Raw genomic sequence first — 56,747 nt, 5'->3', positions numbered from 1 at the left:
TGGTCACGGCCCGATCGTGGTCGCGCGGTGCGTGCCCCGACCAGTAGTCTGTCATGTGAAATGTCACACACCACGTGATGTGCGCCATACGACGCCGCGCGACGCCATATGACGCCATACGAGGCCATGGAAGGCCGGACGAGCGGAGGAAACCGTGACCGAGGACCTGAAGACCGCCGAGCCCCCGGCCCCGCTGCCCGCCGCCGACGGCCTGTTCAGCGTGTCGACGGACGCGGCGCACCTGAACCACGGGTCGTACGGCGCTGTGCCCCTCCCGGTGCAGCGCGCGCAGGAACGGCTGCGGACCGAACACGAGCTCGACCCGGACGGCTTCTTCGCCGACCTCCCGGCCAGGATCGCCGCCGCCCGGGCCCTCATCGCCGCCGAACTGGGCACCGACCCCGACCGGCTCGCCCTGGTCGCCAACGTCACCGAGGCGGTCGCGATCGCCCTGGACACCCTCCCGCTCGCCCCCGGCGACCGGATCCTGGTCACCGACCACGGCTACGGCGCGGTGACCCAGGCCGTCGCCCGCAAAGCCGCCGAGACCGGAGCCGAACTGGTCGTGGCCCGGATCCCGCTGGACGCCCCGGACGAGCACGCCGTCCGGGAGGCCGTGCTCGCCGCCGTGGACGCGCGCACCACCGTCGCCGTCCTGGACCAGCTCACCTCGCCCACCGCCCGCCTGGTGGCCGGCCCGGCCCTGCTCGCCGACCTGTGCGAACGCGGCGTGACCACCGTCGTCGACGGCGCCCACGCGCCCGGCATGCTGCCCGCCCCGGCCGACCCGAACGCCGACTTCTGGTTCGGCAACCTGCACAAGTGGGCCTTCGCCCCGCGCGCCACCGGCGTCCTCGCCGTCCGCCCCGAGTGGACCGGCCGGGTGCGCCCGCTGGCGCTGTCCTGGGAACACGACAAGGGCTTCCCGGGCAACGTCGAATGGCGCGGCACCTGCGACTACACGCCCTGGCTGGCCGCCCCGGCCGGCTTCGACCTGCTGCGCACGCTCGGCCCGGCGGCGGTGGCCGCCCACAACACCGCGCTCGCCGCGTACGGCCGGCAGGCGCTGGTCGAGCGCGCGGGGCTCGAACCGCTGCCCGCGACGCCCGGGGTGTGGATGCGCACCGTCCGGCTGCCGGCCGGCCACGGCGAGACCGAGCCGCAGGTACGGGCACTGATGGCCGAGGTGTGGCAGCGGCTGCGCACCCGCATCGCCGTCCGCCCCTGGGCCGGCGGCGGGGTGCTGCGGATCAGCGCCCAGCTGTACAACCGGCCGGAGGAGTACGAGCGGCTGGCGGACGGGCTGGCGGGGGTGCTCAAGGAGCTGGAGGGCTAGCGTCCGAGGCTTGCGTCCCCGCGTAGGTTCGCGTCCCCGCGCAGCTCCGCGAGCAGCAGGTTCCGGTCGGCGAGCAGCCCGGTGAGGATCCGCCGGGCCGCCCGCAGCAGGTCGGCCACGTCCCCGCCGGCCAGCGCGTAGACCACCGTGCTGCCCTCCCGGGTGGCGGTGACGATGCCGGACCGGCGCAGCACCGCGAGCTGCTGGGAGAGACTGGAGGGTTCGACCTCCAGCTCGGCGAGCAGGCAGCGGACGGGCGTCGGCCCGGCCTGGAGCAGTTCCAGCACCCGGATCCGGACGGGATGGCCGAGCATCCGGAAGAACTCGGCCTTGGCCTGGTAGAGCGCCACCGTCACGAGGCCCCCCTTCCTGGTGTCGGTCCGGGTTCAGATCTCCAGCGATAGTTCGATCCGCTTGAGCTGGTGGCGGGCCATCGCGAGGTTGGAGCGGCTGCGGTTGAGCGCCAGGAAGAGGAACAGGCCGCGCCCGGTGGGCGTCGTGATCGGCCGGACCATGTGGTACTGGTTGGTCAGGCTGATCAGGATGTCCTCGATCTCGTTGTCGTGCAGGTTGAGCATCTCCATCGCCCGCATCTTGGCGCGGACCACGTCGGTGTTCCCCGCCGCGGCGACGTTGAGGTCCAGCTCGCCGCCGTCGCCGAGGCTGCCGAGCGCCATGCCGCTGCCGTAGTCGACCAGGGCGACGCCGATCGCGCCGTCGATCGACATGGCGTCCTTGAGGGACGTCTCCAGGTTCGCCATCGTGGCTGTCCTCCCGTGCGTCGGCGGCCGTGTGCGGGCCGCTTGGTAGCCGTGTGGTGGCTGTGACGACGACGGTAGGAAGCCTGCGGCCCGGTCCACCGGGAATGACCGGAGATGTCCGAACTCGGACGCATCGCGATCGCTTGAAGACATTTGCAACTATGGAGCTGTGCGGGAACTGATCCGTAGCGCGAAAAAACGGTGCTATCGATGTCAGTCCTCCCGGGTAACCTCTCGCTGAGATGCGAGATCACACCAACCACACCCGGACGGCGATGAACACCCCCGATCCAGAGCCCCAGGTCGACCAGGAGCTCAGCCCCGCCGAGGCGTACGCGGCCAGTCGTCGCCGGGCCAAGGAACAGGCCACCGCCCTGCACGGCTTCCAGCAGCTGTACGACTTCCCGCTGGACGACTTCCAGCTGGAGGCCTGCGAGACGCTGGAATCCGGCTCGGGCGTCCTGGTCGCCGCCCCCACCGGCTCCGGGAAGACCATCGTCGGCGAGTTCGCCGTGCACCTGGCCCTGGCCGCCGGGCGCAAGTGCTTCTACACCACGCCCATCAAGGCCCTGTCCAACCAGAAGTACGGAGACCTGGTCAAGCGCTACGGCGCCGCCAAGGTCGGCCTGCTCACCGGCGACAACACCGTCAACGGCGACGCCCCCGTGGTGGTCATGACCACCGAGGTGCTGCGCAACATGCTGTACGCGGGCTCCGGCACCCTCAACGGCCTCGGCTACGTCGTCATGGACGAGGTGCACTACCTCGCCGACCGCATCCGCGGCGCCGTCTGGGAGGAGGTCATCATCCACCTCCCCGAGTCGGTCACCCTCGTCTCGCTCTCCGCGACCGTCTCCAACGCCGAGGAATTCGGCGACTGGCTGGACACCGTGCGCGGCGGCACCAAGGTGATCGTCTCCGAGACCCGCCCGGTGCCGCTGTGGCAGCACGTGATGGCCGGCAACCGGATGTACGACCTGTTCGCCAACCCCGACCGGGACGGCCGCCCCAAGAACAACCTGAAGAACCCCGGCAAGGCCGTCAACCCCGAACTGGTCCGGCTCGCCCGCTCCGAGGTCGACCGCAACCCCCGCGACCGCTTCGGCCGCGGCCGGGGCCGCTCGATGCCCAACGGCCGTCCCGGCCGGGTCTGGACACCGGGCCGGGTGGACGTCATCGACCGGCTCGACGCCGAAGGCCTGCTGCCCGCGATCACCTTCATCTTCAGCCGGGCCGGCTGCGAGGCCGCCGTCCAGCAGTGCCTCAGCTCCGGGCTGCGGCTCAACAAGGACTCCGACCGCGCCCAGGTTCGGGCCCTCGTCGAGGAACGCTGCGCCGACATCCCCGACGAGGACCTGCACGTCCTCGGCTACTTCGAGTGGCTGGACGGCCTGGAGCGCGGCATCGCCGCCCACCACGCCGGGATGCTGCCCCGGTTCAAGGAAGTCGTCGAAGAGCTCTTCGTGAAGGGCCTGGTCAAGGCCGTCTTCGCGACCGAGACCCTCGCGCTCGGCATCAACATGCCCGCCCGCTCGGTGGTCATGGAGAAGCTGGTCAAGTGGAACGGCGAGACCCACGCCGACATCACCCCCGGCGAGTACACCCAGCTCACCGGCCGGGCCGGTCGACGCGGCATCGACGTCGAGGGCCACGCCGTGGTGCTCTGGCAGCGCGGCCTCGACCCGGAGGCGCTGGCAGGCCTGGCCGGCACCCGCACCTACCCGCTCAAGTCCTCGTTCCGGCCCTCCTACAACATGGCCGTCAACCTGGTCTCCCAGTTCGGCCGGCACCGCTCGCGCGAACTGCTGGAGACCTCCTTCGCCCAGTTCCAGGCGGACCGCTCGGTCGTCGGCATCGCCCGCCAGGTGCAGCGCAACGAGGAAGGGCTGGACGGCTACCGCGAGTCGATGACCTGCCACCTCGGCGACTTCGACGAGTACATGGAGCTGCGCCGCCGGCTCAAGGACCGCGAGAACGAGATGGCCCGCGAAGGCACCAGCCAGCGCCGTGCGGCCGCCGTCGAGTCCATCGAGCACCTCAAGCCGGGCGACGTCATCCACGTCCCCACCGGCAAGTTCGCCGGCCTCGCCCTGGTCCTCGACCCCGGCCTGCCCCCGGTCGACCGCTCCGGCCGGGGCGACCGGCGCCACCCCGACTTCCAGGACGGCCCGCGCCCGGTGGTCCTCACCGCCGAACGCCAGGTCAAGCGGCTCGCCATGATCGACTTCCCGTACCCGGTCGCCGCGATCGAGCGCGTCCGCATTCCCAAGTCCTTCAACCCGCGCAGCCCGCAGTCCCGCCGCGACCTCGCCTCCGCGCTGCGCACCAAGGCCGGCCACCTCGAACCCGAACGGTTCCGCAAGGGCCGCGCCGCCGCCGCCGACGACCCGGAGATCACCCGACTGCGGGCCGAACTGCGCCAGCACCCCTGCCACGGCTGCTCCGACCGCGAGGACCACGCCCGCTGGTCCGAGCGCTACCACCGGCTGCACCGCGACACCGAACTGCTGGAACGGCGGATGCGCTCGCGCACCCACACCATCGCCCGCACCTTCGACCGGGTCTGCGCCCTGCTCACCGACCTCGGCTACCTCCGCGGCGACACCGTCACCGACGACGGCAAGCGGCTCGGCCGGCTCTATGGCGAACTCGACCTGCTCGCCTCCGAATGCATCCGCGAAGGCGTCTGGAGCGGCCTCGCCGCCGCCGAACTCGCCGCCTGCGCCTCGGCGCTGGTGTACGAGGCCCGCCAGGCTGACGACGCCGGAGCCCCCCGGGTGCCGGAGGGCGCGGCCAAGGAGGCGCTCGGCAAGATGGTCCGGATCTGGGGTCACCTGGACGCCCTTGAGGAGCAGCACCGGATCAACACCGCCGAGGGCGTCGGCCAGCGCGAACCCGACCTGGGCTTCGCCTGGGTCGCCTACCGCTGGGCGCTCGGCCACAACCTCGACCAGGTCCTGCGCGACGCCGACATGCCCGCCGGCGACTTCGTCCGCTGGACCAAGCAGCTGATCGACGTCCTCGGCCAGATCCAGGACGCCGCCGGCGAGGACGCCGACCTCCGCAAGACCGCCCGCAAGGCCGTCGACAGCCTCCGCCGCGGCATCATCGCCTACTCCTCCGTGAGCTGACCGCGCAACGCCAAGGGGCCCGCACGTTCGACGACGCGAACGTGCGGGCCCCTTGGCGTTGCGCAGTGCGGCCGACGGCGCTCGGGTCGAAGTGGACAAAGTAGGATGACTCAACTCCCGCGCTACGCGCGAAGAGTTCCATCAATGTTCCATTTGCCCGATTTATCTCCCGCTTCACACGCACGGAGCCACCCTCATGGACAAGCTGTCCACCGCCGACACCGACGGCGCGATAGAGACCCGCGGTATCGAACCCGTCCCGGACCACGAGCGCCGGGGCAGAGTCCGCGAGCTCTTCCCGACCTGGGTCGCGGCGAACATCAGCGTCCTGCTCCTCACCATGGGCGCGGCCCTGGTGGTGTTCAACCAGTTGAACTTCTGGCAGGTCCTGATCGTCGCCGCGTGCGCCGCGCTCGCCTCCTTCGGCATGGTCGGCCTGCTGTCCGTCTCCGGCAAGTGGGGCGGAGCCCCGGGTGCCACGCTCTCCCGGGCGACCTTCGGTGTGCGCGGCAACCTGTTCCCCGGCGCGATCCTCTGGATCGCCCGGTTCGGCTGGGAGACGATCAACGCCGTCACCGGTGCCTACGCCGTGCTGACCGTCCTTGACCTGCTCTTCGACGTCAAGAGCAACACCGTGCTGATCGTCGTCACGCTCTTCGTCTTCGTCGCCTGCACCTTCCTGGTCTCCGGCATGGGCCGGAAGGCGCTGAACGTCTGCAACACCTGGTCGACGTACCTCTTCGGCATCTTCAGCGTCCTGGTGCTGGGCTACCTGGTCGCGACCATGCACTGGAGCGAGGTCTTCGCCAAGCCCGCGGGCACCACCGCGATGATGATCGCCGGCATCGGGACCATCGCCGCCGGTGGCATCAGCTGGGTCCCCACCGGCCCGGACTTCGCCCGCTACCTGCCGCACGCCGCCTCCGGCCGGAAGATCGTCGGCGTGACGGTCTCCGGCGCCGGCCTGGTGATGGTGCCGATGGTGCTGATGGGTGCCGTGATGGCCGTGGCCTCGCCGGGCCTGGCCGAGGCCGCGGACCCGGTCTCCTTCCTCGGCGACCTGCTGCCGACCTGGCTGGCCGTGCCCTACCTGCTGACCGCGATCGTCGGCATGCTGCTGATCAACAGCCTCTCCATGTACTCGGCCGGCTTCACCGCGCAGACCATGGGCGTCAAGCTGCCGCGCGCCATGGCCGTCAGCATCAACGCCGTGATCTCGCTGGTCGGCGGCCTGCTGCTGATGCTGGTCGCCAAGAGCTTCCTGGGCTCCTTCATCACCTTCCTGATCCTGCTGGCCGTCTCCTTCTCGGCCTGGATCGGCGTCTACGCGGTGGACATGTTCCGGCGCCGCTCGCGCGCGGTGCGCTACGACGCCGCCGCGCTGATGGACACCGGCCGGAGCAGCCGGTACTGGTACGTGGGCGGCTTCTGCTGGCAGGCGATGGTGTCCTGGGTGCTCGCGCTGCTGATCGGGCTCGCCTTCACCAAGTGCGACTGGTTCACCGGCCCGTTCTCCGGCACTTTCGTCGGCAAGTACGGGCTCGCCTGGGCGGCGACCATCGTGATCTCCGGCGTGATCATGGCCGTGCTCCCCACGCCGCGGGAGAACACCTCCGCCGGCGCCGAGCAGCCCGCCGGTCTCCAGGCGGAGCAGGCCGAACGGGTCACCGTCTGACCGCGTGACGCCGACCTCCGGACGCCCCCGTCCGACCGAAAGGGCCCGCCGCACCGAGTGCGGCGGGCCCTTCGTGTCGGGCTGCTCAGCGCGTCGCCAGGGCTTCCAGGACGCGGTCGAGTGAGGTGCCGAGGCCCCAGCGGGTGGCGAGCTCCTCGAGGGTCATCGGGTCGAGGGGTTCGCGGGGGAGGGCCGGGTCGAAGGCGGGCAGGGGAGCGTCGTCGGCGACCCGGACCACCTTCGGGGCGACGTCGAGGTAGGCGGAGCCCTCCACGATGTTGCGGCGGCGGGCGGGGGTGAGCTTGGAGGCGAGGTCGAGGGCGGCGGCGCGGATGCCGGCGAGGTCCCCGTACTCGTTGATCAGCTGGGTGGCGGTCTTCTCGCCGATGCCCTTGACGCCGGGCAGGCCGTCCGACGGGTCTCCGCGCAGGGCGGCCATGTCGGCGTACCGGGCGCCGCGCACGCCGTACTTCTCGAGCAGCAGCGCGTCGTCGGTGACCTGCAGGTTGCCCATGCCCTTGACGGGGTAGAGCACGGTGATCCCGCGGGCGTCGTCGACCAGCTGGAAGAGGTCGCGGTCGCCGGTGACGATCTGCACCGGCCCCTTGGCGCGGGCGGTGAGGGTGCCGATCACGTCGTCGGCCTCGTAGCCGGGGGAACCGACCCGGGCGATGCCGAGCGCGTCCAGCACCTGCTCGATCACCGGGACCTGCGGGGCCAGCGTGTCGGGCACCTCCTCCTCGCCGTCCTCGGCGGCCTCGGCGACCCGGTGGGTCTTGTACGAGGGGACGAGGTCGACGCGCCACTGGGGGCGCCAGTCGGCGTCCATGCAGGCGACCAGTTCGTCGGGTCGGTGGTCGTGGACCAGCCGGGCGATGAAGTCCAGCAGGCCGCGGACGGCGTTGACCGGCTCGCCCTGCGGCGAGCGCAGGGTGTCCGGTACGCCGTAGTAGGCCCGGAAGTACAGGCTGGCGGAGTCGAGCAGCATCAGTCGCGGTGCGGTCACGCCTCCGATCATGCCGTACGAGGGCGACATCGGAGGGCCTCGGTGCCCGTGCGGCGTCAGTGCCCGTGCCCGTGCCCGTGCGGCGTCGGCGTTCGTGTGCCGTCAGCCCTCGTGCGCCGTCAGTGCTCGTGCGGCCCGGAGCGGTGGACCGGGCCGTGGGCGTCGGCACAGTGCTCGGCGGCCGTGTCGCCCGGGGCGGCGATCTGCAGCAGTGCGCCCGCCTCGTCCTCGCCGACGTGGTCGACCTGGAGGGTGCTGTGGGTGATTCCGTACTCGTCGGCGAGTTGGCGTTGGAGCTGGCGCCGGACGGCGTGGCAGTCGCCGCCGGGGGTGACCAGGATGTGCGCGGACAGCGCCGACTGGCCGGAGGTGATCTCCCAGATGTGCAGGTCGTGGATCTCTTCGACCAGCGACTCGGTGACCATCCGGTCGGCCACCGCGTCCGGGTCGATCCCGGCCGGGGCGGCCTCCAGGAAGATCCGCCCGGACTCCCGGACCAGTGCGACGCCGGCCTTGAGCATCAGCGCGACGACGATCAGCGAGGCGATCGCGTCGGCGCGGGCGAAGCCGGTGGTCAGGACGATCAGACCGGCGACGGCGGTGGCGATGAAGGCGTACAGGTCGGTGAGGACGTGCTGGAAGGCGCCCTCGACGTTGAGCGAGGTGCGGTTGGCCTTGGACATGCACCAGGTGGCCGCGAGGTTGACCACGATCCCGATCAGCGCGGTGACCAGCACCAGCGAGCCGGTGACTGCGGGCGGCGAGATCAGCCGGGTGACCGCCTCGTAGCCCAGCCAGGCCGAGAGCACCAGCAGGGTGACGCCGTTGGCCTGCGCGGAGAGGATCTCGGCGCGCTTGAGGCCGTAGGTGTAGCCGCCGCGGGCCGGGCGGGCGGCGAGCCGCATCGCGATCAGGGCGAGCACGATCGAGGCGGCGTCGGTGAGCATGTGCGCCGCGTCGGAGATCAGCGCGAGGGACTTGGCGGCGAAGCCGACCACGACCTCGCCGGCCATGAAGACGACGATCAGGGCGAGGGCGCTGAGCAGCCAGCGGCGGTCCGCGTCGGCGGAGACGCCGTGCGAGTGCCCACCGTGCCCGCCATGGCTGCCGTGTCCGCCGTGACCGTGCGCGTGCCCGTCCCCGTTCGACGGCTGGTGGTCATGCGCATGATCATCGTGCGAATGCTCGGGCCTGGCCATGGAAGTCCTCTCTGGGCGCACGGATGGGAACAGGGGCGCGGCGCGACCGCCCTGCAACCGAAGTGAACCGCAGAATCGACAAAGATCCAAAGGCTGTACTGGTGACCGTTGTCGTTGCCGTTCGGGGGGCTTTACCCGGCGCACGCCGCACCCGTCCGACCAGCAGAAATCCCCTGCGCCCGCGCCCAGTTGAGCTATCCCAGCGCCGCCATGTCCAAGGCCGGGTCCAGCGCCACGGCGTCCAGGGCCGCGGCGGTGGCCGCCCGAACCAGGGCCCGCATCAGCCGCAGGTCGTCCCCCTGTTCCGGATGCCACTGCACCCCGAGTGTGAAGCCGGGCCCCTCCAGCGCCTCCACCGTGCCGTCCGGCGCGTGGGCGCTCACCCGCAGGCCCGTCCCGACCCGGTCGACGGCCTGATGGTGGAAGGTCGGTACCTCCAGCTCGCACTCCGGCAGCAGCCCGCCCAGCAGCGTCCCCGGCACCGGCCGCACCGGGTGCGAGCCGTACTGCCCCGGCGAGCCGCCGTGCACGTCCACCGGCACCACGTCCGGCAGGTGCTGCACCAGCGTGCCCCCGCACACCACGTTCAGGACCTGCATCCCGCGGCAGACGGCCAGCAGCGGCATCCCCGCCGCCAGCGCGGCCCGCAGCAGCGCGACCTCCCAGACGTCCCGCTCCGGAGAGTCCACCTCGGTCGCCGGATGGGCCGGCTCCCCGTAGTACGCCGGGTCGATGTCCGGCCCGCCCGCGATGACCAGCGCGTCCAGCCGGGCCAGCACCTCCGGCGCGCGCTCCGGGGCGTCGGGCGGCAGCAGGACGGCGACCCCGCCGGAGTCCCGGACGTACGCGGTGTACCGCTCGGGGACGAGAGCGACCCGACGGCTCCGCCAGTGGCTCCAACTCGCGTCCACCAGGTAGGTGCTGACGCCGATCAAAGGCCTGCGATCCATGGCGCGCATTCTCCTCCCGAACCGCCCGATACCCCGTCAACCACGCATATCGGCGCGCCACACACGCCTGCCCTCTTCCGCCCCGCGAGTCGCAGGCCGTACGGTTCGCTGTGACTGCTTGATCTCGAAGAGTGATCGACGGGTTTCGAGGTCGTCACGGCCATCCGGGCCACCGAGACCACCGAGACCACCTAGACCATCGAGACCACCCAGGACACGAGGAAGGAGGGTTCCGTCATGTCCGAGAACGCCGCACCCGGGAACGCCGCCGCAGGGTCGCCGCCCCGGCCGCCGCTGACCCTGGACGAGCTGCGCACCCTGGTGGACGCCGGCAAGGTGCACACCGTGGCACTCGCCTTCACCGACATGCAGGGCCGGCTGCAGGGCAAGCGCTTCGCCGCCCGGTTCTTCCTCGACGAAGTCGCCGAGCACGGCGCCGAGGCCTGCGACTACCTGCTGGCCGTCGACGTCGACATGAACACCGTGGACGGCTACGCCTTCTCGTCCTGGGCCACCGGCTACGGCGACTTCGCGATGCGCCCCGACCTGGGCACCCTGCGGCTGACCCCCTGGCAGCCCGGCACCGCCCAGGTCACCGCCGACCTGGCCCGGCACGGCGGCCACCCGGTGGATGCCGCCCCGCGCCAACTGCTGCGCCGCCAGATCGCCCGGCTCGCCGAGTACGGCCTGGCCGCCGACATCGGCACCGAACTGGAGTTCCTGGTCTTCCGCGACACCTACGAGCAGGCCTGGCTCGGCGGCTACCGCGGCCTGACCCCGGCGAACCTCTACAACGTGGACTACTCGATGCTGGGCACCGCCCGGGTCGAGCCGCTGCTCTCCCGGATCCGCAACGAGATGGCCGGCGCCGGCCTGGTCGTGGAGTCCGCCAAGGGCGAGTGCAACCTCGGCCAGCACGAGATCGCCTTCCGCTACACCGACGCCCTCACCACCTGCGACCAGCACAGCGTCTACAAGACCGGGGCCAAGGAGATCGCCGCCCAACTGGGCTGCGCGCTCACCTTCATGGCCAAGTACGACGAGCGCGAGGGCAACAGCTGCCACATCCACCTCTCGCTGCGCGACGCCGTCGGCGCCCCCGCCTTCGCCGACCGGGACGGCCGGATGACCGACACCATGCGGCACTTCCTGGCCGGCCAGCTGACGGCGCTGCGCGAGTTCAGCGTGCTCTACGCCCCGAACATCAACTCCTACAAGCGCTACCGCCCGGGCTCCTTCGCCCCGACCGCCGTCGCCTGGGGCCGGGACAACCGCACCTGCGCCTACCGGGTGGTCGGCCACGGCCCCGGCCTGCGGATGGAGAACCGGGTGCCCGGCGGCGACGTCAACCCGTACCTCGCCGTGGCCGGGATGATCGCGGCCGGCCTGCACGGGCTGCAGCGCAAGCTGGAGTTGCCCACGCCCTGCCTGGGCAACGCCTACGCGGTCGAGGAGTACGCCCGGGTGCCCGGATCGCTGCGCGAGGCCGCCGCGTTGTGGGCGGAGAGCGAACTGGCCCGGGAAGCCTTCGGCGACGACGTGGTCGACCACTACCTGAACATGGCCCGGGTCGAGCAGGCCGCCTACGACGGCGCCGTCACCGACTGGGAGCGCTACCGGTCCTTCGAACGGATGTGACGCGTGACCGACGGACGTGCCGCATGACCAACTGGACACCCTTGGGCGGCTTCGGCGAGTCCGGGGTGGGCCGCGAGCGGGGGCCGGACGTGCTGCGCCGCGTCACCGAGACCAAGAACGTCTTCATCCAGAGCGAGGAGTGACAGCCCGATGAGCGAGAAGCACGCCGCGCGGGACGCGGTGGTCTGCCGCCGGCTGGTCGGCCGCACCGCCGTGGTCACCGGCGCGGGCAGCGGCATCGGCCTGGCCGCCGCCCGCCGGCTCGCATCGGAGGGGGCGAAGGTGGTCTGCGCCGACCTCGACGAGGAGACCGGGCGGGCCGCCGCCAAGGAGGCCGGCGGGCTGTTCGTGCACACCGACGTCACCGACCCGTACATGGTCGAGGCGCTGTTCGACGAGGCGTACGAGACCTACGGCAGTGTGGACGTCGCCTTCAACAACGCGGGCATCTCGCCGTCGGAGGACGACTCGATCCTGACCACCGGCCTGGACGCCTGGAAGCGGGTCCAGGAGGTCAATCTGACCAGCGTCTACCTGTGCTGCAAGGCCGCGTTGCCGTACATGCGCCGGCACGGGCGTGGCTCGATCATCAACACCGCCAGCTTCGTGGCCCGGATGGGCGCGGCCACCTCGCAGATCTCCTACACCGCCTCCAAGGGCGGGGTGCTCGCGATGTCCCGCGAGCTGGGCGTGCAGTTCGCCCGCGAGGGGATCCGGGTCAACGCGCTCTCCCCGGGGCCGGTGGACACCCCGCTGCTGCGCGAGCTGTTCGCCGAGGACCCGGAGCGGGCCGCCCGCCGGCTGGTGCACATTCCGCTCGGCCGGTTCGCCCGGGCCGAGGAGATCGCCGCCGCGGTGGCCTTCCTGGCGAGCGACGACTCCTCGTTCATCACCGCGAGCGAGTTCCTGGTCGACGGGGGGATCTCCGGGGCGTACGTCACCCCGTTGTAGTCCGGTGCGCTGCTTCTCACCGTAATTTCATCGAAAACCGGGGGAATTCCGTGCCGCGCTGATTTCGCGCTTATCCGGCTGCCTTTAGATTCTCTGCTGTGAGCGAGCAGATTCCCGCCGGGTGGTACCCGGATCCGAAGGACCCCACCGGCGACCCGAGGCCGCAGCGATGGTGGGACGGCAAGGGCTGGACGGCCGACACCCGGCCCACGCCCTCGGACGCCCCGGACTCGACCGCTCCCGCGGCCGATGCTGCGGCACCCGGCGCCCCGGAGGGCCCGGACACCCCGGAGGGCCCGGCGGCCCCGGAGGCCGGCGATCCGGCGGCGACCGAACAGACCCGGGTGCTGGAGGGCGAGGTCCTGGGCAGCGGCCCGAGCGTCCGCTATCCGGAGCCGCCGCCCTTCGGCGCCGCCTTCGGTTCACCGCTGCCGCCGCGCAAGCCCCGGCGCAAGCCGTCCAAGCTGGTCGTGGCGACCGTCGCCGCCGCCCTGCTCGGCCTGGGCGCGGGCTCGGGGATCACCTACCTCGCGATGGACGGCCACGGGGACAAGCCCAAGCCGATCGCCCAGCACACCCCGCGAGGCGCCTACGGGCCGTGGGACGGCTACCCGGGCGGTGGCAACGGCGGCGGCAATGGTGGCAACGGCGGTGGCGGTGGCGGCAACGGGAGCAGCGGGGACGGCAAGGGCAACGGCAAGGGCAACGGGAACGGGAACGGGAACGGCAATGGCAACGGCAAGGTCCGGCCCGGCGCCGACACGGCGATCGACGTGGTGAACCGCCTCACCCTGCCGGTCCCGAACGGCTGGCAGGCCGGCACCTCCGGCGACGGCTACGCCATGATCACTGTCGGCTCCTACGCCTGCCCCGACGGCAGTGGCGACTGCACCCTCGGCGGGGTGAACACCGGCCGGATCGACGGTGGCGGCACCGACGCCCAGACGGCGGCCAAGGCCGACATCGCGAAGGTCGCCAAGGAGTCGTACGGCAACATCACCGGGCACCAGGAGCTCAAGTCCGAGGCGGTCAAGGTCAACGGCCAGGACGGCTACCTGGTCCGTTGGAAGGTGGACGCGCCCAAGGGCAACAACGGCTACGTGGAGACCGTGGTCTTCCCGTCCGCCGACGGCAAGTCGCTGGTCTCGGTGCACTTCGGCTTCGACATCGCCGACAAGGCGCCGGACGTCGCCGTGATGGACACCATCGTCAAGGGCATCACCGACTTCAAGGGCAAGATCCCGAGCATTCCCGGGATGCCCGGCACCGGCCCGGGCGGCGGCGCGGGCTCCGGCCCCGGTGGCACCGGGGGCACCGACGGGACCGGTGGTACCGGGGGCACCACCACCTGAGCCGCGCGCTCCTCACACAGCGGCGGCCCACCCGGGAGGGAAACCCCCGGGTGGGCCGCCGCCGTCATGCGGTGACGGAACCGGGCCGGACGGGGGTGTGACCGGCCCGGCCCCGCCTCCGGCGTCAGGCGTCGCGTCGAACAGCCTCGACGCGGCGGCGCCGGAGCACCATGCCCGCCCACCCGACGCCGATCGCGGCGGCGCCGGCGAGCAGCAGCGGACCGGTGGCCGAGGTGCCGGCCACGGCAGCGGAGGTGGTCGGGACGATCTGGCCGGCCGGGGCGTTCGGGTCCCCGCCGTGGCCGTGGTGGGCGACCGTGGACCTGGGTGCGTCGGCCGCGATCTGGGCGTCGCTCGGCGCGGCCGGGGCCTGCGCGGCCGGGGCCTGCGCGGCGAGTGCCGGGGCGGCAGCGGCGGTGCTCGAGCCGAAGTCGACGTCGGAGCAGCTGTAGAACGCCTCCGGGCTGTCGCTGCGCTGCCAGACCATGTACAGCAGCTGGCGGCCGGTGCGCTGCGGCAGGGTGCCGGAGTAGGTGTAGTAGCCGTTCGTGGCGGTGCGGTCGACCTGCACCTGGGCCACCGGTGTCGGGTCGAGGTCCGACCACTTCAGCGGCTTGGTGGGGTCGTAGCTCGGCTTGGTGATGTAGACGGTCTGGGTGCCGATGTGCGGCGCGGTGGTGCGGAACTGGAAGGTGAACGCGCCGGCCTTGACCGGGGTCGCGGGCCAGTCGGTGCGCGGCCAGTCCAGCGCCTTGTACTTGTCGCGGTTGGCCGAGCAGAGCTTGCCGTCCGGGATCAGCGCCTGGTGGTCGCCGGCGGCGTTGGCGATGTTGACCTCGTTCCAGTCGTACAGCGGCTGGGTGCCGCTCGCGGCGACGAGGTCCTTGCAGACCTGGGACACCGGGTGCTCGGGGCCCTCCGCGTAGCACGCGGCGACCCGGCTGACGGGGTTGGTCATCGTGCCGTGCGCGCCGGCAGTGCCGGCGGTGGTCGCGGCCACCGCGAGGACCGCGGCGCCGACCACGCCGACGGACAGGGCACTTCGCTTGATGGACATGGGGTGGGGACTCCTTGACCGTCGTTCCGGGCGAGTGTGGGGGAACGGACACGCCTGCCCGCTCGGGAGCCGCCGACCCGGCGCGCGACCCCCGGCCAGAGCGTAGGATTGGTCTGGACCAGATGGCAATAGCCATGCGTGGAACACTTGTTGACGGACTGTAGGCCTCGGAGCAGCGCGAAGGCCCGATGGAAGGCTGTCGTTAGCCGTTCCATCGGGCCTGGTTAAGGCTGCGGAAAGGTCAGCGCTGGTTGCCGTGGATGATGCCGGCCTGGATCACGAGATCGCTGTTGACGGTCGAGTTCCCGTCGATCGTGTTGATGATGTACGTTCCGCCGGCCGACTTGCTGAACCGCTCGGGAGCGAACTCCGAGAGGATCTCGAAGAGTTCCTCGGCCGCCTGCGGGTTCTCCCGGAACAGCGCGCGCAGCCGGTTGCGGATCGCCGCGGCCTGGTCGGCCAGGACCTCCTGGTCGCCGTCGGCCTCCAGCACCTCGGCGCGGATGACCTCCAGCTCCGCGCTCGCCTGCTCGTCCCGCTCGCCGCGCCCGAACAGTCGGGCGATCCGCGAACTGGCCTGGTTCCAGGCCGCCGTGGCCATCAGGCCGGCAACCGACGTCGCACCGGACCTCACCATCTCCTGCACGAGCTCGGTGTCCATGCGCCCCCTCCCGGGTCGTACTCTCAGTGTCGGCACCACGGTAGGGCAATGCCGGACGAAGCGTCAGAGGAACGTTTTCCCCTCGCCCCGGTACGTCGGTACGGTCCGTACGATCCGCTCGCCCTCGATGAGGTGCAGCTCGGCGAAGCGCTCGCACAGCTCTCCCGCCTTGGCGTGCCGGAACCAGACCCGGTCGCCGATCAGCAGGTCGTCCGCGGCGGAGCCGAGCAGGGGGGTCTGCACCTCTCCGGCGCCCTCCATCGGGTCGTAGCGCAGGCCCTGCGGCAGGTACGGCACCGGCGAGCGGTCGGGGCCGGCCGCGCCGGAGGCCGGGTAGCCGCCGCCGAGGACCGTCACCACGCCGACGCCGGGGCGGCGTACCACCGGCTGGCCGAACAGGGCGGCCGGACGGCCCCGGAACGAGCGGTAGTTGTCGAACAGCTGCGGCTGGTACAGCCCGGAGCCGGCCGCCACTTCGGTGACGGCGCGCTCGGCCACGGTGGACTCCACGCTGCCGGTGCCGCCGCCGTTGACGAACTCCAGCTCGGCCACCTGGCGCAGTCGCCGGACCACCGCGGCGCGTCGTTCGGCGAGTTCGGCCCGGGCCTTGGCCTGCATCAGCCGGATCAGCTGTGAGCGCACCGGCCGTCCGGGCATCCGGTCGCCCACCCCGGCGACGTGCCCCTCGTACGCCATCAGGCCGACGACCCGGAAGCCCCGGCGGTGCTGGACGAGTTCGGCGAAGGCGCCGAGGTCCTCGGGGGTGCGCAGCGGGGAGCGTCGGGCGCCGACCCGGACCCGGCCGCCCAGCAGGTGCAGAGCGGTGTCCAGTTCCAGGCAGACCCGGATCTCGGCGTCGCCGGTCCGGGCCTTGTCGATCAGGTCGAGCTGGTCCGGGTCGTCCAGGACGACGGTGATCTCCCGGGCGGTTTCGGGGTCGGCGGTCAGCTCGGCGAATCCGTCCCGGTCGGCGGAGGGGTAGGCGAGCAGGATGTCGCGGACGCCGGTCCGGGCCAGCCAGAGCGACTCGTCGAGGGTGAAGCTCATCACCCCGGCGAAGCCGTCGGTGGCCAGCACCCGCTCCAGCAGCGCGCGGCAGCGCACGGACTTGCTGGCGACCCGGATCGGCTTGCCGCCGGCCCGGCGCACCAGGTCGGCGGCGTTGGCGTCGAAGGCGGCGAGGTCCACGACGGCCACCGGACCGTCCAGGTGGGCGGTGGCGCGGTCGTACCGGAGGCGGTCGGAGACCGGGGCGGGCGCGGGTGCGTCGAGGATCACCATGGGCGCAGGGTGCCACAGCGGGCTACCGGTGGGTAGGGGGCGCGTGCGGGGAAATGAGGCCGCTCGGGTGCGGTGGCATAGGGTCGGGCGGGTGGACCGCAAAGACTTCTCCAACCCGGCGTTCGTCGGCAAGAACATCCCGAACCCCGGCTTCGGCGACGACGACGGTACCGCCGACGCGGCGCTCGTCGAGGCCCTCGCCCGCTGGTCGCAGGACCGCGCGGCCGAGCCCGAGGTGCTGGCGGCGCTGACCCCCACCCGGCTGATGGTCCCGATCGTCGCGATCCTCGGCGAGGTCGAGGTGGACGAGCACGGGCACCGGCACGACAAGTCCAGCGACATGGCCGTCCCGGTGCTGGAGGCCCCGGACGGGCGCCGCGCGCTGCCGGCCTTCACCTCGCTCGAGACGCTCGCCCGCTGGCGGGCCGACGCCCGCCCGGCGCCGGTGGCCGCCCCGCAGGCCGCCATGGTGGCCTTCTCGGAGCGTGCCGACACGCTCCTGGTCGACCCGGCCGGGCCGGTGCCCTTCCAGCTGGCCGGCGCCCGGCTGCGGGCGCTCGCGGAGAACCGTCCGTTCCTGCCGCCGGCGCGGGACCCGGAGGTGCGCGAGGCGGTCCGGGCGCTGCTGGCGGCCGAGCCGCAGGTGGTCACCGGGCTGCTGGCGGCTTCCGAGGGCTCGGACGGGGTGCTCGCGGTGGTGTTCGACCCGGCGCTGGACCAGCCCGGGCTGCAGGCGGCCGCGCAGCGGGTCGGGCAGGCAGTGGCCGCCGACCCGGTGCTGCGGGTGCGGCTGGACCGGGGGCTGGACCTCGCGGTGCTGCCGGCGAGCGCCGAGCTGCCGGGGGAGCCGCTGTACCGGCGGTAGAAGCGATCGGCGGCAGTAGCGATCGGCGGTGAAGGCGATCGGCGGCCGAAACGATCAGCGGCGGAAACGATCAGGGGGCGCGCCTCGGGTGAGGCGCGCCCCCTGTCGCACGGGCGACACTCAGGCGTAGACCGGCCCGGTGAACTTCTCGCCCGGGCCCGTGCCCGGCGCGTCCGGGACAATGGAGGCCTCGCGGAAGGCGAGCTGCAGCGAGCGCAGGCCGTCGCGCAGCGGGGCGGCGTGGAAGTTGCTGATCTCCGGGGCGCCGGCGGTGACAAGTCCGGCGAGCGCGGTGATCAGCTTGCGGGCCTCGTCCAGGTCCTTGTCCTTCTCGCCGCCCTCGGCGAGACCGCACTTGACGGCGGCCGCGCTCATCAGGTGCACGGCGACGGTGGTGATCACCTCGACGGCCGGGACCTCGGCGATGTCGCGGGTGAGGTCGTCGAAGCCGATCGCGTCGTCGTCCGTGCCGGGGGTCTGGGTGGGCTCGCTGCTCAAGGGGGGCTCGTTCCGTCGTGCCGTGTGGGTACATGTGGAGCGTACAAGGGCCCTTCGGGGCGCGGAGAAGGCAGTGCGCCGGGGCGGAATAGCGTTCGACCTCCCGGCGCTGTATGCTTCGAGACTGACCGGCCGGGATCCCGCATGGGCGCCTGGCCAGCAAGTGGAGGCTCCACTGAGGAGGCCCGAGAGGGCAACCGCGAAAGTCTCCCACCCGATCGGCTTCGCGGTCGACGGGTCCCGGTCCGCGACGGGCGCTTCGGCGCCGAGTCGCCGCAGCGCCCCTCACCGGGCGTCGCCCCCGGTTGTGTGGAGCCCCGCTTGTACCGAGCGGGGCTTTTTTCGTGTCGCGGGTGCAGTCGGTGCCGGAAGGTGCCGGGCAGCGCAGTACGAATGAAGCCCCGCCCAGTGGTCGAGTCCACTACGTGCGACCGCCGTCCGACGGCCGCATCGCAGAAGGTGCAACCTAGGAGGCCCCATCAGCACCGAGCCCCGCATCAACGACCGGATTCGCGTCCCCGAGGTGCGACTCGTCGGTCCCAGCGGCGAGCAGGTCGGCATCGTGCCGCTTGCCAAGGCGCTGGAGCTTGCGCAGGAGTACGACCTCGACCTGGTCGAGGTCGCGGCGACCGCCCGGCCGCCGGTGTGCAAGCTCATGGACTACGGCAAGTTCAAGTACGAGTCGGCCATGAAGGCCCGTGAGGCGCGCAAGAACCAGGCGCACACGGTCATCAAGGAGATGAAGCTCCGGCCGAAGATCGACCCGCACGACTATGACACCAAGAAGGGTCATGTCGTCCGGTTCCTCAACCAGGGCGACAAGGTCAAGATCACGATCATGTTCCGTGGTCGTGAGCAGTCCCGCCCCGAGCTGGGCTTCCGCCTGCTGCAGCGGCTCGCCGACGACGTCCAGGAGCTGGGCTTCGTCGAGTCCTCGCCCAAGCAGGACGGCCGGAACATGATCATGGTTCTTGGCCCGCACAAGAAGAAGACCGAGGCGATGGCCGAGGCCCGCGCCCTCGCGGACGCCCGCAAGGCCGAGCGTCAGGGCCGTACCCCCGGCTCCGACGCCGCCCTCGCCGACGACGAGGTGGCCGAGGACCTGGCGACCGACGACGTCGTGACCGAGGACGTGGCGACCGAGGACGTGGCGACCGACGACGCCGCGACCGAGGCGCAGGACGCCCCGGCCGAGGCCGCGGCCCCCGAGGCCGACGCTCCGGTCGAGCAGCCGGCCGCCTCCCAGGGCGCCTGAGCCTTCACCGGCCAGGAGGCCCGGGAGACCGGCCCCCAAGGGTGACGGGCGTCCCGCCCGGTCACCACAGATCCATCCAGTTCACGCCCGTGTGGCAGCGCCGCGCGGGCGTGAATGGGACCGACGAGGAGATACGGCGAAATGCCGAAGCAGAAGACGCACAGTGGCGCCAGCAAGCGCTTCAAGATCAGTGGCTCTGGCAAGGTGCTGCGCGAGCGCGCCGGCCGCCGCCACCTCCTGGAGCACAAGCCCTCGACGCTGACCCGCAAGCTGGCCGGGACCGTCGAGCTGGCCCCCGCTGACGCCAAGAAGATCAAGAAGCTTCTCGGCAAGTGATCGCCTTCCCGCCCGGCGAGAGCCGTGTGCGGGGCAGCTGATCCTTCCCGACCCATTCGAATGACGGACCACGTGAAGTAGTCCGTGGTCCAACCCAAGGAGTAATCAAGTGGCACGCGTCAAGCGGGCAGTCAACGCCCACAAGAAGCGCCGGGTCATCCTGGAGCGCGCCAGCGGCTACCGTGGCCAGCGCTCGCGCCTGTACCGCAAGGCCAAGGAGCAGGTCACCCACTCGCTGGTCTACAACTTCAACGACCGCAAGAAGCGCAAGGGCGACTTCCGTCAGCTGTGGATCCAGCGCATCAACGCTGCGGCCCGTGCCAACGGCATCACCTACAACCGCTTCGTGCAGGGCCTGAAGGCCGCCAGCATCGAGATCGACCGCAAGATGCTGGCCGACCTGGCCGTCAACGACCCGGGTGCGTTCGCCTCCCTGGTCGAGGTCGCCCAGAAGGCGCTGCCGGCCGACGTGAACGCCCCGAAGGCCGCCGCCGACGCCGCCTGATCTTCCGAGATCGGTTGAGCTCTGACCGGACCCGCAGGCTCGCCTGCGGGTCCGGTTCTGCTTTACCCCCTCCGTCAGCGCCTCCAGAGAACGAGACCATGCCGAGCACCGAGACCCCCCTGCTGACCTCCCTGCGCTCGCCGCGCGTCGTCGCCGCCCGCCGGCTGGCCAAGCGCAACCAGCGGACCAAGGAGCGCCGCTTCCTGGCCGAGGGCCCGCAGGCCGTCCGGGAGGCCGTCGCCTTCGGCAGGCTGCCGGGCACGTCCGAGCACGCCGTGGTCGAGGTGTACGTGAGCCCGGAGGCCGCCGAGCGGCACGCCGGCATCGTCGAGGAGGCCCGGGCCGAGGGGCTGCCCGTGCTGACCGCCACCGACGAGGTGATCGCCGGGATCTGCGACACGGTGACCCCGCAGGGCATCGTGGCGCTCTGCCGCTTCATCGACACCCCGTTCGCCGAGGTGCTCGAGGCCCGTCCGAAGCTGGTCGCGATCCTCGCCCACGTGCGCGACCCCGGGAACGCCGGCACCGTCCTGCGCACCGCCGACGCGGCCGGCGCGGACGCCGTGGTGCTCACCGACGCCTCGGTGGACCTCTACAACCCGAAGGCCGTGCGGGCCTCCGTGGGCAGCCTCTTCCACCTGCCGGTGGCGGTCGGCGTGCCGGTCGAGGAAGCCGTCGGGAAGCTGCGCGAGGCCGGCATCCGGGTGCTCGCCGCGGACGGCGCGGGGGAGCGCGACCTGGACCAGGAGCTGGACGAGGGAACCCTGGGCGCGCCCGGCGCGTGGCTGTTCGGCAACGAGGCGTGGGGGCTTCCGGAGGAGACCCGCGCGCTCACCGACGAGGTCGTGCGCGTCCCGATCCACGGTCACGCCGAGAGCCTCAACCTGGCCACCGCCGCGGCAGTCTGCCTCTACGCCTCGGCCCGGGCGCAGCGTTCGCCCGGCGGCTGCCGTTCGAACACCTGACACACCCGGGGGCGCACCGGGATCACCCCGTTGCAAGCCCTACTGCGGGGGCCTGCGAGGCGCTAGGGTCTGCCTCGGTGGGGGGAACGGCACGGTGGGTAATCGGGGAGGCAACCCATGGTCGGCAGCGGGCCCGAGCTCGACCCGGACGACCTGCCGGACGGCCTGGTGGTCGCCGACGGGCTGGGCCGGGTGGTCTGCTTCAACCGGGCCGCGGCCCGGCTCACCGGCGTGCTCCCGGAGGCCGCGCTCGGCTGCGTGCTGGAGGACGCCCTCCCGCTGGAGGACCTGGACGGGCGCCGCTGGTGGCAGCTGACCAACCCGTACGGCGGCCTGGCCACCCGCACCCGCCAGCCGGAGCGCAACCTGCTGCTGCCCGGCGGCCGTGAGGTGCTGGTCTCCGCCCGGTACGTCCGTACGGTGCCGTGCGGGCCGCTGGAGCGCCTGGTGATCGCCCTGCGCGGCACCGAGGCCCGGCGCCGCACCGAGCGCAGCCACGCCGAGCTGATCGCCACCGTCGCGCACGAGCTGCGCTCCCCGCTGACCAGCGTCAAGGGCTTCACGGCGACGCTGCTGGCCAAGTGGGAGCGGTTCACCGACGGGCAGAAGCGGCTGATGCTGGAGACCGTGGACGCCGACGCCGACCGGGTCACCCGGCTGATCGCCGAGCTGCTGGACATCTCCCGGATCGACGCCGGCCGGCTGGAGCTGCGCAAGCAGGTGGTCGACCTGGCCGCGGCGGTGCGCCGGCACGTCGAGCGCAAGGTCGCCACCGGCATCGCCGAGGACCGCTTCGACATCCGGGTCAGCGAGCCGCTGACCGTCCTGTGGGCCGACCCGGACAAGGTCGACCAGGTGCTCGCCAACCTGCTGGAAAATGCGGTGCGGCACGGTGAGGGAACTGTCACGATCGAGGTGGCACCGGCCAAGGAGGTCGTCGAGGCACCCGTCTGGGAGCGCTCCGGCACCCCGCCCCGCATCGTGGAAGGCACAGCGGTCACCGTGAGCGACGAAGGCAGCGGCATCCCCGAGGAGTCGATGCCGCGCGTCTTCACCCGCTTCTGGCGCGGCTCCAAGCGGGGCGGCACGGGCCTGGGCCTCTACATCGTCAAGGGCATCGTGGAAGCCCACGGCGGCTCGATCCGCGTCGACCGCGCGCCCGGCGGCGGTGCCCGGTTCCGATTTATCCTGCCCGCCGGCGTACCCGACTTCATGCTCTGAGCACTGCTCCGAGAGGGCACCGGGGTCCCGCCGGACGGGCTTCGCGGCAGCGGCGCTACGCGCTGCGACTACACTCGACCTTTGGCGTCGCGCAACGCCCCGCGCGGCTGAGCCGCGGACACCCACTCCCGTGAGCCTCCGGTGAACGGAGAACCGGCTGCCCGTGCCCCGGCCCCGCCGGGCGTGACGCGAAGGCGAGCCCACACACCTGAGCACGGACGAGCAGGAGCACGGGAAAGATAGAGATGTCGGCACCCAACAAGTCGTACGACCCGGTCGAGGTCGAGGCCCTCAAGCCCGAGGTGGTGGAGCAGGCGCGGGACGAGGCCGTCGCCGCGTTCGCCGCTGCCACCACCCTGGACGAGCTGAAGCAGGCCAAGGTCGCCCACACCGGCGACCGGTCCCCGCTGTCGCTCGCCAACCGCGAGATCGGCGCCCTGCCCCCGCACGCCAAGGCGGCCGCCGGCAAGCTGATCGGCCAGGCCCGCGGGGCCGTCAATCAGGCCCTCGCCAAGCGGCAGGCCGAGCTGGAGGCGGAGCGTGACGCCCGCGTGCTGGTCGAGGAGTCGGTGGACGTCACGCTGCCGTTCGACCGCATCCCGCGCGGCGCCCGGCACCCGCTGACCACCATGGCCGAGCGCATCGAGGACACCTTCGTCGCGATGGGCTACCAGATCGCCGAGGGCCCCGAGGTCGAGGCCGAGTGGCTGAACTTCGACGCCCTCAACCTGGGCCCGGACCACCCGGCACGCTCGATGCAGGACACCTTCTTCGTCCAGGCCCCGGACGGCTCCGCCGACTCCGGCGTGGTGCTGCGCACCCAGACCTCCCCGGTCCAGGCCCGCACCATGCTCGACCGCGAGCCCCCCATCTACGTGGTCTGCCCGGGCCGGGTCTACCGGACCGACGAGCTGGACGCCACCCACACGCCGGTCTTCCGCCAGGTCGAGGGCCTCGCGGTGGACGAGGGCATCACCTTCGCCGACCTCAAGGGCACCATCGAGGTCATGGTCGAGAAGCTGATCGGCGACCACCTGGAGCTGCGCTGGCGGCCCTCGTACTTCCCGTTCACCGAGCCGTCGGCCGAGGTCGACCTGCAGTGCTTCGTGTGCCTGGGCGAGAGCGTCGGCAACCCGGACCGGCCGTGCCGCACCTGCTCCTCCGAGGGCTGGATCGAGCTCGGCGGCTGCGGCGTGGTCAACCCGCGGGTGCTCGTCGCCTGCGGTGTCGACCCCAACCGCTACAGCGGGTTCGCCTTCGGCCTGGGCCTGGAGCGGATTCTGATGAATCGTCACAATGTCGCCGACATGCGCGACATGGTCGAGGGTGACGTGCGCTTCACCCTCCCGTTCGGGATGGAGATCTGATGCGCGTCCCGCTTTCCTGGCTGCGCGAGTACGTCGACCTGCCGGCCGGCGCGACCGGCCGTGACGTCGCGGAGCGCCTGGTCCGGGCCGGCCTGGAGGTCGAGACCGTCGAGCAGATCGGCGCCGACCTCAAGGGTCCGCTGGTGGTCGGCGAGGTGCTCTCCATCGAGGAGCTGACCGGCTTCAAGAAGCCGATCCGGCACTGCTTCGTCAACGTCGGTGCCGCCAACGGCACCGGCGAGCCGCAGGAGATCGTCTGCGGCGCGACCAACTTCGCCGTCGGTGACAAGGTCGTGGTCGTGCTCCCCGGCGCCGTGCTGCCCGGCCCCTTCCCGATCGCGGCCCGCCAGACCTACGGCCACACCTCGGCCGGCATGATCTGCTCCGCCCGCGAGCTGGGCATGGGCGACGAGCACAACGGCATCATCGTGCTCCCGCCGGAGTACGAGCCCGGCACCGACGCCGTCGAGCTGCTCCAGCTCGTCGACGAGGTGCTCGACATCGCCGTCACCCCGGACCGCGGCTACTGCCTGTCCATGCGCGGCGTGGCCCGTGAGGCCGCCGCCGCGTACGGGCTGCCGCTGGCCGACCCGGCGCTGCTCGACGTGCCGCCGGCCAACTCCTTCGGCTACCTGGTCAAGGTCAACGACCCGGCCGGCTGCGACCGCTTCGTGGCCCGTACGGTCGTCGGCGTCGACCCCGACGCCAAGTCCCCGCTGTGGCTGCAGCGCCGCCTGCAGAAGTCGGGCATCCGCCCGATCTCGCTGACCGTCGACATCACCAACTACGTGATGCTCGAGGTCGGCCAGCCGCTGCACGCCTACGACAAGCAGCGCGTGGACGGCCCGATCACGGTCCGCCGGGCGGCGCAGGGCGAGACCCTCACCACTCTCGACGGCGTCGAGCGCAAGCTCTCCGCCGAGGACCTGCTGATCTGCGACAACAGCGGCCCGATCGGCCTGGCCGGTGTCATGGGCGGCGCCTCCACCGAGATCCTCGACCCGGCCGCAGGCCCGGGCACCACCGAGGTGATCATCGAGGCGGCGCACTTCGACCCGGTCGCCATCGCCCGCACCGCCAAGCGCCACAAGCTGCCCTCCGAGGCGTCCAAGCGCTTCGAGCGCGGCGTCGACCCGGAGGCCGCCCGCGCCGCCGCGCAGCGCGCCGTCGACCTGCTGGTCCTGATCGCCGGCGGCACCGCCGAGGCCGGGGTCACCGACATCGCCGCCCCGCACCCGGTGCGCACCATCACCATCGCCGCCGACCTGCCCGACCGGGTGGCCGGCACCGCGTACGGCCGCGAGACCGTCACCCGGCGCCTGCAGGAGATCGGCTGCTCGGTCGCCGGCGCTGACGTCCTGGAGGTCACCCCGCCGACCTGGCGCCCCGACCTCACCGACCCGTACGACCTCGCGGAGGAGGTCATCCGGCTGGAGGGCTACGACAACGTCCCCGCCCGGATGCCCAACGTGCCGCCGGGCAAGGGCCTGACCGAGACCCAGCGGATCAACCGCCGGATCGGCGTCGCGCTGGCCGGGGCCGGCTACGTCGAGGTCAACAACTACCCGTTCCTCGGCGAGACCGCCTGGGACGCGCTCGGCCTGGAGGCGGACGACCGCCGCCGCCGGACGGTCAAGCTGGTCAACCCGCTGAACGACGAGGAGCCGGCGCTGCGCACCACGCTGCTGCCGGGCCTGCTCGGCGCGCTGCGCCGCAACATCGGCCGGGGCAACACCGACCTCGCGATCTACGAGACCGGCACCGTCTTCCTGCCCAAGGACGAGCTGTCCGTGGCCCCGCGCCCGGCCGTCGACCACCGGCCCAGCGACGAGGAGCTGGCCGAGCTGGACGCCGCGCTGCCGGACCAGCCGCGCCGGATCGCCGTCGCCCTTGCGGGTGAGCGGCTGCCGTCGGGCTGGTGGGGCAAGGGCGAACAGGCCTCCTGGGCGGACGCCGTCGAGGCGGCCCGCACGGTGGCCCGGGCGGCCGGCATCGAGCTGACCGTCCGCCAGGGGCAGCTGGCGCCCTGGCACCCGGGTCGCTGCGCCGAGCTGCTCGTCACCGGCACCGACCGGGTGGTCGGCCACGCCGGCGAGCTGCACCCGCGGGTGGTCAAGGCGCTCGGGCTGCCGGCCCGTACCGCCGCGATGGAGATCGACGTCGACCTGCTCACCGCCGACGGCGCCGAGCGGGTCAACGGTCCGACCGTCTCCGGTTTCCCGGTGGCCACCCAGGACGTCGCGCTGATCGTCGACACGGCGGTTCCGGCCGCCGACGTCGAGGCCGCGCTGCGCACCGGCGCCGGCGAACTGCTGGAGGCCATCCGGCTGTTCGACGTGTTCACCGGCGAGCAGGTGGGCGAGGGCAAGAAGTCGCTGGCGTACGCGCTGCGCTTCCGCGCCGTCGACCGCACGCTGACCGCGGACGAGGCCACCGCCGCCCGTGAGGCGGCCGTCGCCGAGGCCGTCGCCCGTACGGGAGCGGTGCTGCGCGGCGCCTGATGCCGTAGCGCCCGAGCAGGGGCCCCGCCCCGGACCACGAGGTCCGGGGCGGGGCCCTTCGCGTTTCTCGGATTTGACCCTGCCTGGGGTTGACGGTTCCTCAGTGGATCCTTTATCTCTTTACCTATGGAAGTAGATAAAGGAGACGACCAGCCCTCGCCCATCGAGTTCCGCCTGGACCCGGCTTCCGGTGTCCCGACCTACCTGCAGCTCGTGCAGCAGGTCGAACAGGCGCTGCGGATGGGCTGGTTGACCGAGGGCGATCGGCTGCCCCGGGTGCGCGAGGTGGTGGCCGGGCTGGCGATCAACCCGAACACCGTGCTCAAGGCGTACCGCGAGCTGGAACACCGCGGCCTCGCGGCCGGCCGCCGCGGCCAGGGCACCTTCATCCGGGGGCTGCCCGTCGGGGTGGTGCCGCTGCGCGAACGGGCCGCGCTGCGGCGGGGGTTGCTGGACTGGATGCGCTCGGCGCGGACCGCCGGGCTGGACGAGGAGGGGATGGCCGCCGTGTTCGAGGACGCGCTGCGCGACCTGCGCGAAGGCCGGGACGGGGTGGTGGCCTGATGGCCGCGGACACGGTGATCGACTGCGCCGGACTCGGCAAGCGCTACCGTCGCTCCTGGGCCCTGCGGGACTGCCGACTGGCCGTCCCCGCCGGGCACGTGGTGGCCCTGGTCGGCCCGAACGGCGCCGGCAAGACCACGCTGCTCAGCCTGGCCGCCGGACTGACCCTGCCCAGCGAGGGCGCGCTGACCGTCCTCGGCGACCAACTGCCCGGCTCACCCCGGGCGTTGGACCGAATCGGCTTCGTCGCCCAGAACGCCTCGCTCTACCCGGGCCTGCCCGTACGCGACCTGCTCGCGATGGGCCGCCACCTCAACCGCCGCTGGGACGAGGCCCGGGCCCGGACCCACCTGGAGGGCCTCGGCATCCCGCTGGACCGCAAGTACGGCCGCCTCTCCGGCGGTCAGCAAGCCCAGGTCTCGCTCGCCCTCGCGCTCGCCAAGCGCCCCGAACTCCTGCTGCTGGACGAGCCCTTGGCCTCGCTCGACCCGCTCGCCCGGCACGACTTCATGGCGGTGCTGCTGACCGCCGTGGCCGAGGACGGGCTGTCGGTGATGTTCTCCTCGCACGCCGTCCACGAGCTCCAGCAGAGCTGCGACTACCTGGTGGTGCTCGGCGGCGGCCGGGTCCAGGTGGCGGGGGAGGTGGACGACCTGCTGGGCGGCCACCGGATGCTCACCGGCCCGACCGCCGAGGCGGACGGAATCGCCGAGCGGCTGCCGGTGGTCCGAGACCGCCGGGCCGGCGCCCAGTCCCACCTGCTGGTCCGCACCGGCGGCGTGGATGCCCCGATCTCCGACGGCTGGCGCCAACAGCGCGTCGGCCTGGAGGAGTTGGTGCTCGCCTACCTGCGCGAGCCGACCGCCTGCGCCCTCCCCGGCCCGCGCGGGGCCGTTTCACCGAACGAGAAGGTACTGCTGCCGTGAGCTCCCTGACCCTCGCGCCGCCCCGCTCCGCCGTCCTGCGCGCGGCCGGGCTGCGCCACCGGCCCGCGCTGCGGACCCTGCTGGGTGTCCTCGCCGGGCTGGCCGTCGTACTGGCCGTCACCGGCTACTTCCTCCACGCGGGGCTCGACCGCTCCGGTGCGGGCGGCTGCGACATGGCGCTGCGGTCCTGCAACGAGCGCTGGAAGGAGTTCCTGCGTGAGTACGGCGCCGAGTTGACGGTCGGCGGGAACGTGGCCTACTTCCTGGGTGGCGCCCTCGGCGCGTTCGTGGGTGCTCCGCTGCTGGCCAGGGAGTTCGAGCACGGCACGGTGCGCTTCGCGTGGACCCAGGGAGCCGGTCGCACCCGCTGGACGGTCGGCGGGCTGGTGGTCGTCGGCGGTGTGCTGGCCGTCGCGACGGCCCTGGTGGCGGCGGTGCTGCACTGGTGGATCGCGCCGCTGACGGCGGAGGCGGGCCGGTTCGCGCCGCTGGCGTTCGCCAGCGCCCCGCTCGCGATGGTCGGCCGGGTGCTGCTGGTCTTCGCGTTGTCGGCGCTCGCGGGCGCGGTGCTGCGGCGGACGGTGGCGGCGGTGGGGATCGGGGTCGGCGCCTCGGTCGTGACCGTGCTGGTTGCCGAGTCCCTGCGGTTCGACTACCGCGCCCCGCTCCAGGACACCGTCCACACGCTCGCGCAGACCTCGCTCGACCACCGCTGGGAAGGCGGCTTCTGGGTCACCGACCCGGCGGGGAACCGCCTCGGCCTCGGCCGGCTCTACGACCTGGGCGGCGACTACTTCGGCGCCCAGAAGCTGCTGAGCGAGGGCGGCTACGCGCTGCACGAGACCTACCAGCCGGACGGTCGCTACTGGCTGTTCCAGTCCATCGAGTTCGGCTGGATGACCCTGCTCGCCGCGGTGCTCTGCGCGGTGGCGGTCTGGTGGGTGCGGCGCCGCGCGGTCTGACCTGCGGGTCCGTGGATCGCTTGAAGAGTTTCCGTCAAAACCCTTGCGGGAGCGCGGCCGGACGGCTTTCCTACTTCTCGTTAGGAAAGTTTCCTAACCCCACGAGGAATCGGAGCGTCCCATGCGCCCTCAGCCCCGTCGTGCCCTCCGCATAGCCCTCGCCGCCGCCCTGGTGGCCGCGCCCCTCACCGTCGCGGCCACCTCGGCGGCCCAGGCCGCCCCGGCCGCGAGCGCGACCGTCCAGCTCAAGGGGGTCGGGCTGGACGACCCGCACAAGAAGGACATCGCGATGCAGCTGGTGTCCAGCGCGGAGAACTCGTCGCTGGACTGGAAGGCCCAGTACAAGTACATCGAGGACATCAAGGACGGGCGGGGCTACACCGCCGGCATCATCGGCTTCTGCTCCGGCACGGGCGACATGCTGGACCTGGTCCAGCACTACACCGACCTCAAGCCCGGCAACGTCCTGGCGAAGTACCTGCCCGCGCTGAAGAAGGTCAACGGCACCGACTCGCACGCCGGCCTCGGCTCCGCGTTCGAGCGCGACTGGGCCGCCGCCGCCAAGGACACCGTCTTCCAGCAGGCCCAGAACGACGAGCGCGACCGGGTGTACTTCAACCCCGCCGTCAAGCAGGCCAAGGCCGACGGCCTGCGCGGGCTCGGCCAGTTCGCCTACTACGACGCCATCGTCATGCACGGCCCGGGCAACAGCTCGGACAGCTTCGGAGGCATCCGCGCCGCCGCCATGAAGAAGGCCAAGACCCCCGCCCAGGGCGGCGACGAGGCCACCTACCTCAAGGCCTTCCTGGACGCCCGCAAGGTCGTCATGAAGAAGGAGGAGGCCCACTCCGACACCAGCCGGGTCGACACCGAGCAGCTGGTCTTCCTCAACGCCAAGAACTTCGACCTCAACCCGCCGCTGAAGTGGAAGGTCTACGGCGACAGCTACGCCATCAACAGCTGACGCGACGCCCAACAACCGACGCACCGTCAAAAAGCGGGCCCGGCAGCCGGATCGCGGCCGCCGGGCCCCGCTTCGCGGCACCCGAGGAGTCAGGCGCTCGCGGTGTAGTCGTAGAAGCCGCGGCCGGACTTGCGGCCGAGCAGGCCCGCGTCGACCATCCGGGAGAGCAGCGGGGGAGCGGCGTACAGCGGCTCCTTGTACTCGTCGTACATCGACTCGGCGATCGAGACGATGGTGTCCAGGCCGATCAGGTCGCACAGCCGCAGCGGGCCCATCGGGTGGGCGCAGCCGGCCTCCATGCCCTTGTCGATGTCGGAGGCGGTGGCCACGCCCGACTCGAACATCCGCACCGCGGACAGCAGGTACGGCACCAGCAGCGCGTTGACCACGAAGCCGGCCCGGTCGCGGGCGCGGATCGGCTCCTTGCCGAGCACCTGGGAGGCGAAGGCCTCGACCCGCTCGGTGGTGGTCGCCGAGGTGGTCAGGGTCGGGATGACCTCGACCAGCTTCTGCACCGGCGCCGGGTTGAAGAAGTGCAGGCCGATGACCTGCTCCGGGCGGGAGGTGGCCGCGGCCAGCTTCACGATCGGGATCGAGGAGGTGTTGGAGGCGAGGATCGCGTCGCGGCGCTCGATGACCTGGTCCAGGGTCTGGAAGATCTTGACCTTGATGTCCTCGCGCTCGGCGACGGCCTCGACCACCAGGTCGCGGTCGGCGAAGTCGGACAGGTCGACGGTGAAGGACAGCCGGGACATCGCCTCGTCCCGCAGCTCGGGGGTCAGCTTGCCGCGCTTGACCGCCGTGTCCAGGGAGTTGGTCAGCCGGGTGCGGCCGAACTCCAGTGCCTCACCGCTGGCCTCCGACACCAGGACATCCAGCCCGGCCCGGGCGAAGACCTCGGCGATGCCCGACCCCATCAGGCCACAGCCGACTACTCCGACGCGCGCGATGTCACTCACTCAGTTGCCCTTCGGTGGTGCTGGGGGTCGCCCAGCGACAGGTGGCCCAGCGAGCTGCTGGTCAGCGGGTCGGTGCACCGGAATGGGTGCACCGGTCACCGCCCCGACGACGTTACTACTCCGTACCGGCCAGTAGGTCACCCCCTCCCCGGAGGAGTGCCACCGCGGGCGATTCCCCCGAACGGGTGAGGCGGCGGTTCCGGCCCGTGCGCCCGGGGCCACCGCCGCCCGGCGGGCGACAGAATGCCGCAGGTGGGGGCCGGGGACGGACCGGCGCACAGGGCCGGGGGCGGGAAGGGAGCACACACGGTGTCGACGGGATCGCTCGCAGGACAGGTCGCCCTGGTCACCGGCGCCGGCCGGGGCATCGGCCGGGAGATCGCCATCGGCCTGGCCGCCGAGGGAATGGCCGTCGGCCTGGTCGGCCGCACCCACGAGACGCTGACCGACACCCTCAAGGAGTGCGTCAAACACGGCTCCCGCGGCGTCGCCGTCACCGCCGACGTCACCCGCCCCGGATCGGTGCGCGAGGCCGTCCGGCTCGTCGAACGCGACCTCGGCCCGATCGACCTGCTGGTCAACAACGCCGGCCGGGTCGACCGCGCCGAGGTGCCGATCTGGGAGACCGACGCCAACCAGTGGTGGCAGGTGATCGAGACCAACCTGCGCGGCCCCTACAACCTGCTGCGCTGCGTACTGCCCGGCATGGTCGCCCGACGGCACGGCCGGGTGGTCAACCTCAACTCCGGCTTCGCCCTGCGCCCGGACGGCAACTACACCGCGTACGCCACGTCCAAGGGCGCGCTGCTCCAGCTCTCCGACAACATGGCGGACTCGCTCGCCCGGCATGACGTCGTCGTCCTCGACATCAGCCCGGGCGCGGTCGCCACCGACATGACCGCCGGGATGCCGATGTTCCGGTCCACGACGAGCTGGGGCTCCATCCCGTACATGGTCGCCGTCACCGTGGACGCCGCCCGCGGCCGCTTCGACGCGCTGCACGGGCGGTTCATCCACGCCGGGCGGGACGACCTGGCGGAGCTGGTCGACCGGGCCGAGGCGATCCGCGCCTCGGACGCCCGCACGCTGCGGCTGCGCCCGTACAAGGACGACGACCCGATGGTCTGACCGGGCCCGCGGGGTGCGGGCCTCGCTGGGTGCGGTGCGATCCGGCGCGGTGCGATCCGGTGGGGGGCTCAGGCGCAGAGTTGGCTGGCGGTGACCGGCTTGAGCCCGGCCTTGGCGAGCCCGTCCAGGATGGCCGGCATCGCGTCCACCGTGCACTGGTGGCCCATGTGCAGCGCCACCACCGAGCCGCCGCGCACCGAGTTCAGCACCCGGCGCTGCAGTTCGGCGGCCGAGGGGTCGTTGTAGTCGCGCGGGTCGACGTCGAAGGACAGCACGTGCTCGTAGCCGACGGCCCTGGCCTGCTCGCGCACCATCGGGGTGGCGTACTGCGCGGCGGAGGGTCGGAACCATCGGCCGATCGAGCCGGTGAGCTTCTGCAGCCGGTCGGCGCACTGGGCGATCTCGGCGCGCGCCTGGTCGGGCGTCATGGCGGAGATGTTGAGGTGGTTCTGGGTGTGGTTGCCCAGCTCGTGGCCGCCGTCCAGGATCCGCCGGGCCATCTGCGGCTGCTGGTCGAGCCAGCTGCCGACGACCATCACGGTCAGCTTGGCGCCGCGCTGCTCGGCGATCTCCAGCAGCGCGGTGGCGAGCTTCGGGTCCCCGCTGCCGTGGACGGTGAGCGCCACGTTCTTGCCGGTGCGCGGCCCGTACACGACCTCGACCGGGGTGCCGGGCGCGAGCGGCGGCAGCGGAGGCGGGGTCGGCGGGGCGGAGGCCTGGGCGGTGGCCGGGGTCGATTCGGTGGCGGGCTGGGGCTCCGCCGCGGCGGTCGGCGCGGGGGAGGCCGGGCCCTCGCTGCCGTTCCAGGCCGGGTCGGTGTTGTGCTGCGGGTCGACGGTGCCGGGGTGCGCGGCCAGCGCCCCGGGGTCGGCCCGGCGGGGTGCGCCGGTGCCGCAGGCGGTGACGAGGCCACCGGCGGCGGTGAGGGCGGCCAGCTGGGCGGCGGTGCGCAGTACGGTGCGGCGGTCGGCAGTCATCGGCAGCCAGCATAGAGAGGGCGGCACCGGCGGGCGATCCGGTATGACCGGGTCCGGACCGTCCTTGACGTGCACACACTCTGTCTACGGGTGTTGCGTAAACCTGAACTCCCGCTGTTTCCACGGTGTGTCGTTGGATACGATCACCGCGCACCGCCTGTTGACGGGCGGTCGCACAATTCCGGCATGGCGCATTGGGGGCGGAACAGGATGCACAAGGACACCGCGGCGACCGGCGGGGCGGCCGACACCGACTGGCACTGGGCCAGAGCGGACCACTGGCAGCCGCCGAGCGAGCTGGACACCGGCATCCCGCATACGGCCCGGATGTACGACTACTACCTGGGCGGCAAGGACAACTTCGAGGCCGACCGCAAGGCCGCCCAGGCCGCGATAGCCGCCTACCCGGCGCTGCCGCTGCTGGCCCGCACCAACCGGCAGTTCCTCGGCCGCGCCGTGGAGTTCGCGGCCGGCCGGGGCATCCGCCAGTTCGTCGACATCGGTACCGGCATCCCGGCCGTCGGCTCCACCAACGAGGTCGCCCAGCGGGTCGCCCCGGACGCCCGCGTGGTGTACGTGGACAACGACCCGATCGTCGCCACCCACGCCCGCGCCCTGCTGGCGAGCCACCCCGCCGGGCACACCTCGGTGATCGAGGCCGACCTGCGCGACCCGGCCGCGATCCTCGCCCACCCCGGGCTGGCCGCCTCCGTCGACCTCTCCCAGCCCGTCGCGCTGATGCTGGTCGCCGTCCTGCACTTCATCCGCGACGAGGACGGCGCGCAGCAGATCGTCCGCACCCTGCGCGACGCGCTCGCCCCCGGCAGCGCGCTGATCCTCTCGCACGGCAGCCCGGACTTCGCCTCCCGGGAGAGCGCCGCCGAGGGCACCCGGATCTACAGGAGCGCCAGCGCCCCGCTCGTCCTGCGCCCCCGGGCCGGGGTCGAACCCTTCTTCGGCGACTTCGAGTTCGTCGGCCCCGGGCTCGTGCAGCTCCCGCTCTGGCGCCCCACCGCCGGCCACGTCCCCACCACCGAACTGCCCGAGGGCTGGCAGGACGTGTCCGCGTACGCGGGCGTCGCGTTCAAGAAGTAGTCCGCGCTCGCGATCGGACGTGACCCAGCCCCGTCCCGGCGCCTCCCTCCTGCGCCGGGACCGGGCCACCGCAGCCTACGCACCGCCACTGACAACCCCTCAGCGCCCCGGGTGGCCTGCGCCGTGACCACCGCCCTGCCACCCCTCCCCGCTGCCGTCGCCGATGCCCTGGGGCGGCTCGCCGTTCAGGCGGAGTACCCCGTACGAACGGGGAGAACCGGGCGAAATTGACGCGACAGGGCGTGCCGGGCGGTGCTAGCTTCCGCGGCATGGAAGCCCTGAGTGAGAACGAGATCCGCGCGTCCTTCGTCAACTGTTCCAAGGGCGAGGCCCGTCGGCTCAACCTGCCCCGGGGCCTGGCGGAACTGCCGTGGGAGAACCTGGACTTCCTGGGCTGGCGGGACCAGGGCGCGCCCGACCGCGCCTACCTGGTGGCCCCGTACGGCGGCGAACTGGTCGGTGTGACGCTGCGGGTGCCGACGGTCCGGCGCAGCCTGACCAAGACCAACGTCTGCTCGCTGTGCATCACCGCGCACGCCGGCAGCGGCGTCGCGCTGCTCGCCGGCCGGCGGGCCGGCGCGGCCGGGCGCGAGGGCAACACGGTCGGGACGTACATCTGCGCCGACCTCGCCTGCTCGCTCTACGTGCGCGGGCTGAAGAAGTCCGCCCTGGTCACCCGGCCCGAGGAGTCGCTGTCGCTGGAGGACCAGGTCGCCCGGACGATGGGCAACCTCGACGCCTTCCTCGCCAGGGTGCTCACCGACACCGCCGCGTAGCCCGCCGTGTAGCCCGCCTGGTGAAGCGTCGCGCAGCCGGCCGCATTGAGCGCCGCGTAAGGGCTCTCACTGCCCGCGCAGCTGGTCCAGTTCGCGGCGCTCCCGCTTGGTCGGGCGCCCGGCCCCGCGGTCCCGCTCCCCGGCCGCCGCGACGAACTCGCGCGGCGGCCGCGGCGGGCTGTTGTCGACCAGGCACTCCGCCGCCACCTCGGCGCCGACCCGCTTGCGGATCAGCTTGCGCACCTCGACGACCCGCTCGTGGTTCTCCTCGCGGACCCGGACCTCGTCCCCGGGCTTCAGCGCCTGGGCCGGCTTGGCCCGCTCACCGTTCACCCGGACGTGCCCGGCCCGGCAGGCGGCCGCCGCCAGCGCCCGCGTCTTGACCAGCCGGACCGACCAGATCCAGCTGTCCACCCGCACGCTTCCCTCGTGTTCAGCCATCCTCGGAGCCTACCCAAGCGATCCGGTCCGGTCGGGGGCTATCAGCGGCCGGGGGCTTACGCGGCGGTCGGGGCCTACGCGGTGGTCGGGGCCTACGCGGCGGTCGGCGCTTCCTGCACTGCCCAGCCGTTGCCGTCCGGGTCGTTGAAGAACACGAAGTTGTTCCAGGCCTCGCCGTGCCCGTTCACCCGGGCTCCCGCCACGAAGTGCTGGACCGGGCTGACCGGTACGCCCCGCGCCGCCAGTTCGGCGTGGGCCTTCTCGATGTCGGCCACCACCAGTTGGAGGCCCTTGACCGAGCCGGGCGGCGAGTCGATCACCCCCTGGCCCACCACGATGGAGCACGGCGAGCCCGGGGGAGTCAGCTGGACCACCCGGACCCCGTCCCGCAGGCGGGTGTCGTGGTCCACCGTGAAGCCGGCCTGCTCCTCGTAGAAGAGCTTCGCGCGGTCCACGTCGGACACTGGGACCACTACGACTTCGAGCTTCCAGTCCATCGCCCTCACCCCTCTCGGTCGGGCTCTTCCAGTATCCGTCCGGCGGCGTTCTTCCAAAACTGTTCCCCGGTGTCCGTCCGATAGCCTGAGAACACGATGAATCCCCAGACCACGCCCGCCGCGACCCCGTTCTCCACCCCGTGGGGCACCTTCGACCTCACCCGCTTCCCTGCGGACCCGCGCGAGCGGCTCCGGGCCTGGGACGCCGCCGACGAGTACCTGCTGCGCCACCTCGCGGGCGAGGCGGACAGCGCGTCCGGCGCCGCGACCGAGCTGGCCGGCCGCCGGATCGCCGTCCTCGGCGACCGCTGGGGCGCGCTGACCACCGCGCTCGCCGAGCACCGGCCGGTCCAGATCTCCGACTCCCACCTCGGCCGACAGGCCACCCTGGCCAACCTGGCCCGGGCCGGCGCCGCCGTCGACCAGGACCGGCTGCTCACCACCCGGGACACCCCGCCGGAGCGGATCGACGTGCTGCTGGTGCGCGTCCCCAAGAGCCTGGCCCTGCTGGAGGACCAGCTGCACCGGCTCGCCCCCGCGATCCACGCCGGCACCGTGGTGATCGGCGCCGGCATGGTCACCGAGATCCACACCTCCACCCTCCAGCTCTTCGAGCGGATCCTCGGCCCGACCCGCACCTCGCTCGCCGTCCGCAAGGCCCGGCTGATCTTCTGCACCCCCGACCCGGCGCTCGAGCCCGGCCCCAACCCGTGGCCGCACCGCTACGCGCTGCCGTCGGACATCGGCCCCGCGTCCGGCCGTACGGTGGTCAACCACGCCGGCACCTTCTGTGCCGAGCGGCTCGACATCGGCACCCGTTTCCTCCTCGCCCACCTGCCGACCCCCGCCCCGGGCGCCCGGGTGGTGGACCTCGGCTGCGGCAACGGCGTGGTCGGGACGGCCGCCGCGCTGGCCGGGCCCGGCGCGGAGCTGGTCTTCGTGGACGAGTCGCACCAGGCGGTGGCCTCCGCCGAGGAGACCTTCCGTACCAACCTGGGCCCGGACGCCCCGGCCGAGTTCCGCGCCGCCGACGCGCTCGCGGCGGACGTGGTCGCCCCCGGCTCGGTGGACCTGGTGCTCAACAACCCGCCGTTCCACTCCCACCAGGCCACCACCGACGCCACCGCGTGGCGGATGTTCACCGGCGCCAAGCGGGCGCTGCGGCCGGGCGGTGAACTCTGGGTGGTCGGCAACCGTCACCTCGGCTACCACGTCAAGCTGCGCCGTCTCTTCGGCAACTGCCAACTCGTGGCGGGCAACCCCAAGTTCGTGGTGCTGCGCGCCGTCAAGCGCTGACCGGCGCCTGGCCGGCGGCTGACCCGGGGCCTCACCGGCCCGCGGCCGCCCTGCGGGGCTCCGACACAGACTCCTTGCATGGATTTTCCCCCGCGCGTATATTCATGCCACGACTAAGGAGGAACGCCATGGCATTGCGAGTCGCCGTCGCCGGAGCGAGCGGGTACGCGGGTGGCGAGGTGCTGCGCCTGCTGCTCGGCCACCCGGAGGTGGAGATCGGGGCGCTGACCGGCGGCTCGAACGCGGGCACCAGGCTGGGCGCGCTGCAGCCGCACCTGATCCCGCTCGCCGACCGCGTCCTCGAGCCCACCACCCCCGAGGTGCTGGCCGACCACGACGTGGTGTTCCTGGCGCTGCCGCACGGCCAGTCCGCCGCCGTCGCCGAGGCCCTCGGCCAGAACGTGCTGGTGGTCGACTGCGGCGCCGACTTCCGGCTCAAGGCCGCCGCCGACTGGGAGCAGTTCTACGGCTCCGCGCACGCCGGCACCTGGCCCTACGGCCTGCCCGAACTCCCCGGCCACCGCGCCGCGTTGAAGGGCAGCAACCGGATCGCCGTGCCCGGCTGCTACCCGACGGCCGTCTCGCTCGCGCTGTTCCCCGCGTACGCGGCCGGACTCGCCGAGCCGGAGGCCGTGGTGGTCGCCGCCTCCGGCACCTCCGGCGCGGGCAAGGCCGCCAAGCCGCACCTGCTGGGCAGCGAGGTGATGGGCAGCGTCAGTCCGTACGGCGTCGGCGGCGTCCACCGGCACACCCCCGAGATGATGCAGAACCTCAGCCCGCTCGCCGGCGAGCCGGTCACCGTCTCCTTCACCCCCACCCTCGTCCCGATGCCGCGCGGCATCCTCGCCACCTGCTCGGCGAAGGCCAAGCCGGGCGTGACCGCCGAGAGCCTGCGCGCCGCCTACACCGAGGCGTTCGCGGACGAGGCCTTCGTCCACCTGCTGCCCGAGGGGCAGTGGCCGCAGACCAGCAGCGTCTACGGCGCCAACACCGCCCTGGTCCAGGTCGCCCTGGACGCCGCCGCCGGGCGGATCATCGCGATCAGCGCGATCGACAACCTGGTCAAGGGCACCGCGGGCGGCGCGGTGCAGAGCATGAACATCGCCCTGGGCCTGCCCGAGGAGCTGGGCCTTCCCGTGAACGGAGTCGCACCGTGAGCACCGGCAACAACGTGAGCACCGGCACCAACGCGAGCCCCGGCGCCAACCCGGGCACCGGCACCAACGTGGGCGTGACGGCAGCCAAGGGCTTCCGCGCCGCCGGGGTGACCGCCGGCATCAAGGCCTCCGGCACCCCGGACCTCGCCCTGGTGGTCAACGACGGCCCCTCGCTCGCCGCGGCCGGCGTCTTCACCGCGAACCGGGTCAAGGCCGCGCCGGTGCTCTGGTCCGAGCAGGTCCTCAAGGGTGGCCAGGTCTCCGCCGTCGTCCTCAACTCCGGTGGTGCCAACGCCTGCACCGGCCCGCTCGGCTTCCAGGACACCCATGCCACCGCGGAGAAGGTCGCGGAGGAGCTGAAGCTCAACGCGGGCGAGGTCGCGGTCGCCTCCACCGGCCTGATCGGTGTCCGGCTGCCGATGGACATCCTGCTGCCCGGGGTCGCCCTGGCGGCCGGGGCGCTCAGCGAGACCGGCGGGGAGGCCGCCGCGATCGCCATCAAGACCACCGACACCGTGCACAAGACCGCCCAGGTCACCAGCCCGGCCGGCTGGACGGTCGGCGGCATGGCCAAGGGCGCGGGCATGCTCGCCCCGAGCCTCGCCACCATGCTGGTGGTGCTCACCACCGACGTCGCCGTCGACAGCGCCGCCCTGGACGCGGCCCTGCGCGGCGCCACCCGCTCCACCTTCGACCGGATCGACTCCGACGGCTGCATGTCGACCAACGACACCGTGCTGCTGCTCGCCTCCGGCGCCACCGGCATCACCCCGGACCAGGCCGAGTTCGCCGAGGCCGTCCGCACGGTCAGCGGCGATCTGGCCCGCCAGCTGATCGGCGACGCCGAGGGCGCGAGCAAGGACATCCGGATCGACGTCACCGGCGCCGCCACCGAGGACGAGGCGGTCGAGGTCGCCCGGACGATCAGCCGCAACAACCTGCTCAAGTGCGCCATCCACGGCGAGGACCCCAACTGGGGCCGGGTGCTGGCCGCGATCGGCACCACCTCCGCCGCCTTCGACCCGAACCGGCTGGACGTCGCGATCAACGGCGTCTGGGTCTGCAAGGACGGCGGCGTGGGCGAGGACCGCGACCTGGTGGACATGAAGGGCCGCGAGGTCGTCATCACCGCGGACCTCAACGCCGGCACCGCGGGTGCCTCGGTGTGGACCAACGACCTCACGGCCGACTACGTCCACGAGAACAGCGCCTACTCCACCTGATCCGCGACATCCGTTCCGACGAGGGAAACCCGTGCAGATCGCACCCAAGGGCGAACAGGCCCGCAACAACACCGCGTTGCCCAAGGCCATGACCCTGATCGAGGCGCTGCCGTGGCTGGAGCGCTTCCACGGTAAGACCGTCGTGATCAAGTTCGGCGGCAACGCCATGGTGGACGACGAGCTCAAGGCGGCGTTCGCCCAGGACGTCGTGTTCCTCCGCTACGCCGGGCTGCACCCCGTCGTGGTGCACGGCGGAGGCCCGCAGATCAGCGCCCAGTTGGACAAGCTCGGCCTGGAGTCCAGCTTCACCAACGGTCTGCGGGTCACCACCCCGGAGACCATGGACGTGGTCCGGATGGTGCTGGCCGGCCAGGTGCAGCGCGAGCTGGTCGGCCTGCTCAACGGGCACGGCCCGTTCGCCGTCGGCATGACCGGCGAGGACGCGCACACCATGACGGCGGTGAAGCGCTACGCGGTGGTGGACGGCGAGCAGGTGGACATCGGCCTGGTCGGCGACATCGTCAACATCGAGGCCGGCGCGGTGAAGGCGCTGATCGCCGACGGCCGGATCCCGGTCATCTCCTCGATCGCGCGCGGCACCGACGGCCACGTCTACAACATCAACGCCGACACCGCCGCCGCCGCCCTCGCGGTCGCGCTCGGCGCCGAGATGCTCGTCGTCCTCACCGACGTCGAGGGCCTCTACAAGGACTGGCCGAACTCCGACGACGTGATCAGCCAGCTCAACGCGAGCGAGCTGGAGGAGCTGCTGCCCGACCTGGCCAGCGGCATGCTCCCCAAGATGGAGGGCTGCCTGCGCGCCGTCCGCTCCGGCGTGGGCACCGCCCGCGTCCTGGACGGCCGGGTGCCGCACAGCCTGCTGCTGGAGATCTTCACCGACGAGGGCATCGGCACGATGGTCGTGCCGGACGACGAGCCGACCGTGACCGGGGGACTGGCATGACGCACAACGAGCAGCTCACCGAGCGGTGGCAGCACACCTTCACCGACAACTACGGCACCCCCCGGATCCCGCTGGTGCGCGGCGCGGGCAGCAAGCTCTGGGACGCCGACGGCAAGGAGTACACCGACCTGCTCGGCGGCATCGCCGTCAACGCCCTCGGCACCGCCCACCCGGCCGTCGTCGAGGCGGTCGGCCGGCAGATCGCCACCCTCGGCCACGTCTCCAACCTCTTCATGGCCGAGCCCACCATCGCCCTCGCCGAGCGGCTGCTGCAGCTGGACGGCCGGGCGGGCGGCCGGGTGTTCTTCTGCAACTCCGGCGCCGAGGCCAACGAGGCGGCGTTCAAGATCAGCCGGCGGACCGGCCGCACCCACCTGGTCGCCCTCCAGGGCGCCTTCCACGGCCGGACCATGGGCGCCCTCGCGCTCACCGGCCAGCCCGCCAAGCAGGACCCGTTCCGCCCGCTGCCCGGCGACGTCACCCACGTCCCGTTCGGCGACGTCGAGGCGCTGCGCGCGGCCGTCACCACCGAGACCGCCGCGGTCTTCCTGGAGCCGATCCAGGGCGAGAACGGCGCGATCCCGCTGCCGGACGGCTACCTCAGGGCGGCCCGCGAGATCACCCGGGCCACCGGCACCCTGCTCGTGCTGGACGAGATCCAGACCGGCGTCGGCCGCACCGGCCACTGGTACGCCCACCAGGCCTTCGAGGGCGTCGAGCCGGACGTCGTCACCCTGGCCAAGGCGCTCGGCGGCGGCCTGCCGATGGGCGCCACCCTCGCCTTCGGGGAGGCCGCCGAGCTGCTCACCCCGGGCCAGCACGGCACCACCTTCGGCGGCAACCCGGTGGCCGCCGCGGCCGGGCTCGCGGTGCTGGACACCATCGAGTCCGAGGGCCTGCTGGAGCACGTCCGCAAGCTCGGCGAGCGGCTGCGGCACGGTGTCGAGGCGATCGGCGACCCGCTGGTCTCGCACGTGCGGGGGGCCGGTCTGCTGCTCGGCATCGTGCTCACCGCGCCGGTCTCGGCCCAGGTCCAGGCCGTCGCGCAGGAGGCCGGCTACCTGGTCAACGCGGCCGTCGCGGACGCCGTCCGACTCGCCCCGCCGCTGGTGCTGACCGAGCAGGAGGCGGACGCCTTCCTCGCGGCCCTGCCGGGCATCCTCCGGACGGTGCGCGAGAACGCCCCGGCCGATGCGAGTTGACCGTCGTCCGGGAGAATAATCACATGACCGTTTCCCACTCCGGCCCCTCCGCCACCGGCCCGACGCCGCAGGTCCCGCAGACCCGCACCGCGCGCCACCGGCGGATCGTGGACCTGCTCACCCGCCAGCCCGTGCGTTCGCAGAGCCAGCTCGCCAAGCTGCTCGCCGACGACGGACTCGTGGTCACCCAGGCCACCCTCTCCCGGGACCTGGACGAGCTGGGCGCGGTCAAGATCCGCAACCGGGACGGCGCGCTGATCTACGCCGTCCCGGCCGAGGGCGGCGACCGCACGCCGCGCGCGCCGATGGGGGAGTCGGCCAGCGAGGGCCGGATGGCCCGGCTGGCCGGGGAGCTGATGGTCTCCGCGACGGCCTCCGGCAACCTGGTCGTGCTGCGCACCCCGCCGGGCGCCGCCCAGTTCCTCGCCTCGGCGATCGACCAGGCGGAGGTGTTCGAGATCATCGGCACCATCGCCGGCGACGACACCGTCCTGCTGATCAGCCGCGACCCGGCCGGCGGCCAGGCGCTCGCCGACCACCTCATGCAACTCGCCCAGGCGAAGGCGCAGTAGCGCCCGGACTCCGGCAGCCCGGGCGTGACCCCGGCACAGCCCGGCACAGCCCGGTGCAACTCCCGGCGCGACCCCGGCCCGACGAATCCCGTCCGGCCGGGGTTTCCGCGTTTCAGGGGTTTTGTGTTTCATACACTGTCGTGCATACTTATGCCACCCGCTGTACATGTCTGAAGGAGCCAACGCGATGACCGCCCAGCAGTCCTCCGACGTCCGCCTCTGGGGCGCGCGCTTCGCCGACGGCCCGTCCGAGGCGCTGGCCAAGCTGTCCGCCTCGGTCCACTTCGACTGGCGCCTCGCGCCGTACGACATCGCCGGCTCCAAGGCCCACGCCCGGGTCCTGCACAAGGCCGGGCTGCTCTCCGAGGACGAGCTGGCCGCCATGCTGGACGGCCTCGACCGGCTGCTCGCCGACGTCGAGGCGGGCACCTTCACGGGCACCGTCGCCGACGAGGACGTCCACACCGCCCTGGAGCGCGGCCTGCTGGAGCGCCTCGGCGCCGAGCTCGGCGGCAAGCTGCGGGCCGGGCGCTCGCGCAACGACCAGATCGCCACCCTGTTCCGGATGTACCTGCGGGACCACGCGAAGACCATCGGCGGCCTGCTGCTCGACCTCCAGCAGGCCCTCGTCGGCCTCGCCGAGGCGCACCCCGACACCGCCATGCCGGGCCGCACCCACCTCCAGCACGCCCAGCCCGTGCTCTTCGCCCACCACGTCCTCGCGCACGTGCAGGCCCTCGGCCGGGACGCCGAGCGGCTGCGCCAGTGGGACACCCGCACCGCCGTCTCGCCGTACGGCTCCGGGGCGCTGGCCGGCTCCTCGCTCGGCCTCGACCCGCAGGCCGTCGCTGCCGACCTCGGCTTCGAGGGCGGCTCGGTCGGCAACTCCATCGACGGCACGGCCTCGCGCGACTTCGTCGCCGAGTTCGCCTTCGTGACCGCGATGATCGGGATCAACCTCTCCCGGATCGCGGAGGAGGTGATCATCTGGAACACCAAGGAGTTCGGCTTCATCACGCTGCACGACGCCTTCTCCACTGGCTCCTCGATCATGCCGCAGAAGAAGAACCCGGACATCGCCGAGCTCGCCCGGGGCAAGTCCGGCCGCCTGATCGGCAACCTGACCGGCCTGCTGGCCACCCTCAAGGCGCTGCCGCTGGCCTACAACCGGGACCTGCAGGAGGACAAGGAGCCGGTCTTCGACTCCTGCGACACGCTGGAGGTGCTGCTGCCCGCGTTCACCGGGATGATGGCCACCCTCACCGTGCACCGGGAGCGGCTGGAGGAGCTCGCCCCGGCCGGCTTCTCGCTCGCCACCGACATCGCCGAGTGGCTGGTCAAGCAGGGCGTGCCGTTCCGGGTCGCGCACGAGGTGGCCGGCGCCTGCGTCAAGGCCTGCGAGGCCCAGGGCATCGAGCTGTCCGACCTGTCGGACGAGCAGTTCGCCGCGATCTCCGAGCACCTGACGCCGGAGGTTCGCTCGGTGCTCAGCGTGCACGGCGCCATCGCGTCCCGGAACGGGCGCGGCGGCACCGCCCCCTCGGCGGTCGCGGTCCAGCTCGCCGAGGTGAAGGCGGACCTGGCGCGGCAGCAGGAGTGGGTCCAGGGCTGACCGGAGGTCGGCAGGCAGGGGGGCGCGGCGGTCCGACCGGCGCGCCCCTCCGGCGTCCGCGCCACGGCCCGGGCGTAACCGGTCCGGCCGCCGGGCGTCATGCACGGTGTGTGCGCCACCCTTCCCGCCGTCCCCTCCGCCGAGGACGTCTACCTCGCCGAACGCCGCCGCCGCGTGGTCCGCGAGACCGTCGCCGCCCTGCCCGGCCGCTGCCCGCAGCTGATCGCCGCCCTCGCCGAGGACCCGCCGCCCACCTACCGCGAACTCTCCGAGCGCCTCGGCATGCCCCGCGGCTCCATCGGCCCCACCCGCTCCCGCTGCCTCGCCTGCCTGCGCACGCTGCTCCACGCGGAGCGGTACCCGTGAGGCGCGGGGGTGACATCGTGCGCGTCCGTCCGTACTCCCCGGCTCGCGTTCTCCGCCGTGCGCCCCGCTCCACCACCTCCTCCCCGAGCGGGGTGACCCTGCTCACGTCTGTCCCCCCGAAGGTTGAGGGAAGCTGACACCCGGGTAGAGCGCTGGCGAACGCAGCTCTTGACGGTGACGCGATCACTCGGATACTGAGCGTGAGCGCGCCACCCTCTGCGCGCCGGGCACGACGACTGGGGAGGCCCCTCCACATGGGCATGAGCGTGATCATCTCGGCCGCGGCGGTCGAGGACGCGGAGCAGATCCTCAAGCTCCAGTACCTCGGCTACCAGTCCGAGGCCGAGCTGTACGGCGACTGGGCGATCGAGCCCCTGACGCAGAGTCTGGAGAGCCTGCGCGCCGAACTGGCCGAGCAGCACTTCCTGGTCGCCCGGCTGGGCGACGAGGTGGTCGGCACCGTCCGCGGCCGCGTCGAGGCCGACGGCGTCGGCCGGATAGGGCGTCTGGTCGTCCACCCGCGGATGCAGCGCCACGGCCTCGGCGGCCGCCTGCTGGACGCGCTGGAGCGCCGGCTCGCCGAGGAAAGCCCGGTGTCCGCCTACCGCCTGTTCACCGGTCACCGCAGCCTCGGCAACCTGCGGCTGTACGCCCGCCAGGGCTACCGGCAGACCCGGGTCGAGCAGGTCAACGCCCGGCTGAGCTTCGTCCACCTGGAGAAGCCCGCCGCTGCGGAGCTGGCCGCGACGGCCTGAGCCCGACGGCCGCACCCCACACCTCGCCCCGCCGCTCGGCGCCGCCACCATCCGGACGATCCGGTGGCGGCGCCGAGTCATATCACCGCTGGTCACAGCGGTAGATGTCCGCATTGCGGACAGCGCCGTCAAACAATTGGGCGTACCTCGAACCATCTGTTTTACTGGCTCACATGACTGCGACGACGAACTGGACCCCCACCGGCACGCTGCCGGCAGGTGAGCGTGCCATGTGCCGTCGAATGTGTCACTGCTGAGGGCCATCGCCCCCGGTACCCCTCCGCGGGTGCCTTCTCCTCGCGCCCCGAAGCGAGACTCCGGCGCCGCTCCAGCCTGTCCGAGCGCGCCCATCCTCCCGGACCCCTCCCTTCGCCATGCCCGCCCACGTGCGGGCGCCGGTGACTCGTAAGGGCCACGCCGTCGCGCGGCCCGGCCCCCAGCGGCCACGACCAAGGGGTGGCAGGTCCGGATCCCCCCGGCGAAGCGCCGTAAGAAGCCGCCGACCGCAACCCGGTCGGGCGGTCGACCCACGCCGCCCGCCCCCGACCCCCCCGGAAGCTGCTGTGATCACCACCACGGACCTCACGAAGGTCTACCGCTCCCGAGGCCGCGAGGTGACCGCCCTCGCCGGCGTCGACCTGCACGTCCGCCCGGGCGAGGTCTACGGCGTCGTCGGCACCAGCGGTGCCGGCAAGTCCACCCTCATCCGCTGCGTGAACATGCTGGAGCGCCCGACCTCCGGCACCGTCACCGTGGACGGGGTCGAACTCACCGCGCTGTCCGGCGGCGAGAACCGCGCCGGACGGGACCTGCGCGAGGCGCGCCGCCGGATCGGCATGGTCTTCCAGCACTTCAACCTGCTCTCCTCGCGGACGGTGCAGCAGAACGTCGAACTCCCGCTGGAGATCGTCGGCCTGGACCGCACCCAGCGCCGCCGCAAGGCCGCCGAACTGCTCGACCTGGTCGGCCTCGGCGACAAGGCCCGCAGCTACCCCAACCAGCTCTCCGGCGGCCAGAAGCAGCGCGTCGGCATCGCCCGCGCCCTGGCCGGCGACCCCAAGGTGCTGCTCTCCGACGAGGCCACCTCGGCGCTCGACCCGGAGACCACCCGCTCGATCCTCAAGCTGCTGCGCGACCTCAACCAGCAGCTGGGCCTCACCGTCCTGCTGATCACCCACGAGATGGACGTCGTCAAGTCCGTCTGCGACTCCGCCGCCCTGATGCGCGGCGGCAAGGTGGTCGAGTCCGGCGAGCTCACCGACCTGCTGGCCGAGCCCGGCTCCGAGCTGGCCCGCGAGCTGTTCCCGCTCAGCGAGTTCGGCACCGGCCACCCCGGCTCCACCGTGCTGGAGATCACCTTCCAGGGCGACACCCCGGCGCAGCCGTTCGTCTCCCAGCTGGCCCGCACCTACCAGATCGACATCAACATCCTCGGCGCCGCCGTGGAGACCATCGCCGGCCGGATGGTCGGGCGGATGCGGGTCGAGCTGCCCGGCAACCACCAGGACAACGTGGTGCCGATCGGCTACCTGCGCGAGCAGGGCCTGCAGGTGGCCCTCCTCGGCTCGGACGGCATCGGCGCGGCGAACGGAGCGGTGGCATGACCTGGGACCAGATGCAGGAGCTGATGTGGCCCGCCACCCAGGAGACCTTCCAGATGGTCGGGGTCGCGACCGTCTGCACCGTCCTCCTCGGGCTGCCCCTCGGTGTCCTGCTGGTGCTCACCTCCAAGGGCGGAGCGCTGCAGAACCAGCCGGTGAACAAGGTGCTCGGCGCGATCGTGAACCTCGCGCGCTCGATGCCGTTCATCATCCTGATGATCGCGCTGATCTCCTTCACCCGATGGCTGACCGGCAACTCCCTCGGCTGGCAGGCGGCCACCGTGCCGCTGACCGTCGGCGCGATCCCGTTCTTCGCCCGGCTGGTCGAGACCTCCGTCCGCGAGGTGGACCGGGGCCTGATCGAGGCCGTCCAGGCGATGGGCGGCAGCACCTGGACGCTCGTCCGCAAGACGCTGGTACCCGAGGCCCTTCCCGGCATCGTCGCCTCGATCACCACCACCGTCATCGCGCTGATCGGCTACTCCGCGATGGCCGGCACGGTCGGCGGCGGCGGCCTCGGCGACCTCGCCTACCGCTACGGCTACCTGCGCTTCGAGACCGCCTTCATGTGGATCATCGTGGCCGAGATCGCGATCATCGTCACGATCATCCAGCTGGCCGGTGACTACGCCGTGCGCCGCCTGGCGAACCGGGGCCGCGGCGGCGGACGCACCCGCCTGCTCCGCCCGCGTGCCGCCACCACCGCCGACGAGGACCTCGTCGCCTCCTAGACCTCCCTCGTCCGACCTCCGGACGCGGCTCCCCGCATCACGCAGAAAGGCACTTTTCGTGCGCAACGTTCTGAAGTTCACCAGCGTCCTCGCCACCGCCGGCCTCGCCCTGTCGCTGGCCGCCTGCAGCAGCTCGGGCTCGTCCTCCTCGGACCCGAACGCGCCGCTCAAGGTCGTCGCCAGCCCCACCCCGCACGGGCAGGTCCTCAAGTTCGTCAAGGACAACCTCGCGGACAAGGCCGGCCTCAAGCTCGACATCAAGGAGGTCACCGACTACGTGACCCCCAACACGGCGGTGCAGGACGGTTCGGCCGACGTCAACTACTTCCAGCACGTCCCGTACCTGGAGGACTTCAACAAGAAGAACGGCACCGACATCGTCTCCGTCGAGGCGGTGCACCTGGAGCCGCTGGGCGTCTACTCCAAGAAGGTCAAGGCGATCGCCGACCTGTCGGACGGCGCCACCATCGGCCTGCCGAACGACGCCACCAACGAGGGCCGCGCGCTCAAGCTGCTCGCCGACAACAAGCTGATCACCCTCAAGGACGGCGCCGGCACCGCCGCCACCCCGGCGGACATCACGGGCAACCCGAAGCACTTCAAGTGGAAGGAGCTGGAGGCGGCCCAGCTGCCCCGCTCCATCGCCGACCTCGACGCCGCCGTCATCAACGGCAACTACGCCCTCGACTCCGGCCTGAAGCCGGCCACCGACGCGCTGGTGCTGGAGAAGGCCGACGGCAACCCGTACGCCAACATCCTCGCCGTCAAGAAGGGCAAGGAGAACGACCCGCGGGTCAAGAAGCTCGCCGAGCTGCTGCACTCCGACGAGGTCAAGAAGTACATCAACGACACCTTCCAGGGCTCGGTCATCCCGGCCTTCTGATCCGTCGTACCGCCGTACGCCGCACCGCCCGACCGGGCCCCCGCCGCACCTCGGCGGGGGCCCGGTCGGGCAGTATGCACCAGGGACGCCCCGGGCGACGGTGTTCTGACGTACCGTCGTGCGCGCGGCGCACCACGTGGTACCCGGAGTGCGACGGAGGCGTACGGTGTTGTGTTCACGACCCGGCGAGGAGAGACGGCATGGCAGCGAGCTTCCCCGAGACCGCCATCAGCACCGAACGGCTGCTGCTGCGACCCCTTGCGGATGACGACGCCCCCGGCCTGGCCGCGATGATGGCCGACGACCTCGTCCTGGCCTGGACGGACCTCCCGCACCCCTTCACCGAGGCGTACGCGACCGAGCTCGCCCGCACCCTCGCCCCCGCCCACCGGGCCGCCGGACGCGGCATCGTCCTCGCCGTCACCGAACACCTGACCCAGCGCCTGGTGGGCCTGGTCGAGCTGCGCAACACCGACTGGCGGCTGCGCAGCACCGAGATCTCGTACGTCACCGCCGCGTGGGCGCGCGGCGAGGGCTACGCCCCGGAGGCCGTCCTCGGCGTCGCCCAGTGGCTGTTCGAGGACCGCGGCTTCCTGCGCCTGGAGATGCGCACCGCCGCCGGGAACACCGCCGCCCAGCAGGTCACCCAGAAGATCGGCGGCATCAGCGAGGGCGTGCTGCGCAGCGCCTGGATAGTGCGCGGCGAGTCCGGCGAGGTGGTCGAGGAGAGCCGCAGCGACCTCATCCTGTGGAGCCTGCTCCCCGAGGACCTGGAATCGCCCGAGCTGCACCGGGACGGCTGGCACGGCGATCACCGCTACGTGCTGCGCGACTGAACCGGCGCGGGACTGAACCCGCGGGTCCGGACCCGCGGGACTGAAGCCGCGCGACCGGACCCGCACGACACTTCCGTCGGCCACCCGCTCGTCACGGACATGTGTACGAGATGTCGGCCCCTGGGGGATCACACCCGGTAGCCTCTGACCGGCGCCGTGGACGGCGCAGCGAGTGGCGCACCGAGTCGAGGGAGAACGGCCGCAGATGGCTGACCGGATCACGGTCATCGGGTGGGACGGCACGCCGCTGACCGAGGCCGCCGGTGCGGCCCTCGCCGCGGCGACCCTGGTGGCCGGAGCCCCCTACCAACTGAGCGCCCTCCCGGTGCCGGAGGCCGCCGAGCGGATCGCCCTCGGCGACATCCGGCAGGCCGCCCGTCGGATCGCCGAGCACCGCGGCGCCGCCGTCGTGGTCGCCGAGGGCGACCCGGGCTTCTTCGGCGTGGTGCGCACCCTGCGCCGTCCCGAGTACGGCCTCGAACTCGAGGTGCTGCCCGCCGTCTCCTCCGTCGCCACCGCGTTCGCCCGGGCCGGCATGCCCTGGGAGGACGCCCAGGTCGTCAGCGCCCACGGCGGCCGGCTGCGCCGCGCGGCCAACATCTGCCGGGCCCACCCCAAGGTGGCGGTGCTCACCGCCCCGGGTGCCGGGCCCGCCGAACTCGCCCTGATGCTGCGCGGGGTGCACCGGACCTTCGTGGTCTGCGAGGCCCTCGGCACGCCGGAGGAGGACGTCACCGTCCTCACCTCCGACCGGATCGCCGACCACGTGTGGCGGGACCCCAACGTGGTGCTGGTGATCGGCGGCGGCGCCCGGACCGGCGCGGTGGACCAGGCGGCCGGCTGGCTGGCCGGGCGCCCGATCGGCTACCCCGGCGCGGAGCGCGGCTGGGCGCTCCCCGGTGACGCCTACGCGGGCGCCGGGCGCACGGGTGGTGAGACGGGCGCGTCGGACGCGCTTCCCGCGCACGTACGCGCCCTGGTGCTGGCCCGTCTGGGTGCACGTCCCGGGGACCTGGTCTGGTCGGTCGGCGCGGGCAGCGGCGCCCTCGCGGTGGAGGCGGCCCGGTTCGGCGCCGCCGTGGTCGCGGTCGAGGCCTCCCGCTCGGCCTGCGCCCGGCTGACCGTCAACGCCCGCCGGTACGGCGTCGAGGTGGAGGCCGTCCACGGGAGCGGCCCCGAGGTGCTGGGCGGCCTGCCGGAGCCGGACGCGGCGGTGGTGGAGTCCGGCGGACCGGATGTGGTGCGGGCGGTGCTGGCCCGCAAGCCGGAGCGGTTCGTCGCGCTGGCCCGGACCTTCGCCGAGGCGGAGGAGGTCCGCCGGGCGATCGGCGAGGCCGGCTACCGGGCGGACGGCGCGCTGCTCCAGTCGACCCCGCTGCGGGCCGCGGGGGAGGGCGGCGGGTTGGAGCTGGGGGCGGGCGCAACCGGCGCGCTGGTGCTCTGGGGTGAGCAGATCGTGTGAAGGCCTCGGGCGCGCGCCGGGGCCGTACGGTGGCACGGGCGGTGGCACGGACATGGCACGCGCGCCGCCCGGACGGTGATCCAGGTCGCATCCGGACACCGATTCGAGAGGTGACCGCGCCGGGCCGGTAGTGTGACGTCCTGGGCGGCTGCAATGGTCGGCGACCCACCCGATTCGGTCGGTTTGTCACCTTTTTGACGTGGTGCAACCCGCTTCCGCTCGGAGTGTGGGCAATTCGACGAGCCTCGTGCCGGACCTGGAGAATGCCGTAGGGTCCGGTGCGGTCGTGCCGGTTGCTCCGGGTTGTCGTTGTTTCAGACGACGTGCCGCCCTGTGTGGGCGGTGTGCAGGGCCGGGGTGCCGCAGCGCGCCGGAAGGACTTGGGCCGCAGCGCCACGGCGCGGCGGCCGCGTGTGGTTGAGGGGCGGGTCGGTGCAGGCCCGGCCCGTGCGGATGGGCGCTGCGATCGGTGATCGTGTCGCCAAGGGCGCGGCAGCGGCCTGGAAGGAGCTTGACAATGACCGATGGCGGCCACGTCCCGGGCGAGGGAATGCCGGAGCACCTGAACGCCGGGCCGGACCCGCTCGGCGGACCGGAGGGCGTCGCGGGCGTTGCACCTCTGCAGGGCGTCGCGACGGACGGCGGAATGATCCCGAACCCGGCGACCCCGGTCGGCGGCATGCCCGGTGGGATGCCTGGCGGCATGCCTCCGGGTGCGGGAGTCATCCCGCCGCAGGCCCAGCACGGCTACGCCGCCCCCGGCGTGTCGTCGCCCGGCCTCCCCGGCGAGGGGTGGGCCGTCGACCAGGGCGCCCCGCGCCCGGCCTTCCACTTCCTCGACCAGCCCGACACGCCGGACGGCCTGGACGACGAGGACGACGTCCTGCTGATGCCCGGCCCGCAGGGCTCCTGGGGCGAGCCGATGGCGTCCGTCCCCGCCGAGCAGATGCCGCTCGCACCGCAGCACGACGGCACCCCGGTGGAGCCGTCCTGGCCGCCGGTGGACCCGCCGGTGCTCGGCGCCGAGCACGTCCAGCAGCAGCCCGTCCAGCTGCAACAGCACGCGCAGCAGCAGATGACGCAGGCTCAGCAGCCGCGCCGCCCGCTGCACGCCGGCCCGCCGATCCCGGACCCGTCGCTGATGACCGGCCAGGTCCCGGTCCGCTCGCTGGCCGACCGCGGCCCGTCGCAGGGCGGCACGCCCGCGCACGGCATCCCGGTCGTCGGCCGGCCGCCGATGGCCGAGGCCACCGCCCCGGCTCCGGCCGTCGCGCCGCAGGCCGTTCCGACGACGCCGGTGCCGCCGGTCGTTCCGCTGGTCCCGGGTACTCCGGTGGCGGACGGTCAGCAGGTGCCGCTCGCCCAGGCCGTGCAGCAGGCGGTACAGGTGCCGCTGGCTTCGCCGCCGGTCGACGCCGTGTTCGCCGTCGAGACGGTCGGGGCGATCGAGGTGATCGAGGTCGTCGAGACGCCGGAGGCCACTCCGGCCGTCCAGGGTGACCAGACCCTCCAGGATGCCCAGGCCGCGCAGGCCGTGACGGCGCCCGAGGTTGCCGCGGAGGCCGTGGCCGTCGCGCCGCAGGCCGTCGTGGTCGAGCAGGTCGCCGAGCAGGCCCCGGCCGAGGCTTCTGCCGCGCCTGTGGCCGTGGCCGTCGCGCCCGTCGTCGTCGACGGTGCCGGCGAATCCGTCCCAGCCGAATCCGTCGCAGTGGAGTCCGTCGTTGTCGACGGTGCCGCCGAGCACGCCGAGGCCGCCGCTCAGGCCGGTCCGCCGCGCCGGATCTCCGCCTTCCTCGCCGCGCCCACCCCGCACGGCCTGCCCAAGGTCGAGGCGACCGGGCAGGCCCCGGCGGCCGAGGAGGCGGCGCCGCAGCAGCCCGCGCCCATAGCGGCCGCCGACGCCCCGCAGGCCGTCGAGGGCGGCGAGCCCGTCCAGGCCGCAGCCGCAGCCGCAGCCGAGCCGACCGAGCCCGTCCCGGCCGCCGAGGCTGCTGCGGTCGCGCCGGAGACGGTCGCCGCGCCGGTCGCCGAGACCGCCGCGGGCACCGGTGAGATGCCGTCCGGTCAGGCCGTCAACGAGCCCGCCGCCGAGCCCGAGCAGCCGCAGCAGGCCGCGCCGGGCGAGACCCCGGCGGAGGCTCCTGCCGAGCCGGTCGCCGAGCAGGCCCAGGCCCCGGCCGAGGCGCCCGCCGACGCCGTCACCGAGCCGGTGGTCGAGCCCGCGGCCGAGCCCGCCGTCGCGGCCGAGGCCGCGCAGCCCGCCGAAGCCGTCGCCCAGGAGGCGGAGCAGCAGCCCGCCGCCGAGGTCGGCGAGGCCGTAGCCGCGCCCGCCGAGGCCGTAGCCGCGCCCGCCGAGAGCGGTGCCGAGGCTACTGCCGAGGTCCCTGCCGAGAACGCCGGTGAGAGCGGTACCCAGAGTGGTGCCGAGGCCGCCGCCGAGCAGGTGCCCGCCGTCCCGGAGACCGAGACCCCGGCGGTGGCCGCCGCCGAGCCGGTCGGTGAGCAGGGCCAGGCCCCGGCCGAGGCTCCCGCCGCTGCCGACGCCGTCGCTGCTGAGGCTGCCGCCGAGGCCGCCGGGCAGGCCCCCGAGGCGCCCGTCGCCGAGGAGCCGCAGGCCGAGCAGCCCGCCGACCAGCAGGCCACCGCCGACCGGCAGGCCGCCGAGGAGACCGTCACCGAGGTGCCCGCCGACGCCCCGCAGGCCGCCGAGGAGCAGCCGCTGGAGGAGCAGCAGCCCGAGGAGCCCGCCGAGCCGCGCGGCCCGGCCGCCCCCGGCTACGACGAGGCCGGCCGCGAGGCCGTCCACCAGGTGCTCCGCGAGCGCCGCGACATCCGCAAGGGCTTCCGCCCGGACCCGATCCCGCACGAGGTGCTGATCCGCGTCCTGGAGGCCGCCCACACCGCGCCCAGCGTCGGCTACTCGCAGCCCTGGGACTTCGTGGTGATCCGCTCGGGCAAGACCCGCAAGCGGATGCACGCCCTGGCCGAGCGCCAGCGCGAGGCGTACGCGGACTCGCTGCCCAAGGGCCGGGCCAAGCAGTTCAAGGAAATCAAGATCGAGGCCATCCTCGACACCCCGGTCAACATCGTGGTGACCGCCGACCGCACCCGCGGCGGCCGGCACACCCTGGGCCGGCACACCCAGCCGCAGATGGCCCCGTACTCGGCCGCCCTGGCCGTCGAGAACCTCTGGCTGGCCGCCCGCGCCGAGGGCCTGGGCGTCGGCTGGGTGAGTTTCTTCGACGACGAGGAGCTGGTCCGCGAGCTCGGCCTGCCGGAGCACCTGGAGGTCGTCGCCTACCTGTGTGTCGGTTACGTCGACTCCTTCCCGGACGAGCCGGAGCTGGAGCAGCAGGGCTGGGCCAAGAAGCGCCCGCTGTCCTGGGTCGTCCACGAGGAGCAGTACGGCAACCGCGCGCTGCCCGGTGAGGAGCCGCAGAGCCTGCTCGCCGACACCCTGCGCGGCATCCGCCCGCTGGACGCCAAGGCGCTCGGCGAGGCCTGGGACCGGCAGAAGCGGATGACGAAGCCGGCCGGCTCGCTCGGCATGCTGGAGATCATCTCCGCCCAGCTGTGCGGCCTGTCCCGCAAGTGCCCGCCGCCGCTCCCGGAGCCCGCCTGCGTGGCGATCTTCGCCGCGGACCACGGCGTGCACGCCCAGGGGGTCAGCCCCTGGCCGCAGGAGGTGACCGCCCAGATGGTCGGCAACTTCCTGGCCGGGGGAGCGGTGATCAACTCCTTCGCCAAGCAGATCGGCACCGAGGTCTGCGTGGTCGACGTCGGTGTGGCCGCCGAGCTGCCGGACGCCGTCCAGCAGGGCCGGGCCACCGGTCTGCTGCCGCGCAAGGTCCGCCCCGGCACGGCCGACATGACCCAGGGCCCGGCGATGACCCGCGAGGAGGTCCTCAAGGCCATCGAGGTCGGCATCGAGACCGCCCGCGACCTGGTCGCGGCGGGCAACAAGGCACTGGTCACCGGCGACATGGGCATCGCCAACACCACCGCCTCGGCCGCGCTGATCTCGGTGTTCACCGGTCTCGACCCGGCCGAGGTGACCGGTCGCGGCACCGGCATCGACGACGAGACCCACGCCCGCAAGATCGAGGTCATCCGCGCCGCGCTGGCCCTGCACCAGCCCGACCCGAGCGACCCGGTCGGCGTCCTCGCCGCCGTCGGCGGCCTGGAGCACGCGGCCATCGCCGGTTTCCTGCTGGGCGCCGCCTCGCTGCGCACCCCGGTGGTGCTGGACGGGGTCATCGCCGGTTCGGCCGCACTGGCCGCCAAGGCGATCGCCCCCGAGGTGCTGGCCGCCTGCATCGCCGGCCACCGCTCCGCCGAGCCCGGCCACCAGGCCGCGCTGGCGAAGCTCGGTCTGCGTCCGCTGATCGACCTGGACCTGCGGCTCGGCGAGGGCACCGGTGCCCTGCTGGCCCTGCCGCTGGTGCAGAGCGCGGCACGGGCGATGCACGATGTAGCCACCTTCGATTCCGCCGGGGTCACCGAGAAGGCCTGACGCACACTTCGCACCGCTCCGCGGACCGGCCCGAGGGCGCCGGCCCGCGGAGCGGCGTCTCGCCGTACCGTCCCCCACCCTCACCCCGATCAGGAGCACCGTCGATGACCGCGCCCACCCCGCACCCGAGCACCGAGGGCCGTACCCCCTACCCGGTCGGCCTGCTGCTGGCCGGCCGCCGTGTCGTCGTGGTCGGCGGCGGACAGGTCGCCCAGCGGCGGCTGCCCGCCCTGATCGCCGCCGGGGCCGAGCTGCACCTGATATCCCCGGCCACCACCCCGGCCGTCCAGGCGATGGCCGACGCCGGCGAGCTCACCTGGCACGCCCGCCCGTACCAGGACGGCGACCTGGCCGACGCCTGGTACGCCTTGGTCGCCACCGACGACCCGGCCGTCAACGCGGCGGTCAGTGCCGAGGCCGAGCGCGGGCGGGTGTTCTGCTCCCGCAGCGACGACGCCTCCGCCGCCACCGCCTGGACCCCGGCCAGCGGCCGCGACGCGGGCGCCACCGTCGCCGTCCTCACCGGCGACCCGCGCCACTCCGCCGCCCTGCGCGACGCCATCGTGGACGGCCTGCGGGACGGCTCGCTGGCCGCCCGCCAGTACCGCTCGCACGGTGCCGGCGTCGCCCTGGTCGGCGGCGGCCCCGGAGACCCGGACCTGATCACCGTGCGCGGCCGCCGTCTGCTCGCCGACGCCGACGTGGTGGTCGCCGACCGCCTCGCCCCGCGCGAGCTGCTCGCCGAGCTGCCCGAGCACGTCGAGGTGATCGACGCCTCCAAGATCCCGTACGGCCGGTTCATGGCCCAGGAGGCGATCAACCGCACGCTGATCGAGCACGCCAAGGCCGGCAAGTTCGTGGTCCGGCTCAAGGGCGGCGATCCGTACGTCTTCGGGCGCGGCGGCGAGGAGCTGCTGGCCTGCGCCGAGGCGGGTCTTCCGGTCACCGTCGTGCCCGGGATCTCCAGCTCGATCAGCGTCCCGGCCTCGGCCGGCGTCCCGGTCACCCACCGGGGCATGACGCACGAGTTCACGGTGATCTCCGGCCACGTCGGCCCGGACGACGAGCGCTCCCTGACCAACTGGGAGGCCGCCGCGAAGATGAGCGGCACCCTGGTGCTGCTGATGGCCGTGGACAAGATCGGCGCGATCGCCGCCCGACTGGTCGAGTACGGCCGCCCGGCGACCACCCCGGTTGCGATCGTCCAGGAGGGCACCACCGCCGCCCAGCGCCGGGTGGACGCCACCCTGGGCACTGTCGCCGCGGTGGTCGAGGCCGAGGGCGTCAAGCCTCCGGCGGTCATCGTCATCGGGGACGTCGTCAATGTCCTGGCCGCCGCCTTCCGGCCGTAGGCCCTCCCGGAGCGGACCCTTCCAGAGTGGGCCCTCCCGGACTGGACCCTCCCGGAGTGGGAAGTCGGCCCGGCCGACTTCCTACTCCAGCGGTTGCTCCGTCCAGATGACCTTCCCGGTCGCCGTGTAGCGCGTCCCCCAGCGGTCCGCGAACTGCGCGACCAGGAACAGCCCGCGCCCGCCCTCGTCCTCGGTCGCCGCGTACCGCAGGTGGGGCGAGGTGCTGCTGCCGTCCGACACCTCGCAGATCAGCGCCCGGTCCCGCAGCAGCCGCACCCGGATCGGCCCGGAGCCGTACCGGATCGCGTTGGTCACCAGCTCGCTCAGGATCAGCTCGGTGACGAACGCGGCCTCGTCCAGCCCCCAGGCCTCCAGCCGCCGCGCCACCTCTGCCCGGACGGCACCCACCGCCGCCGGGTCGG

Annotated in this window: 52 protein-coding genes (2 of these 52 cut by a window edge); 37 read left to right on the top strand and 15 right to left on the bottom strand. The window is 72.8% G+C overall.

The features are described 5' to 3' along the window. Positions 1–7: the start of a prolyl oligopeptidase family serine peptidase gene (locus tag ACIBEC_RS04680; protein WP_360498331.1), read on the bottom strand. Its footprint begins 2,087 nt before the window's first position; only the first 7 of its 2,094 coding nucleotides appear in the window; the start codon lies at positions 5–7; the stop codon falls past the left edge of the window. 147 nt (positions 8–154) lie between these two features. On the opposite strand from ACIBEC_RS04680, the gene ACIBEC_RS04675 reads away from it, so the two are divergent. After that, positions 155–1,336: an aminotransferase class V-fold PLP-dependent enzyme gene (locus ACIBEC_RS04675; protein WP_360498333.1), complete on the top strand. Its 1,182-nt coding sequence runs from the start codon at positions 155–157 to the stop codon at positions 1,334–1,336. On the opposite strand, the gene ACIBEC_RS04670 is transcribed toward ACIBEC_RS04675, so the two are convergent. Together ACIBEC_RS04670 and ACIBEC_RS04665 are read right to left on the bottom strand one after the other, a co-directional pair. After that, positions 1,333–1,692 (bottom strand): metalloregulator ArsR/SmtB family transcription factor, encoded by a 360-nt coding sequence (locus ACIBEC_RS04670; protein ID WP_360498335.1) that lies wholly within the window; start codon positions 1,690–1,692, stop codon positions 1,333–1,335. The two genes, ACIBEC_RS04675 and ACIBEC_RS04670, sit on opposite strands and share 4 nt — an antisense overlap. Before the next feature lie 30 nt (positions 1,693–1,722). Beyond that, the gene (locus tag ACIBEC_RS04665; RefSeq protein WP_360498337.1) at positions 1,723–2,097 is read right to left on the bottom strand and encodes a hypothetical protein; all 375 of its coding nucleotides are present in this window, start codon (positions 2,095–2,097) and stop codon (positions 1,723–1,725) included. Positions 2,098–2,372: 275 nt separating this feature from the next. On the opposite strand from ACIBEC_RS04665, the gene ACIBEC_RS04660 reads away from it, so the two are divergent. Both ACIBEC_RS04660 and ACIBEC_RS04655 read left to right on the top strand, forming a co-directional pair. Then, complete coding sequence (locus tag ACIBEC_RS04660) at positions 2,373–5,228, top strand: DEAD/DEAH box helicase (protein ID WP_360498531.1); 2,856 nt, start codon at positions 2,373–2,375, stop codon at positions 5,226–5,228. Positions 5,229–5,424: 196 nt separating this feature from the next. Then, complete coding sequence (locus tag ACIBEC_RS04655) at positions 5,425–6,903, top strand: cytosine permease (protein WP_360498339.1); 1,479 nt, start codon at positions 5,425–5,427, stop codon at positions 6,901–6,903. Positions 6,904–6,988: 85 nt separating this feature from the next. Here the strand turns inward: ACIBEC_RS04655 and ACIBEC_RS04650 are convergent, their stop codons facing one another. From ACIBEC_RS04650 to ACIBEC_RS04640, 3 genes are all read right to left on the bottom strand, one after another. Continuing rightward, positions 6,989–7,891: a 5'-3' exonuclease gene (locus ACIBEC_RS04650; RefSeq protein WP_360498533.1), complete on the bottom strand. Its 903-nt coding sequence runs from the start codon at positions 7,889–7,891 to the stop codon at positions 6,989–6,991. 137 nt (positions 7,892–8,028) lie between these two features. Then, positions 8,029–9,108: a cation diffusion facilitator family transporter gene (locus ACIBEC_RS04645; protein ID WP_360498341.1), complete on the bottom strand. Its 1,080-nt coding sequence runs from the start codon at positions 9,106–9,108 to the stop codon at positions 8,029–8,031. A gap of 194 nt (positions 9,109–9,302) precedes the next feature. After that, positions 9,303–10,058: a gamma-glutamyl-gamma-aminobutyrate hydrolase family protein gene (locus ACIBEC_RS04640; RefSeq protein ID WP_360498343.1), complete on the bottom strand. Its 756-nt coding sequence runs from the start codon at positions 10,056–10,058 to the stop codon at positions 9,303–9,305. A 237-nt stretch (positions 10,059–10,295) separates the two neighbouring features. On the opposite strand from ACIBEC_RS04640, the gene ACIBEC_RS04635 reads away from it, so the two are divergent. The 3 genes from ACIBEC_RS04635 to ACIBEC_RS04625 all read left to right on the top strand — a co-directional run bounded on the left by ACIBEC_RS04635 (position 10,296) and on the right by ACIBEC_RS04625 (position 13,999). After that, on the top strand, positions 10,296–11,696 hold the full coding sequence (locus ACIBEC_RS04635) for a glutamine synthetase family protein (protein WP_360498345.1): 1,401 nt from the start codon (positions 10,296–10,298) through the stop codon (positions 11,694–11,696). A 150-nt stretch (positions 11,697–11,846) separates the two neighbouring features. After that, complete coding sequence (locus tag ACIBEC_RS04630; RefSeq protein WP_360498347.1) at positions 11,847–12,647, top strand: 3-oxoacyl-ACP reductase; 801 nt, start codon at positions 11,847–11,849, stop codon at positions 12,645–12,647. 98 nt (positions 12,648–12,745) lie between these two features. Continuing rightward, positions 12,746–13,999 carry a DUF2510 domain-containing protein gene (locus ACIBEC_RS04625; RefSeq protein WP_360498349.1) on the top strand — a complete coding sequence of 418 codons (1,254 nt, stop codon included), beginning with the start codon at positions 12,746–12,748 and terminating at the stop codon, positions 13,997–13,999. A 124-nt stretch (positions 14,000–14,123) separates the two neighbouring features. Here the strand turns inward: ACIBEC_RS04625 and ACIBEC_RS04620 are convergent, their stop codons facing one another. The 3 genes from ACIBEC_RS04620 to ACIBEC_RS04610 form a co-directional block, all read right to left on the bottom strand. After that, entirely contained in the window at positions 14,124–15,056 is a 933-nt protein-coding gene (locus tag ACIBEC_RS04620) for a lytic polysaccharide monooxygenase (RefSeq protein WP_360498351.1), read from the bottom strand. Positions 15,057–15,297: 241 nt separating this feature from the next. Next, positions 15,298–15,717 carry a hypothetical protein gene (locus ACIBEC_RS04615; protein ID WP_360498353.1) on the bottom strand — a complete coding sequence of 140 codons (420 nt, stop codon included), beginning with the start codon at positions 15,715–15,717 and terminating at the stop codon, positions 15,298–15,300. A gap of 63 nt (positions 15,718–15,780) precedes the next feature. Further along, positions 15,781–16,998: an amino acid deaminase/aldolase gene (locus ACIBEC_RS04610; protein ID WP_360498355.1), complete on the bottom strand. Its 1,218-nt coding sequence runs from the start codon at positions 16,996–16,998 to the stop codon at positions 15,781–15,783. A 91-nt stretch (positions 16,999–17,089) separates the two neighbouring features. Here ACIBEC_RS04610 and ACIBEC_RS04605 point away from each other — a divergent pair, with 91 nt between their 5' ends. After that, positions 17,090–17,863 (top strand): SseB family protein, encoded by a 774-nt coding sequence (locus tag ACIBEC_RS04605; RefSeq protein WP_360498357.1) that lies wholly within the window; start codon positions 17,090–17,092, stop codon positions 17,861–17,863. 120 nt (positions 17,864–17,983) lie between these two features. Here ACIBEC_RS04605 and ACIBEC_RS04600 read toward each other — a convergent pair whose 3' ends face one another. Next, on the bottom strand, positions 17,984–18,361 hold the full coding sequence (locus tag ACIBEC_RS04600; RefSeq protein WP_360498359.1) for a DUF1844 domain-containing protein: 378 nt from the start codon (positions 18,359–18,361) through the stop codon (positions 17,984–17,986). Positions 18,362–18,839: 478 nt separating this feature from the next. Between ACIBEC_RS04600 and infC the strand changes: the two genes are divergently transcribed. The 11 genes from infC (at position 18,840) to ACIBEC_RS04545 (ending at position 29,927) form a co-directional block, all read left to right on the top strand. After that, a complete protein-coding gene (gene infC, locus ACIBEC_RS04595; protein ID WP_360498535.1) occupies positions 18,840–19,616 on the top strand; it encodes a translation initiation factor IF-3 in 777 nt (258 codons plus the stop codon). Between the two features lie 141 nt (positions 19,617–19,757). Further along, positions 19,758–19,952, top strand: a complete 195-nt coding sequence (gene rpmI, locus ACIBEC_RS04590) for a 50S ribosomal protein L35 (RefSeq protein ID WP_030055648.1) — start codon at positions 19,758–19,760, stop codon at positions 19,950–19,952. Between the two features lie 109 nt (positions 19,953–20,061). Continuing rightward, on the top strand, positions 20,062–20,457 hold the full coding sequence (gene rplT, locus ACIBEC_RS04585; protein ID WP_360498361.1) for a 50S ribosomal protein L20: 396 nt from the start codon (positions 20,062–20,064) through the stop codon (positions 20,455–20,457). A 98-nt stretch (positions 20,458–20,555) separates the two neighbouring features. Then, the gene (locus tag ACIBEC_RS04580) at positions 20,556–21,422 is read left to right on the top strand and encodes an RNA methyltransferase (protein WP_360498363.1); all 867 of its coding nucleotides are present in this window, start codon (positions 20,556–20,558) and stop codon (positions 21,420–21,422) included. A gap of 117 nt (positions 21,423–21,539) precedes the next feature. Beyond that, the gene (locus tag ACIBEC_RS04575; protein WP_360498365.1) at positions 21,540–22,643 is read left to right on the top strand and encodes an ATP-binding protein; all 1,104 of its coding nucleotides are present in this window, start codon (positions 21,540–21,542) and stop codon (positions 22,641–22,643) included. A 245-nt stretch (positions 22,644–22,888) separates the two neighbouring features. Then, positions 22,889–24,010 carry a phenylalanine--tRNA ligase subunit alpha gene (pheS, locus tag ACIBEC_RS04570; protein WP_360498367.1) on the top strand — a complete coding sequence of 374 codons (1,122 nt, stop codon included), beginning with the start codon at positions 22,889–22,891 and terminating at the stop codon, positions 24,008–24,010. Next, a complete protein-coding gene (pheT, locus tag ACIBEC_RS04565; RefSeq protein ID WP_360498369.1) occupies positions 24,010–26,511 on the top strand; it encodes a phenylalanine--tRNA ligase subunit beta in 2,502 nt (833 codons plus the stop codon). The genes pheS and pheT overlap by 1 nt, the downstream gene beginning before the upstream one ends. Before the next feature lie 126 nt (positions 26,512–26,637). Next, the gene (locus tag ACIBEC_RS04560; RefSeq protein WP_360498371.1) at positions 26,638–27,075 is read left to right on the top strand and encodes a GntR family transcriptional regulator; all 438 of its coding nucleotides are present in this window, start codon (positions 26,638–26,640) and stop codon (positions 27,073–27,075) included. Then, positions 27,075–28,001 (top strand): ABC transporter ATP-binding protein, encoded by a 927-nt coding sequence (locus tag ACIBEC_RS04555; RefSeq protein WP_360498373.1) that lies wholly within the window; start codon positions 27,075–27,077, stop codon positions 27,999–28,001. Before ACIBEC_RS04560 ends, ACIBEC_RS04555 begins: the two co-directional genes overlap by 1 nt. Further along, on the top strand, positions 27,998–28,963 hold the full coding sequence (locus ACIBEC_RS04550) for an ABC transporter permease subunit (RefSeq protein ID WP_360498375.1): 966 nt from the start codon (positions 27,998–28,000) through the stop codon (positions 28,961–28,963). The genes ACIBEC_RS04555 and ACIBEC_RS04550 overlap by 4 nt, the downstream gene beginning before the upstream one ends. A 121-nt stretch (positions 28,964–29,084) precedes the next feature. Next, positions 29,085–29,927: a chitosanase gene (locus ACIBEC_RS04545; protein ID WP_360498377.1), complete on the top strand. Its 843-nt coding sequence runs from the start codon at positions 29,085–29,087 to the stop codon at positions 29,925–29,927. An 89-nt stretch (positions 29,928–30,016) separates the two neighbouring features. Here ACIBEC_RS04545 and ACIBEC_RS04540 read toward each other — a convergent pair whose 3' ends face one another. Beyond that, a complete protein-coding gene (locus ACIBEC_RS04540; protein ID WP_360498379.1) occupies positions 30,017–30,886 on the bottom strand; it encodes a 3-hydroxybutyryl-CoA dehydrogenase in 870 nt (289 codons plus the stop codon). 309 nt (positions 30,887–31,195) lie between these two features. Between ACIBEC_RS04540 and ACIBEC_RS04535 the strand changes: the two genes are divergently transcribed. Next, positions 31,196–32,014 carry an SDR family oxidoreductase gene (locus ACIBEC_RS04535; RefSeq protein WP_360498381.1) on the top strand — a complete coding sequence of 273 codons (819 nt, stop codon included), beginning with the start codon at positions 31,196–31,198 and terminating at the stop codon, positions 32,012–32,014. Positions 32,015–32,082: 68 nt separating this feature from the next. Here ACIBEC_RS04535 and ACIBEC_RS04530 read toward each other — a convergent pair whose 3' ends face one another. Continuing rightward, entirely contained in the window at positions 32,083–32,991 is a 909-nt protein-coding gene (locus tag ACIBEC_RS04530) for a polysaccharide deacetylase family protein (protein ID WP_360498383.1), read from the bottom strand. 210 nt (positions 32,992–33,201) lie between these two features. Between ACIBEC_RS04530 and ACIBEC_RS04525 the strand changes: the two genes are divergently transcribed. After that, positions 33,202–34,086, top strand: a complete 885-nt coding sequence (locus ACIBEC_RS04525; protein WP_360498385.1) for an SAM-dependent methyltransferase — start codon at positions 33,202–33,204, stop codon at positions 34,084–34,086. Between the two features lie 269 nt (positions 34,087–34,355). Further along, positions 34,356–34,862, top strand: coding sequence for an FBP domain-containing protein (locus tag ACIBEC_RS04520; RefSeq protein ID WP_360498387.1), 507 nt, complete (start codon positions 34,356–34,358; stop codon positions 34,860–34,862). Between the two features lie 66 nt (positions 34,863–34,928). Here ACIBEC_RS04520 and ACIBEC_RS04515 read toward each other — a convergent pair whose 3' ends face one another. Next, positions 34,929–35,303, bottom strand: coding sequence for a S4 domain-containing protein (locus tag ACIBEC_RS04515; protein WP_360498389.1), 375 nt, complete (start codon positions 35,301–35,303; stop codon positions 34,929–34,931). A gap of 92 nt (positions 35,304–35,395) precedes the next feature. Next, the gene (locus ACIBEC_RS04510) at positions 35,396–35,800 is read right to left on the bottom strand and encodes a VOC family protein (protein WP_360498391.1); all 405 of its coding nucleotides are present in this window, start codon (positions 35,798–35,800) and stop codon (positions 35,396–35,398) included. A gap of 96 nt (positions 35,801–35,896) precedes the next feature. On the opposite strand from ACIBEC_RS04510, the gene ACIBEC_RS04505 reads away from it, so the two are divergent. The 16 genes from ACIBEC_RS04505 to cobA all read left to right on the top strand — a co-directional run bounded on the left by ACIBEC_RS04505 (position 35,897) and on the right by cobA (position 56,325). Then, positions 35,897–37,096 (top strand): methyltransferase, encoded by a 1,200-nt coding sequence (locus ACIBEC_RS04505; protein WP_360498393.1) that lies wholly within the window; start codon positions 35,897–35,899, stop codon positions 37,094–37,096. A 128-nt stretch (positions 37,097–37,224) separates the two neighbouring features. Beyond that, positions 37,225–38,253, top strand: coding sequence for an N-acetyl-gamma-glutamyl-phosphate reductase (argC, locus tag ACIBEC_RS04500; protein ID WP_360498395.1), 1,029 nt, complete (start codon positions 37,225–37,227; stop codon positions 38,251–38,253). Positions 38,254–38,321: 68 nt separating this feature from the next. Next, the gene (gene argJ, locus ACIBEC_RS04495) at positions 38,322–39,476 is read left to right on the top strand and encodes a bifunctional glutamate N-acetyltransferase/amino-acid acetyltransferase ArgJ (protein WP_360498537.1); all 1,155 of its coding nucleotides are present in this window, start codon (positions 38,322–38,324) and stop codon (positions 39,474–39,476) included. 88 nt (positions 39,477–39,564) lie between these two features. Further along, positions 39,565–40,440: an acetylglutamate kinase gene (gene argB, locus ACIBEC_RS04490; RefSeq protein ID WP_360498539.1), complete on the top strand. Its 876-nt coding sequence runs from the start codon at positions 39,565–39,567 to the stop codon at positions 40,438–40,440. Further along, a complete protein-coding gene (locus ACIBEC_RS04485; protein ID WP_360498397.1) occupies positions 40,437–41,642 on the top strand; it encodes an acetylornithine transaminase in 1,206 nt (401 codons plus the stop codon). The genes argB and ACIBEC_RS04485 overlap by 4 nt, the downstream gene beginning before the upstream one ends. Before the next feature lie 23 nt (positions 41,643–41,665). Then, entirely contained in the window at positions 41,666–42,214 is a 549-nt protein-coding gene (locus ACIBEC_RS04480) for an arginine repressor (RefSeq protein WP_196946836.1), read from the top strand. Positions 42,215–42,401: 187 nt separating this feature from the next. Beyond that, a complete protein-coding gene (argH, locus tag ACIBEC_RS04475) occupies positions 42,402–43,826 on the top strand; it encodes an argininosuccinate lyase (protein WP_360498399.1) in 1,425 nt (474 codons plus the stop codon). A gap of 108 nt (positions 43,827–43,934) precedes the next feature. Continuing rightward, complete coding sequence (locus ACIBEC_RS04470; RefSeq protein WP_360498401.1) at positions 43,935–44,192, top strand: hypothetical protein; 258 nt, start codon at positions 43,935–43,937, stop codon at positions 44,190–44,192. Between the two features lie 254 nt (positions 44,193–44,446). Next, positions 44,447–44,947 (top strand): GNAT family N-acetyltransferase, encoded by a 501-nt coding sequence (locus ACIBEC_RS04465; protein WP_360498403.1) that lies wholly within the window; start codon positions 44,447–44,449, stop codon positions 44,945–44,947. A gap of 563 nt (positions 44,948–45,510) precedes the next feature. After that, positions 45,511–46,551, top strand: coding sequence for an ATP-binding cassette domain-containing protein (locus tag ACIBEC_RS04460; RefSeq protein ID WP_360498405.1), 1,041 nt, complete (start codon positions 45,511–45,513; stop codon positions 46,549–46,551). Next, complete coding sequence (locus ACIBEC_RS04455; RefSeq protein ID WP_360498407.1) at positions 46,548–47,279, top strand: methionine ABC transporter permease; 732 nt, start codon at positions 46,548–46,550, stop codon at positions 47,277–47,279. Before ACIBEC_RS04460 ends, ACIBEC_RS04455 begins: the two co-directional genes overlap by 4 nt. Positions 47,280–47,337: 58 nt before the next feature. After that, on the top strand, positions 47,338–48,162 hold the full coding sequence (locus tag ACIBEC_RS04450) for a MetQ/NlpA family ABC transporter substrate-binding protein (RefSeq protein ID WP_360498409.1): 825 nt from the start codon (positions 47,338–47,340) through the stop codon (positions 48,160–48,162). A 200-nt stretch (positions 48,163–48,362) separates the two neighbouring features. Continuing rightward, on the top strand, positions 48,363–48,998 hold the full coding sequence (locus ACIBEC_RS04445; protein ID WP_360498411.1) for a GNAT family N-acetyltransferase: 636 nt from the start codon (positions 48,363–48,365) through the stop codon (positions 48,996–48,998). 205 nt (positions 48,999–49,203) lie between these two features. Continuing rightward, positions 49,204–50,460, top strand: coding sequence for a precorrin-6y C5,15-methyltransferase (decarboxylating) subunit CbiE (cbiE, locus tag ACIBEC_RS04440; RefSeq protein ID WP_360498413.1), 1,257 nt, complete (start codon positions 49,204–49,206; stop codon positions 50,458–50,460). Positions 50,461–50,977: 517 nt separating this feature from the next. Further along, entirely contained in the window at positions 50,978–54,973 is a 3,996-nt protein-coding gene (gene cobT / locus ACIBEC_RS04435) for a nicotinate-nucleotide--dimethylbenzimidazole phosphoribosyltransferase (protein WP_360498415.1), read from the top strand. Positions 54,974–55,077: 104 nt separating this feature from the next. Further along, on the top strand, positions 55,078–56,325 hold the full coding sequence (gene cobA / locus ACIBEC_RS04430; RefSeq protein WP_360498417.1) for a uroporphyrinogen-III C-methyltransferase: 1,248 nt from the start codon (positions 55,078–55,080) through the stop codon (positions 56,323–56,325). An 81-nt stretch (positions 56,326–56,406) separates the two neighbouring features. On the opposite strand, the gene ACIBEC_RS04425 is transcribed toward cobA, so the two are convergent. Beyond that, positions 56,407–56,747: the 3' portion of a SpoIIE family protein phosphatase gene (locus ACIBEC_RS04425; RefSeq protein WP_360498419.1), read on the bottom strand. 2,404 nt of this gene lie beyond the right edge of the window; the window shows 341 of its 2,745 coding nt (coding positions 2,405–2,745); the start codon falls outside the window, past its right edge; its stop codon occupies positions 56,407–56,409.

This window comes from Kitasatospora sp. NPDC051164 (genome assembly GCF_044455625.1).
In the GTDB taxonomy this organism is placed as follows: domain Bacteria; phylum Actinomycetota; class Actinomycetes; order Streptomycetales; family Streptomycetaceae; genus Kitasatospora.
Note: the sequence above shows the minus strand (reverse complement) of the source record. Positions and strands in the feature narration are given on the sequence as shown.

Bases quoted from the DNA above. Each gene is read 5' to 3' on its own strand.
- ACIBEC_RS04665 (WP_360498337.1), bottom strand. From the start codon at position 2,097: ATGGCGAACCTGGAGACGTCCCTCAAGGACGCCATGTCGATCGACGGC.
- ACIBEC_RS04660 (WP_360498531.1), top strand. From the start codon at position 2,373: ATGAACACCCCCGATCCAGAGCCCCAGGTCGACCAGGAGCTCAGCCCC.
- ACIBEC_RS04655 (WP_360498339.1), top strand. From the start codon at position 5,425: ATGGACAAGCTGTCCACCGCCGACACCGACGGCGCGATAGAGACCCGC.
- ACIBEC_RS04650 (WP_360498533.1), bottom strand. From the start codon at position 7,891: ATGCTGCTCGACTCCGCCAGCCTGTACTTCCGGGCCTACTACGGCGTA.
- ACIBEC_RS04645 (WP_360498341.1), bottom strand. From the start codon at position 9,108: ATGGCCAGGCCCGAGCATTCGCACGATGATCATGCGCATGACCACCAG.
- ACIBEC_RS04640 (WP_360498343.1), bottom strand. From the start codon at position 10,058: ATGGATCGCAGGCCTTTGATCGGCGTCAGCACCTACCTGGTGGACGCG.
- ACIBEC_RS04635 (WP_360498345.1), top strand. From the start codon at position 10,296: ATGTCCGAGAACGCCGCACCCGGGAACGCCGCCGCAGGGTCGCCGCCC.
- ACIBEC_RS04630 (WP_360498347.1), top strand. From the start codon at position 11,847: ATGAGCGAGAAGCACGCCGCGCGGGACGCGGTGGTCTGCCGCCGGCTG.
- ACIBEC_RS04620 (WP_360498351.1), bottom strand. From the start codon at position 15,056: ATGTCCATCAAGCGAAGTGCCCTGTCCGTCGGCGTGGTCGGCGCCGCG.
- ACIBEC_RS04615 (WP_360498353.1), bottom strand. From the start codon at position 15,717: ATGGACACCGAGCTCGTGCAGGAGATGGTGAGGTCCGGTGCGACGTCG.
- ACIBEC_RS04610 (WP_360498355.1), bottom strand. From the start codon at position 16,998: ATGGTGATCCTCGACGCACCCGCGCCCGCCCCGGTCTCCGACCGCCTC.
- rpmI (WP_030055648.1), top strand. From the start codon at position 19,758: ATGCCGAAGCAGAAGACGCACAGTGGCGCCAGCAAGCGCTTCAAGATC.
- ACIBEC_RS04580 (WP_360498363.1), top strand. From the start codon at position 20,556: ATGCCGAGCACCGAGACCCCCCTGCTGACCTCCCTGCGCTCGCCGCGC.
- ACIBEC_RS04575 (WP_360498365.1), top strand. From the start codon at position 21,540: ATGGTCGGCAGCGGGCCCGAGCTCGACCCGGACGACCTGCCGGACGGC.
- pheS (WP_360498367.1), top strand. From the start codon at position 22,889: ATGTCGGCACCCAACAAGTCGTACGACCCGGTCGAGGTCGAGGCCCTC.
- pheT (WP_360498369.1), top strand. From the start codon at position 24,010: ATGCGCGTCCCGCTTTCCTGGCTGCGCGAGTACGTCGACCTGCCGGCC.
- ACIBEC_RS04560 (WP_360498371.1), top strand. From the start codon at position 26,638: ATGGAAGTAGATAAAGGAGACGACCAGCCCTCGCCCATCGAGTTCCGC.
- ACIBEC_RS04555 (WP_360498373.1), top strand. From the start codon at position 27,075: ATGGCCGCGGACACGGTGATCGACTGCGCCGGACTCGGCAAGCGCTAC.
- ACIBEC_RS04545 (WP_360498377.1), top strand. From the start codon at position 29,085: ATGCGCCCTCAGCCCCGTCGTGCCCTCCGCATAGCCCTCGCCGCCGCC.
- ACIBEC_RS04530 (WP_360498383.1), bottom strand. From the start codon at position 32,991: ATGACTGCCGACCGCCGCACCGTACTGCGCACCGCCGCCCAGCTGGCC.
- ACIBEC_RS04525 (WP_360498385.1), top strand. From the start codon at position 33,202: ATGCACAAGGACACCGCGGCGACCGGCGGGGCGGCCGACACCGACTGG.
- ACIBEC_RS04520 (WP_360498387.1), top strand. From the start codon at position 34,356: ATGGAAGCCCTGAGTGAGAACGAGATCCGCGCGTCCTTCGTCAACTGT.
- ACIBEC_RS04515 (WP_360498389.1), bottom strand. From the start codon at position 35,303: ATGGCTGAACACGAGGGAAGCGTGCGGGTGGACAGCTGGATCTGGTCG.
- ACIBEC_RS04510 (WP_360498391.1), bottom strand. From the start codon at position 35,800: ATGGACTGGAAGCTCGAAGTCGTAGTGGTCCCAGTGTCCGACGTGGAC.
- ACIBEC_RS04505 (WP_360498393.1), top strand. From the start codon at position 35,897: ATGAATCCCCAGACCACGCCCGCCGCGACCCCGTTCTCCACCCCGTGG.
- argC (WP_360498395.1), top strand. From the start codon at position 37,225: ATGGCATTGCGAGTCGCCGTCGCCGGAGCGAGCGGGTACGCGGGTGGC.
- argB (WP_360498539.1), top strand. From the start codon at position 39,565: ATGACCCTGATCGAGGCGCTGCCGTGGCTGGAGCGCTTCCACGGTAAG.
- ACIBEC_RS04485 (WP_360498397.1), top strand. From the start codon at position 40,437: ATGACGCACAACGAGCAGCTCACCGAGCGGTGGCAGCACACCTTCACC.
- ACIBEC_RS04480 (WP_196946836.1), top strand. From the start codon at position 41,666: ATGACCGTTTCCCACTCCGGCCCCTCCGCCACCGGCCCGACGCCGCAG.
- argH (WP_360498399.1), top strand. From the start codon at position 42,402: ATGACCGCCCAGCAGTCCTCCGACGTCCGCCTCTGGGGCGCGCGCTTC.
- ACIBEC_RS04465 (WP_360498403.1), top strand. From the start codon at position 44,447: ATGGGCATGAGCGTGATCATCTCGGCCGCGGCGGTCGAGGACGCGGAG.
- ACIBEC_RS04455 (WP_360498407.1), top strand. From the start codon at position 46,548: ATGACCTGGGACCAGATGCAGGAGCTGATGTGGCCCGCCACCCAGGAG.
- ACIBEC_RS04445 (WP_360498411.1), top strand. From the start codon at position 48,363: ATGGCAGCGAGCTTCCCCGAGACCGCCATCAGCACCGAACGGCTGCTG.
- cbiE (WP_360498413.1), top strand. From the start codon at position 49,204: ATGGCTGACCGGATCACGGTCATCGGGTGGGACGGCACGCCGCTGACC.
- cobT (WP_360498415.1), top strand. From the start codon at position 50,978: ATGACCGATGGCGGCCACGTCCCGGGCGAGGGAATGCCGGAGCACCTG.
- cobA (WP_360498417.1), top strand. From the start codon at position 55,078: ATGACCGCGCCCACCCCGCACCCGAGCACCGAGGGCCGTACCCCCTAC.